Here is a 57,671-nt window from a genome sequence, read left to right on the forward strand (position 1 = left end):
AAGTACTCGAGGCGGGACTTGAACCCGCACGTCCTAATGGACACAAGATTTTAAGTCTTGCGTGTCTACCAATTCCACCACTCGAGCATCCTTGAGCGAAAAACGGGACTCGAACCCGCGACCCCGACCTTGGCAAGGTCGTGCTCTACCAACTGAGCTATTTTCGCATCTTCAATATTTTCAATCACAACATCCATCAACCTTTGCCGATAAATATCCCTTTTGCGATTGCGGATGCAAATATAGAGTATATTTCTTTATTTGCAAAGTTTTTCTCTCATTTGAATCAAAGTTTTTTCACACTCTTTATTACTTCCTGATTACCAGTACATAAATTAGTTTATACCTGCAAATTTCTTTATCTCATTCAGTTTATTCAAGGCCTCCACCGGTGTCAGGTTATTGATATCCGTATTTGCAATTTCATCCCGAATCTGTTTCAAAACCGGATCATCCAATTGGAAAAAGCTCATTTGATACCCTTCCCTGTGCTTACCCATATCATTTACAGGTTTAGCCAAACTACCTTTCCGGTTAGCACCTTCCAACTCAGCTAATATTTCATTGGCCCTGTTCACAACACTCTTTGGCATTCCGGCCATGCGTGCCACATGTATACCAAAACTATGCTCACTACCACCTCTAACCAGCTTTCTTAAGAAAATAACTTTATTATTCACCTCCTTTACAGAAACGTTATAATTCTTGCACCGGTCAAAAGAACGCTCCATTTCATTTAATTCATGATAGTGGGTTGCAAACAGGGTTTTAGCTTTCGCCCTCCTGTTTTCATGAATATACTCCACAATACTCCAGGCAATAGAAATACCATCATAAGTACTAGTCCCCCTCCCAAGCTCATCAAACAATATTAAACTTTTAGGGGAGATATTATTAAGGATACTTGATGCCTCATTCATTTCAACCATAAAGGTAGATTCCCCTGCCGAAATATTATCAGAAGCCCCAACTCTCGTAAATATTTTATCAACGACTCCAATCTTTGCAGATGTTGCAGGAACAAAACAACCAATCTGTCCTAAAAGCACTATCAATGCTGTTTGACGTAACAAAGCAGACTTACCCGCCATATTTGGTCCGGTAATAATGATCACTTGCTGCTTCTCATTATCAAGATAAACATCATTAGGAACATATTCCTCTCCTACCGGCAATTGTTTTTCGATAACAGGATGCCTGCCATCTTTAATATCAATAATATCATCATCGGTAATAACAGGACGAACATATTTGTTCTGTGCAGCTACTGCTGAAAACGACAACAAACAATCCAATTTAGCCAACAAACCAGCATCTAACTGTATAGCAGCCAGATATTCGGACAAACTCATTACCAAATCGTTAAAAAGCTGTGTTTCCAGGGATAAAATCTTCTCTTCAGCCCCAAGAATTTTCGCCTCGTATTCTTTTAATTCTTCTGTGATATATCGCTCAGCATTTACGAGTGTCTGCTTCCTGATCCACTCTTGCGGTACTTTATCCTTATGCGTATTCCTGACTTCAATATAATACCCAAAAACATTATTGAAACTTATTTTTAAAGATGGAATCCCTGTCCGCTCAATTTCTCGTTGCACAAGATTATTAAGATAATCTTTACCAGAAAAAGCAATATTTCTTAGATCATCCAATTCAATACTAACCCCTTCACAGATAACATTCCCTTTATTTATCTGAGCTGGAGGATCTGAGGCGATCTCATTTTCAATCCTGTCTCTAATTGAAAGGCATGGGTTTAACTGGTCGCCAATACTGCGTAACGTTGAATTATCAGACTTTTCACAACCATGCTTTATTGGTTCAATAGCTTTGAGTGCATTTTTTATCTGTACAATTTCTCTTGGCGACACCCTACCTACGGCAACCTTTGAAACCAGGCGCTCCAAATCTCCAACCGGAGTTAAAAAATCAACAAGTTCATCTTTAAGATCAGGATATTTAAAAAAATACTCCACGGCAGACAACCGGTCTTCTATCAACTTTACTTCTTTTAAAGGCAAGGCCACCCATCTTTTCAACAGACGACTTCCCATAGGAGAAACTGTTTTATCTATAACTCCGGCCAATGAATTTCCTCCTTCATTTACCGATCCAAACAATTCCAGATTCCTGATGGTAAATTTATCCAACCACACATATTTGTCTTCTTCAATTCTCGAAAGCCCTGTGATATGCTGAATTCTATTATGCTGGGTAATATCCAGATAATGCATTATTGCCCCGGAAGCCACTATTCCATATTTCAGGTTATGCACCCCATATCCTTTTAGCGATTTTGTTTCAAAGTGCTTCAACAATCTATCATGGGCAGAATCTTCGGTAAACACCCAATCTTCGAGTCCATAAGTATAAAATTTATCGCCAAATTTTTCAACAAATTGCTTTCTTTTACTTTTTTCGAAAAGGACTTCCTTAGGCTTAAATCCATTTAGAAGCTTATCAACATACTCAAACCTACCTTCTGCAGTAAGAAACTCTCCTGTTGAAATGTCCAAAAAAGAAACTCCGGCAACATTTTTATCCAAATGGACAGCAGCAAGAAAGTTATTTTCCTTATGCTCCAACACATTATCACTTATTGCAACGCCAGGAGTAACCAATTCAGTAACACCCCTCTTTACAATAGACTTAGTCATTTTAGGGTCTTCAAGCTGATCGCATACAGCTACGCGCTGGCCTGCCCTAACCAATTTTGGTAAATATGTATCCAATGCATGGTGCGGAAAACCAGCCAATTCCACCGAAGAAGCAGAACCGTTAGCCCTCTTGGTGAGTGTAATCCCCAATATTTCAGATGCTTTTATGGCATCATCCGAAAATGTTTCATAAAAATCACCCACCCGGAATAGTAATATCGCATTTGGATGCTTGTCTTTAATTTCGTAATACTGCTTCATCAGTGGTGTCTGAACCACTTTTTTTCCTTCTTTTTTCGCCAATGGAGTACTCTTTTTCTTTTCAACAATGCTGCAAATATAAGCCAAATTAAACCATTTTTAAAAGCAATATGATACTGTTTGACAAACAATACATACAACATTGGGTATTAGTCTGAAACTTGATTTTTTACAATTTGGTTCGTAAATTAAATAGTGAATTAATATGGCAAAAACAATATGAGGTGCTTTTTAAAGAACATCGGTATTTTAATGATCATTGCAGGGGTTGTGCTACTTGTTTTCTACACCACACAAAACCGAATTAAAAACATTCATTTCATAATCACGACCTGTCTGGAGATTGGCGGTTTGATTATTTATATTACAACCAACAGATTTTTCAGAAACTCAGACAAATGCTAGCCATTCATGTTTTCTAAGACAATACTACCGCCATAGAAAACCGGCACTATTTCAAACACACTGGATCGGAAACAATAATCAAGGTCGCTGTCATAACCCAATCCGGCCAACCTACTATAATGCTCCCCTTGCGCTGCAATTTTATGAAGATCGCCTTTTGCTGTATGATATAACAGCGACATAGCCACAGAAACATCTGTCAATCGGGCATCATAAGCCTCCTTTAAATCCATAGCCAACTTCCCTGCACACAATGCATCTTCCATTGTAAATTCATCATAAGAACCAGAGCCCACCAAAACAACCTCCTCTTCTCCTTCCAAAGCCTTAACAATTGCAACATCATTTACAAATGCCCCTATTATTACCTTCGACGCCCCTTTTGAGTTTAAAATGGCCCTGGTTCCATTTGTTGTTGTCATGACCAAAGTTTTATCACAAATAACTTCAGGAACATAGGAAAAAGGAGAGTTCCCATAATCGAATCCCTCAATAGGAACCGCATCCCTTTCTCCCCCTAAAACAACATTTTCTTCACCTAACTCTTTTTTTATATTAAAGGCCTCTTCGGGGTGCATAACCGGGATAACACTTTTTGCCCCATTAGCCAAAGCAGTAACCATAACAGAAGTTGCTCTTAAAACATCTATCACAACCACTGTCTTGTTTGCAACTCTATCAGGAAAAATTTCCCTGGCAGATAATATTATATCAACATTCATACTTATTAAATTTTTGATATAGCTTACGGTACCTTATTTGCAATAAAAAACTAGCTACAAACAAACCTATAAGATAACCTATCCATATCCCAACTGCATTCATTTCAAACACAAATGCGCAAAGATAACTTATTGGAAGGGCAATTAAAATCCATGTAACAAATGCAATCACAGATGGAGCATTCACATCCTGCAATCCCCTTAAAATCCCCAACCAGGTCACTTGCAAACCATCAAACAGCTGAAATACACCAGCCACAACCATTAACTGAGCAGCGATAGAAACCACATTCACATCATTTATAAATAACCGGGGAAGTTCATTACGCAATAAAACAAACATCACTCCATTAAATGCCATAAAAATAATTACCTTATGGATAATGGCATATGCTGAATATTTTAAATTATGAAAATCATTTGCACCAAAATAATTGCTCACCTTGATGGTAGCTGCCGAAGACAACCCAACAGACATCATATATGTTAAACTAGCCAAGGATAACACAATTTGATGGGCCGCTAAAGAATCCTTATCAATCCAACCCATCATAAGGGTACCCATACTGAATGCAAACACTTCAATAACCATTTGTCCACCGATTGGAAAACCGACTTTAATCACCTCAAGTACTTTTGTCCACTGAATCCTTGTTCCTATACAATCCCGCTTATACTTATTAAAAAATGGCAGATATACAAACGCAGCAACAAATAAAACTCCCATAACAATACGAGAAACCAGAGTTGCATACCCTGCACCATCTAGTCCCCATGAAGGAAACCCAAGCTTACCAAAAATAAAAATGTAATTAAGAACAATATTCAGCACATTGGCCACGAGTGTAATTACCATGGCTATCCTTGTATTGGTAATCCCTTCTGCAAACTGCTTAAAAACCAAAAATATCACGTAAGGAAATACAGATAAAACAAGAATATAATAATAAGGCCTGGCCAACGACACCACCTCTTCTGCCTGCCCCATATATTTTGTCAGCAATCCAACAAGAAACATCAGGAACATCAACCCAACGGCAAACAACACATTGGCAACCAATCCTTGCTTTAACCATTGAGCGCTCAACTCCCTGTTACCTGCACCAAAAGCTTTGCCTACCAACGGTGTTAAACCATAAGCAACTCCAATAGACAGCACCAGCCCAAGAATAAAAATACCGTTTGCAAACGAAACCGCAGCCAGCTCTGTTGCCCCAAGCCGACCAACCATAACCGTATCAGCCAACCCTACAACCATTTGCCCTCCCTGCGAAAAAACAACAGGCAGAGCCAACTTTATATTAGGAATATAATGAGGGCGATAATTGCTATAATACGATTTTAAGAAAAACCTTTTCATAAAACACTTTAAAACTTCAGGTAAAAATCCTTTGTAAGTTCTTTATACTCGTCAGAATATCCATGACGCCCAAATTCTTCTACAACCATTACCTTTTCATCTACATCACTGATTTTTTCAAAGCCATACTCCATCAAAACCCTTTTAGCTTGCTTCTGGGGAGTAGGTTTAACCTTCAGCACCTTCTGTAAATACAGCAAATTTTCATTCGCATATTTCTCAAAATCGCCGAAAGCATCAAAAGGCAACACTACTGCAAACCTGCCTTTATCGCTCAACAGACTTACCACCCCCTTTATCAACTCCATATATGTAAGCGTTTCGGTATGACGTGCCATACTCTTTTGCTCACAAACATTTTTTAATGAATTATTAAAAAAAGGAGGATTAGAAACAATAAGGTCATATTTCTTTGAAGCTACAACTGAAAAATGCTGAAGACAGTCATTTATGGCAACAATCCGATGGTTCCATGGTGAATTTTCTATATTGATTCCAGCCTGAACAAAAGCCATATTATCAATTTCCAGGGCATCAATATTGGCATATTGATTTTTTTGAGCACACATCAATGCAATCAACCCGGTTCCTGTTCCAACATCCAATATTACCCTGGCATTATTACAATTAACCCAGGCACCAAGCAAAACACCATCTGTACCAACCTTCATGGCAGCCATATTCTGCTCTATGGTAAAGTGTTTAAATTTAAAATATGAATTCGCCATAACTAAAACTTCTCAAAAACTCCAAGTCCAAACAATGCAAAATCATATTTAACAGGATCCTCCGGGTCATATTGTTTTAAAACAGAAGTTATTTCTTCTACGGTAACCCAGTCATTTTGCTTTCTCCCTATTAAACCAAGCTTACGTCCTACATTACCTGTATGCACATCCAGCGGCAACATTAAATCAGCCATATCGATCTGATTCCAAATACCAAAATCCACTCCACTATTATCTTTCCTAACCATCCATCTGAGAAACATATTCAGCCTTTTGGCAGATGATTTTTTATCAACATTGGCAATATGTTTGCCCGATCGGCCAATCTCTCCTACCGAAACAAACACCTCTCTAAAATATTTTAAACACCCCTTTATACCCCCTGATATTTTATAACCATCAGCAAACACTTTTTCTAATCCACCATGATTATCGTATATGTTTTTTAGGGAATTGAAAAAATAGGAAAGATCTTCACCATTAAATGTTCTATAAACTGCTTTGTTCCCGAGATCCGGAAATTCACCTTCCTTTATAAAAAGAAAAGGCTCATAATCCATCCATTGCATAATTTTGGAAACACTTTTTATTATAGCTTTCCTTTGTCCCCATGCTAATGTTGCAGCTATAAAACCTGCTATCTCAATATCTTCTTTGCAAGTGAATTGTTTTGGGATAGAAATTGGATCTGACTCTATAAATAAGGGATTATTATACTGAATCACTTTTTCATCAAGAAATGCCTTTATTTCCTTACTGTTCATCCTTGATATTTTACATTACAATCCCGTCTTTCATTCTTATTTCCCGATCGCTCAAGTGAGCAAGATGAAGGTCGTGGGTAACAATAACAAATGTTTGTTTGAACTCATCCCGTAAACTAAAAAACAACTTATGCAGCTCTTCCTGATTTTTTGAGTCAAGCGATCCGGTTGGTTCATCAGCAAATACAACAACCGGGTCATTAATTAATGCCCTGGCAATAGCCACCCTTTGCTTTTCGCCTCCACTTAATTCTGCTGGTTTATGATGCTCCCGATCCTTTAATTTTAGAAACGATAAAATTTCTTTAGCCCTTATTTCACTTTTTGATTTATTTTTTCCGGCTATTAGAGCAGGTAGAATAATATTCTCTATGGCATTAAATTCGGGCAACAATTGATGAAACTGAAACACAAAACCGATATTCTCGTTACGGAAACGGGCTAATTCCTTTTCCTTCAGATTCTGAATTTCTGTATTGTTAATTGTAATACTCCCCGAATTTGGTTTATCAAGTGTACCCAATATCTGTAACAAGGTGGTCTTCCCTGCTCCACTTGGTCCGACTATGGACACAACTTCTCCTTGTGCTATATTTAGGTCAACTCCTTTGAGAACTTCAAGTTCTCCAAATTGCTTTTTTATGCCCGTAGCTGAAATCATTATACTTTTACTTAGTGAACAACAATACCATGTACAAAAGATAGGCAGAAACAAAGATAGCTCCTTTAAACCTATTTATATGCCCATGTTTAATAGGCAACATGGCCAACACCAACAAGACACTAATACCCATCATCCAAATCATATCCACCGAAACCATAAAGCTGGAAATATTAATGGTTTTCAACGCCGATGTTACACCCAAAATACCTAAAAGATTAAATATATTTGAGCCAATAATATTTCCGATAGAAATATCCGTTTCCTTTTTTATTGCAGCCATAACTGAAGTTGCCAACTCAGGAACACTGGTTCCAAATGCAACAACCGAGATGCCGATAACACGTTCACTCACATTAAAACCCTTGGCAACAATAACCGCCCCCCGCACCAGGAGTTCAGAACCCAAATACAGTCCTACTGCAGCCAAAACCAACAACCCAATAGCAAGCCTGAACTTCATGGAAGGCTTCTCAATAACCTCACCTGACTTACCCATTTGCTTTCGTGAATGATATACTGAAAACACTAAATACAATACCAAAAAGGTTAGAAAAATAACCCCCTCATGAAACTGCAATTGATAGTTCAACGAAAAAACATAAAACAAGATGGAGGCCATCATCATGATACTCCAATCAAATAAAATAGATTTCTTTTTTACCGTAATAGGCAATATTACAGAAACAGTTCCAAGCACCAGGGCTATGTTAGCAATGTTAGAACCTACCACATTCCCAACTGAAATATCCGGCACCCCATCAAACACAGCCTTTAAGCTCACTATTAACTCAGGGGCCGAAGTGCCAAAAGCCACAACAGTTATACCCACAACCAAAGTTGATATCTTAAGGTATCTGGCTATTTGAACACTGGATTTAACCAACCAGTCACCACTAAAAAAAAGCAGGACAAAACCTGCAATTAACATCAAAAATCCCATACACAAGTATCTGGTATTTATATTTACTTCTGTTTATCTCAATCGAAACCTACTTTACTTTTCCTTTAAGGCATCAAAGTCATCCTCTTTGCCTTTCCCATTTCTTTCAGAATCTTCCTCCAGACTACTGTCAATATCCCTAACATGTTCCTCAATTTCTCTCTGACTATCACGCAGATCCTGGGCAAAATCCTCTGTTCCTTCTCTGAATTCCCTCTTTATATCATCCGTAGCCCTTTTAAATTCATTCATTCCCTTTCCGAGCATTCGGGCAAAATCAGGTATTTTATTTGCCCCAAAAAGCAATAATACAGCAAGGAACACCAAAATGATTTCTCCACCACCAAATGATAAAAATGAAAAACACATATCTTTAATTTTTTCAAACAGATTCAAAGATAATAAAAACAAAACACCCTTTAAACATAAAGGTTTAAAGGGTGTTTAAATATCTTGTAACTAAAAATTACTTTTTGTCCTTTTTCCTATTTCTGGCATCGATAACACCAAACGCCACCGGAGTTGCAATAAATAGTGAAGAATAAGTACCTACAACCACACCTAACATCAATGCAAATACAAATCCTTGGATCACTTCACCTCCGAACAAGAAGATTACCAACAATACAATAAATGTAGTTAATGAGGTATTTACTGTACGGCTGATTGTTGAGTTCAATGCAGATTCAACAACTCCCAATCTATCTCTCTTTGGATGTAATCCCAAATACTCCCTGATACGGTCAAACACTACCACTGTATCGTTGATTGAATAACCAATAACAGTTAGGATAGCTGCAATAAATGCCTGGTCAATTTCCAAACTAAATGGCACCACTTTGTACAATAAAGAGAACACTCCTAATACAACTAACACATCGTGTACCAATGCAACCAAAGCACCTAAACCATACTCCCAGTTACGGAATCGGATTAAGATATAAATAAAGATCACGATTAATGAGAATGCGATAGAATAGTATGCCTTTGTTTTAATATCGCTAGCAATAGTTGGTCCCACTTTCTGAGAACTCATCCTATGTTCATCAACAAACTTCTTAAAATCAACATCTGCTCCCAAATGTGATTTTACGCCATTATACAATTTCTGTTCAATGTTATTATCAACATCTTCACCAGCTTCATCAACCATATAGTTGGTTGCTATTCTTACCTGGTTATCACCACCAAACGTTTTTACTTCAACCTGAGCCCCTGTGAATTCATCCGTTAATGACTCATGAATATCTGATGCTGAAACTGCCTCATCAAACCTTACTACGTAAGTTCTACCTCCAGAAAAGTCAATACCCAACTTAAGCCCTTGAGTAGCCAAAGATGCCAAACCAATCACAATTAATATTCCAGATATAGCATAAAATATTTTCTTCTTATCTAAGAACTTAACACTAGTATTTTTAAGGAATCCTTCAGTCAGTTTTGTTCCAAACTTCACATCTGATTTCTTTTCAAGCATTTTTTCAAAAATTAATCTTGTAATAAAAATTGCTGAAAAGAATGAAGTGGCGATACCAATCATTAACGTGGTAGCAAAACCTTTAATTGGACCAGTACCAAATGTAAATAAGATAATACCTGTTAAGAATGTTGTAACATTGGAGTCAATAATTGCAGAGAAAGCATTTTTATATCCATCTGCAACTGCCAGCTTAACACCTTTACCTGCCGATAATTCTTCACGGATACGTTCAAATATCAATACGTTGGCATCCACCGACATACCAATTGTTAATACAATACCGGCAATACCAGGAAGTGTTAACACTGCACCAAATGAAGCTAAAACTCCAAGAATAAAGAACATGTTTGCCAAAAGTGCAAAATCAGAAACGGCACCAGCTTTAAATCCATAATAGAAAATCATGTAAACAAGTACCACAAGGAATGCCCACATAAATGAAGATAATCCTGAATCAACTGCTTCCTGACCTAAAGAAGGACCTACTACAGTGTCTTCTACAATTCGTGCTGGAGCTGGTAGCTTACCAGACTTAAGAATGTTGGCAAGGTCTTCCGCCTCTTTCACATCAAAGTCCCCGGTAATAGAACTGCTACCACCTTTAATTTCGTTTTGTACAGTTGGGTAGCTATATACATAACCATCCAATACAACAGCAATACTTTTACCAATATTTGTTTTTGTTAGTCGCGCCCACACATTAGCACCCTCTGCGTTCATACGCATACTAACTTCGTATCCACCTTTATTTGTAACCGACTTGCTGGCATTTGTAATCACATCACCTTCAAGAGGCGCACGTCCATCATGTGTAGTTACTTTAACAGCAATCAACTCATAAATTTCCTGCTTGCTCATGGTACCATCCTCAAGCTCTCTTTGAGGAAGCGGCTTTACTCCCCACATAAACCTTACGTTTTTAGGAAATAAGGCTCTTACCTGATCCAACTGAAGGTAAGCATTAACTTTTGAAGTATCCTGTACCATAGCAAAACCAACAAGAGGCCCTTTTTGACGTTGCGACGGCTGTAACACAGAAAACAAAGACTTTTGAGACTGTAGCGCCAACGAATCCACTTTGGTACTATCAGATTCAATAGCACTTAACAAATCCGATCCCTCTTCTTTTTGAGGAGCTTCAACTTCTGCTACAGTTTCTTCAGGTTTATTTAAAGCATCTTTTGCTTGTTCAATTTCTACCACTTTGCTATTGGCAGCAATTAAACTGCTCACCAACTCACTTAATTCATAAGTTTCCCAAAACTCAAGGCTTGCTGTTCCCTGAAGCAGCTTACGAACCCTTTGAGGATCTTTGATCCCTGGAAGTTCAACAAGCACACGACCTGCTTTTTCAAGTTGCTGAATATTAGGCTGGGTTACACCAAAACGGTCGATACGTGTACGCAGAATATTAAATGCATTATCAATGGCACTTTTAGATTCTTCCCTGATAACTTTTAGAACTTCTTCGTTTGAACTGTTGTAATCAATTTTACCCTGTAGTTCCACAGTACTAAAAATTGCAGCCAACCTTGCTTCCGTATCTAATTCAGTAAAAGCATTATAAAACAATGTTATAAAATCCTCTGAAGAAGACATTTCTTTTTGTTCTGCAATCTGTAATGCTTCATTAAAAGTATTATCTGAATTATAGTTCGATAAAGCCTTTAAAATATCCGCAACCTTTACCTCAAGGATTAAGTTCATACCCCCTTTAAGGTCAAGACCAAAGTTGATTTCTTTTTCTTTACACTCTTTATAAGTGTATTTCCTTCCGAAAAAATTATAAACCGGCTCATTAGCAACCGAATCCAAATAATTTATTTCAACCTGCGGATCTCCTTTTGCAAATTCTTTTGCCTTATTCTCTTCCTCTCTGGTTTGATAAGTAAATATCAATTGATATAAACTTACTAAAGCTAGCAGGATGGCAAAAACTCTGATCGCTCCTTTGTTTTGCATCTGTAAATATGATTTTTAATTAGTCAATTAAATTTGATTCGTTTTTCTCGAATTGCGCAAATATATTGTTTTTTTTTAGAATACCATTGAAGTTCGGTATCCAATTTCAAAATGCTCTTGGGCTAATTCGCAAATAGAATATTAATTTGAAACAAATGAAGTAAAACAAAATAACAATTGCCTACGAGCTTTTAGAGAAAGGAGAAACCTTAATGGTTCGGGATGAATGAATTAGAACAAACAAAAAGGACAAGCCAAAAATCGCAACAGCCACCGCAAACATAACAAAAACCGGTATCCTACTGTAATATGCAAATCCTTCAAGCCACAATTGCAATACCACAAACGACAAAGGAATTGACACAATCACTCCTGTAATTAAAAACTGCCCAACTTCAACAAATAGTTCATTGAATACCTGAACATTAGAGGCTCCCAATATTTTTTTAATTTCAAAATCCGACATTTTCAACTCTGTTACATATGCTGCAAAAGCCCTGATACCCAGCCATGCAACGAAGAGTGACAATATTGCAAACAGAACAATCATCTTTAGCACGGTTTGTTCCTCTACCAGATTGCTCTTCAACAACTCATCCATCATCACATATTCAAACGGTTCATTATCCGTATTCGCCTTCCACAACTGTTTTATCTCGCCAACTAACTGTTCTGCAGAAGCATCATCCGAAATTTTAATCAACAAATTATCATAAAAACTCCCTTTGGGCAAATCCAAAAGCAACAAAGGCCTCACCGGCAACTGAACAGGTTCAAAATGAAAATCTTTGGAAACGCCCACTATTGAAAAACCATAATCCTGACTGGAGGCATCCATATAATTGATTTTTTTACCCAGGGGCTTCGACATACCAAGTGCTTCTTTAGCTTTGAGGTTAACAACTATATCGTGCGACATTTTTTGATCAGTCCTCCCCCACATCGTTCCTGCAACAAAATTTACCTGCAGAGTTTTAAAAAAATCTTTATCTACATAATTATAGGGAAGTAAAACCATCCTTTCACCCTCTTTGTCAACAAATTTAAATGATTGCAGCGGGGCTTCTTTACCAATCATGTGTTTACAGGCAGACACACTCACCACCCCGGGAATACTTTTTAATTTAGCCTTTACCTCTGAAAATTTTTTGCCCAGTGCATGCCCTCTTTCTACAACCAATATATTTTTACTTACAAAACCCATATCCTTATGATTCAGGTATTGATATTGCCAAAACATTCCAAGTGAAAAGATGACCAGAAAAGTAGCCACTAAAATCTGACAACCTGCCAACACCCCCCTCATCATCATACTTTTTTTCCCAAGAGCGGCACCTCTTTTAAAAATCACATCTTCATTATATCCCGAGAAAGAAATGGCTGGATACAACCCGGAAACCACACCTACTAAAAATGTTAACAGTGTAACATAAATCAAGTCTACACTACTCCCCTGCCTGTCAATCTTAAGATTTAAATCGAACAGCATATTAAAGCCAGGCAAAAGCAGCTCTACCAGCACCAATCCAATAAACAAAGCAATAAAACTATAGGTTACCGCTTCAACAACAAATTGAACAAAAAGCGCATTTCTTGTCCCTCCCATCAATTTCCTAACCCCTATCTCCCGAAGTCTTTGAGAAGCTCTGGCAGTAGTAAGGTTAATAAAATTAAGACAGGTAATAACCAATACAAAAAATGCTACGGACAAAAAAAGCACAACATAGATATATCGCGACCCTGGCTCTAACTCATTTTCCAGCTTAGAATACAAGTGAATATCCTTTATTGCCTGCAACCTGAAGCCCATTGACTTTAAGCCTCCACCAACACCTGAATCAACACCCTCAAAACGTTCTATTTGAGTTTCAATTATCAACCTTAACTCATCATTCAAACGCTTTTCCAAACCAACAGTATCCTGCGCTACAATATAGGTATACCTCCCAATTGAAAGCCAGTTATTCATAGCCTCCTCAACATCTTCCGGATTCTTCCATTGATACAACTTTCTGATAGCATTATCTGAGGCAATAAAATCACAATGAAAATGTGAATTACCCTTAAAATCCTCACACACTGCCTTTACACTGAATTCCAACCCATTATCTAACAACAATCGTTTCCCTAAGGGGTCATCATCACCAAAATATCGTTTTGCTGTACTTTGGGTAACAACTATATCTTCAGCAGAAAGGAGCAAATTACGCTCCTCTCCCTTTATTATCTCAATATCAAAAACCGAAAAAAACGAAGCTCCTGCATAGTAAAAATTGTCCTCATTAAACTTCTTATCACCATAACTAACCAGTTTATTTATACCCCTGACAATTTTTAAACTTTTATCTACCTGAATAAAATTGTTTTTAAGATATGCAGATAATGGGACAGGTGACATAGCACTATTAAAATAATCATCTCCAATATAACCTTCCGTCACCACCCTATAAATATCATTATAATCAGAGAAATGCCTGTCGTAATTCAATTCCGTTCTAACATACAGCAATACTATAATACTGATTGTAATCCCCACTGACAACCCCACAACATTTATTATTGCATCAGTACGAAACCTAAACAACGAACGAATCGCAACCTGTATATCTCTTACCAGCTTCATTTCTATTTCAATAAATTCTCCCTTACCAAATGACCATCAATAAGCTGAACGACCTTTTGCCCCCTTCCGGCAACTTTTCCTGAATGAGTAAACCCCAGGACAGTAATGCCTGACTCATTTACCACACTCAGCATGTCCAAAATCTCATCTCCTTCCGTTGTACTTAAATTTCCTGTAGGCTCATCTGCTATTAGCACAGAAGGCTCTACTACTATGGCACGAGCAATAGCAACCTTTTGTTTTTGCACTGCTGTCAGATCCTTAGGAAATTGCTTTTTTCGGTGGAGCATATTAAAATCTTCCAATACTTTTAACACCCTTGTCTTTCTTTCTGCCTTCTTCATTTTCAGATAAACCAAAGGCAGTTCTATATTTTCATAAACAGTAAGTTCCTCAATTAACCTTGATTCACTAAACAGATACCCAATCTTCCCTCTTCTAAATAATAGACGATCCCGCTCTGACAACTCTGTAACAGATGCATCCATAAAAATCAAATCACCGGAACTAGGATATTCTAACAAGCCTATAATATTTGCCAAACAAGTCTTCCCACTTCCTGATGGACCATAAAACATTACAAAATCCCCGGGATTAACATTTATATTAATATTGCTCAAAGCCACACGAACAAGCTCCCCATTTCTGTATTCTTTAGATATGTCTTTTACCTGAAGCATAGTAATTCTTTTCTATCTTTAATTAAACAGGCCTTCATGTATGATGATACCAGCTCAAAAGTGTACGGTTTCGCATCATTCATGTACGCATTCGCACACTCAAATAACGCACCTAAAACCGAAATATTAACCATTGCATAACAATCCAACAACAACAACCCTCTTCCTCAAAACGCATACAAACCTAATTCACTGCTACTTACAAAATCACCCCAATAAATATTCTTTAAAATACATGAATCTTTCCTTACTTTACACATCATTTATTATGCCAGCAGCATTAATGCCTTATTATCAAACACATTACACCTTCGGCATTTTTTTTGATTCATCCGGGCAATAGAAAAAACTGTTCGCTTATGAACATTTATCAGTAAAAAATAACACTGAATGTATTATATTTATAAAAACAACTTAAACTCTTTAATCTGATGCAGAACAAAAGTGGAAAAATATTAGCCGTAGATGATAACGAAGACATATTATTTGCTCTTAAATTACTCTTAAAACCTCATGTTGAACTAATAAAAACAACAAATAATCCCTCTAACATTTCGTCAATACTGAAAGAGGAGGAATTTGATGTAATTTTATTGGATATGAACTTTTCCAAAGATGCCATCAGCGGGCAAGAAGGTTTCCAGTATCTGGAGGAAATTTTACAAATTGATCCTTCAGCCGTTGTTTTGTTTATTACCGCATATGGAGACGTTGAAAAATCAGTAAAGGCCATTAAGGCGGGCGCCACAGACTTCATCTTAAAACCCTGGCAAAACGAAAAGATCCTTGCCACCATTTCTTCTGCTGTAAAACTAAGAAAATCAAAAAACGAAATTCACGAGCTAAAGGAAAAACAGCAAGAATTCAACACAATACTCGATCAGCCATTCGCTGATTTCATTGGAGTTTCCCCTGGAATGCAAAGAGTATTTACAACCATACAGAAGGTTGCAAAAACAGATGCCAACGTTCTTATCCTGGGAGAAAACGGAACAGGTAAGGAATTGGTTGCCCGTGCCCTGCACAGAAACTCATTACGACACAACGAAGGTTTTGTAAGTGTTGACCTGGGCGCTTTAAGCGAAACACTGTTTGAAAGCGAACTATTTGGGCATGTAAAAGGCGCATTTACCGATGCAAAAACAGACCGCCCGGGCAGATTTGAACTAGCCAACAAAGGGACTATATTTTTAGACGAGATAGGAAACCTGTCGCTTCCCTTCCAGGCCAAACTATTAACTGTACTGGAAAGAAGGGAAGTTACCCGCGTGGGAGCCAACAAACCCAAATCCATCGATATCAGGCTCATCAGCGCAACCAATATGCCACTTAGAGAAATGGCAGAAAAAGATGAATTCAGAATGGATTTGCTATACCGCCTAAATACTGTAGAAATTGAGCTCCCCCCACTAAGGGAAAGGCCGGAAGACATCCCAGTATTAGCAGATCACTTCTTAAAAATATTTTCAAAAAAATACAAGAAACCTGCAAAACTATCCAAAAGTGCTTTAAACAAATTATCTCACTATGCATGGCCCGGCAATGTGAGGGAATTTCAACACGTTTTGGAAAGAGCAGTAATCCTGAGTGACACCCCTACCCTTTCGCACGATGACCTTCAGCTCTCTCCGCAACAAACAGGCTCTGATGGCATTGAATTAGACACATACAACTTAGAGGAAGTTGAAAAAACAATTATTGAGAAAGTACTAAGGATGAACCGTGGTAATATTTCAAAGGCTTCAAACGACCTGGGACTGACTCGCACATCCCTATACAGAAGAATGGAAAAATATGGTTTATAAAAATTTCAGAATCAACTTTATATTCAGAACGGCACTGTTAACAGGGACCATATTCTTATTTTTCTACCTGTTTTACAACACCAGTTTAACCATGACCCTTTTTTTAGTTGGAGGAGCCATTGGGATACAGATATTTGCGTTTTTTCATTACATAGACAGGACAAACAGAATTTTAAATAACTTTTTAGAATCCATCAGATACTCTGATTTTACAAGAACCTTTCAGGTAGAAGGAGAGGGATCATCCTTTGAAAAACTCAAAAACTCATTCAACGAAGTAATTAAAGATTTTCAGGAGGTAAGAGCCGAAAAGGAAGAAAACTTTTATTATCTGCAAACAGTTATACAACACATTGGTATTTCATTAATTGCCTTTCAAAAAGATGGCCAGGTTGAATTGATAAACAATGCCACAAAAAAACTGTTTCAAGTAAGAAACCTGCGCAATATAGATTCTCTTCGCAGCTTTAGTCCCGAATTGGTTGAAAACCTGTTTAAGATTAAGCATGGAGAAAACACTTTGATCAAAGTGCAGGAAAAGGACAACCTTCTCCAGTTAATCATATACGCAACCGAATTTACCATCCACAACCGGAAGATAACGCTGGTCTCCATTAAAAACATACAACAGGAGCTGGAAGAAAAAGAGATGGAATCATGGCAAAAACTCATAAGAGTACTAACCCATGAAATCATGAACTCCATAACCCCAATCTCATCTCTTTCCTCCACTGTTGCTATGATCATAAAAGACTTATGCGAAAACCTAAAAGAAACAGGTGCCAACAGTGACGATATTGAATCCTTAGAGGAAGTAGAAAGCGCATTAAAGACCATTCATAAAAGGACGGATGGGTTGCTCCACTTTGTAAACACCTATCGCAACCTGACCAAGATCCCTAAACCCAGTTTTTCCATATTTAAAATCAGCCACCTTTTTGAGAATATAAAGAATCTGTTCGAAGAAGAACTTAAAGCTAAGAATATTACCTGCACTATCAACATCGAACCCAAAACATTAGAGCTTTCAGCAGATGAACACCTTATCGAACAAGTTATTATCAATTTAATTAAGAATGCGATTCATGCAACGGAAAACAGAGAACAGGCCCATATTCAACTATTATCAAACCTAAACAGCCGGGGAAAAACAATTATCCAGGTTGTAGATAATGGACCAGGTATCTTACCGGACGTATTGGAAAGGATCTTTATTCCGTTTTTTACAACAAAACCTCAAGGTTCCGGAATCGGATTAAGTCTTTCCCGTCAGATTTTGCGATTACACGGTGGCACAATAAATGCCTATTCAGAACCTGATAAAGAAACCAAGTTTACTCTTACTTTTTAACATGCCCCATACGGTTGAACATTACAGCCAAATGGGCATACAAGGAAGTATCCTGAACGACTACATCATCACCAAGCCTGATTCTGATAGGGGTAAAATTCCAAATCCCTTTAATACCTCCTGCTGCCATTAACTGGGCCACATCCTGGGCAAATTCAGCAGGAACAGTCAATATACCCACTTGCACGTTTTCATCTTTCATTTTTTCAAACTCGCTCACATGAAAAATGGGAACCCCCTCTATTGATCGTCCAATCACTTTGGGATCCACATCAAAAGCCGCAACAATCTTCAACCCATACTGATCCAGTCCATGATCATGCAACAGGGCATTACCCAAACTACCTGCCCCAAATAAATATGCCTTATCCAGCTTGGTAAAGCCTAAAAAATCCTCCAACACCTCAATCAAAGCGTTTACTTCGTATCCAACCCTGGTTTTTCCAACAATACTGGTATATGACAAATCCTTTGTTACCTGCGTAGGATCAACACCCATATCCCGCGCAATATGTGTTGATGAAACAAATTCCTGATTTCTTCTTTTTGCCAACTTAAGATAAGCCAGGTAACAAGGCATCCTTCTTAGTGATGGTTCAGGAACCAATCCTTCTTTCTTTTTATTTTCCGACGACATATTTAATGTAAATCCTATTCTGTATAAAAGATAGTTATGGAGTAAAGATTATTTACCCCTTAATCACAAAAGTAGGTAAGTTTTCGATTAAAGAAAATATTCATTATTATTTAATTTCAGAATAACTTACTTATTCTCCATATTTATATTGAATCTATACAATCCTAAAATACTATTTTTCCCATCCCGGCAATTCCTTATTAAAATGATATTCTGAAATACCTATGTTATTTAAATATATACTCCTGGCTTCCTTGGCATAATCAACTAAACGGTTATTGGCATCCTGATCCATAAACAAGTTATCCTGCTCAAAAGGACTAACCGGTAGCACATAAAACTCCTTTCTGTTTTCAATTACAGGGGTATAAACCCAAGTCAGATAATACCCTGCATCACTAACTTCTGTTACTCCACCCCGCTTAGTCAGTTCCACCCTGACAACTCCTCCTCCATCACAAGGTGCTGTTCGTTGGTTAGAAACAAAATTTCCCAGTGAATAAACAACAAAATGATCTTCCCGGAATTCTATGGGCTGCAATACATGCGGATGCGACCCGATTACCACATCCACACCATTATTCCTGAACAGCTGATTAATTTCTTTTTGGGCATCATTTGGCAGAGTTTGATATTCGAGCCCCCAGTGAACAAAAGCTATAATCTTATCAGGATTCAGTCTTCTTGTTTCTTGAATATCTTTAACAATAACATCCTTATCTAAGAAATTAACAATATTGGGCTTACTCACCGGGATTCCATTTGTACCATAAGTATAGTTTAAAACAGCTACTTTAATTCCATTCTGTTCCAGAATCATAGCCCGATTATTTTCTTTCTCCTTAGGATTTTTAAATGTGCCAGTATGCGGAATACCGAGGCTATCCAATACATCAATTGTCCGCTCCAACCCCTGCTTTCTCCTGTCAATACAGTGATTATTTGCAGTAACTACAGCATCCACACCAGCATCCTGCAAGGCAACAGCAAGAGCATCGGGAGAACTAAACTGAGGATATCCTTTAAATGGCGGGCCTGCCAGGGTTACTTCCAGGTTTGCAATGGCAAAATCAGCATCTTCAAAAATATTGCTCACATACTTAAAACAATTTTGATAATCATACTCCCCGGTTTCAGGATTGTAAGCACTGTTTATCTGGGTATCATGGCCCATAACATCACCTATAAAAACCAGAGATAGTGTAGTTGAATCCTGGGCAACTAAAAAAGGGGATACTGAAAAAATTATAACAAAAAACAGAAGATTTTTCATGCTAAATAATTTTGTTTCTTTTAAAATTGTGCATAAATATAAACATTTAACAATTAAGCCACTTGAAATGATTTTTGAAAGGACATTTGATATCCTTTGGCATTTAAAGGAAAACGATGGCAAACAAGATATTCTTTGCACCAAAAAGAACGGGAGCTGGACAAACTTTACTGTAGATGAATATTTTGAGAACGCAAGATCGTTTGCCAAAGGGCTAATCCAATCCGGGTATAAAAAAGGGGATAAGATCGCCACTATATCAAACAACCGGCCAGAGTGGAACTTTGTGGACATGGGAATGAGTATGGCAGGCATAATACATGTACCTATCTACCCTACCATCAGCGAAGAGGAATTTTCATATATCTTTAATCACTCCGGAGTCAAAATGGTGATCGTATCCGATAATTCCCTCTACAAAAAAATAAAGCCTATAGCTGATAATACCCCACACATCGAAAGCCTATATACTTTCAATAAAATTGAAGGCGCCCTTCACTGGAGCGAAATTATAAGGTTAGGCCAGCAGCACAGGGTTAAACTAAAGCCCGTGCTCGAAAGTATCAAAAAAGGAATTACTGCTGACGACACTGCCTCTATTATATACACATCGGGAACAACCGGGATGCCCAAAGGCGTAATGTTGAGCCATGGTAATTTTATGAATAACGTAAACGGCGTATGGGATTTATTTGACCTTTATAAAAACACCCGTGTATTAAGCTTCCTGCCCCTTTGCCATGTGTACGAGAGAATGGTTAATTACTTATTTCAGGCAAAACAGTGCTGCATATACTATGCTGAAAATCTCGGAACAATTGCCCCGGATATGGCCAGCTGCAAAGCAAATGCATTTGCTACAGTACCCAGAGTTATAGAAAGGATTTATGACCGCATCGTATCCAAGGGCGAAGACTTAAACGGTGCAAAAAAAGCAATATTTTTTTGGGCCATGAGGCTTGGCGAAAAATACAGCATAGAAAACAACAATAATGCTATATATAAAATCAAGCTTAAAATTGCCCGCAAATTGGTATTTAGCAAATGGCAGGAAACCTTTGGTGGCGAATTAAAGTTTGTAATTTCAGGTGGTGCAGCCTTGCAACCCCGGCTAAGCAGGTTGTTTTTTGCAGCCGGAATACACCTGATGGAAGGTTACGGATTAACAGAAACAGCTCCTGTAATAGCAGCCAACTTCTCTGTAAGACCCAATAATTTAATGATTGGAACAGTAGGCCCCATACTCAACAACATTGAAGTAAAAATTGATGAAGACGGGGAAATCCTGACCAAAGGCCCCTGCGTTATGAAGGGATATTATAACGCTCCGGAACTGACCGAAGAAGTAATTGATGGCGATGGCTGGTTTCATACCGGAGACATCGGTCAATTAGTTGATGGGAAATTTTTAAAGATCACAGATCGCAAAAAAGAAATGTTCAAAACCTCAAGCGGAAAATATATTGCCCCACAAACAATTGAAAACCTGCTTAAAGAGTCGATTTTTATTGAACAGGCCATGGTGGTTGGTGAGAGTGAAAAATATGCCAGCGCATTAATCTCTCCAAACTTTGATTATTTGCACATGTGGGCCCACGACCACAAAATTCACTTTAGGGACAACAAGGAATTAGTAAGAAACCCAAAGATTTTGAAAGTATTTAACAAAGAAGTTCATAAAACCAATAAATTACTGGGACAGCACGAGCAAATAAAGCGCTTTAGGATAGTTTGCGAACCATGGACTTCGGCATCAGGGGAACTGTCGGCGACTCTCAAATTAAAAAGAAGAGTACTCTACAACAAATATGCAGACCTTTTAAGGAAAATATATTCATACGAACCCGATCAGGACAACCGGGGCTCAATAAGCTTTAACGGAGATTAAGAAATAAACCATAAAAGCCGGATCATCCATTTGATGAATCCGGCTTTTCTTATTCATATTTCTAAAAACTTAAAACTACTCGGCTAAAAACGGGTATTTATAATCTTTTGCCGGAACAAAAGTTTCTTTAATAGTACGAGGACTTACCCAACGCATTAAGTTAATCGCTGAACCTGCTTTATCATTTGTTCCTGAACCCCTTGAACCACCAAATGGCTGCTGTCCAACTACAGCACCTGTTGGCTTATCATTGATATAGAAATTTCCGGCTGTATGTGTCAACCTTTTTGTCATCATTTCAGCCACATATCTATCTTGTGAAAAGATTGCACCTGTTAATGCATACATTGATGTTGTATCAAGAACATCCATTGTAGCCTCAAATTCAGCATCTTTATATACATAGATAGTAACTACCGGACCAAACAACTCCTCTTCCATGGTGTCGTATTTAGGATTTGTAGTCAACACAATAGTTGGCTCAATAAAATAACCTTTTGATTTGTCGTAATTTCCACCAAAAATCACCTCAGCTTCATCACTTGCCTTAGCTGCATCGATAGCACCAGACAACTTATTAAAAGAAGATTCATCAATAACTGCATTCACAAAATTGCTGAAATCTTCCGGATCACCCATTTTCATTTCAGCCAATTGCGCTCCTACATAACCTTTAATTTCTTCCCAGCGGCTTTCTGGTAAATAAATACGCGAAGCAGCAGAACACTTTTGACCCTGGTATTCAAACCCACCTCGAACTATAGCTGTTGCTACAGCTAATGCATCACATGACTTATGGGCAAAAATATAGTCTTTACCACCTGTTTCACCTACGATACGAGGATATGTTTTATATTTTTGGATGTTCTCACCAATTGTTTTCCACATTCCCTGGAATACACCTGTAGAACCAGTAAAGTGAATACCTGCAAAATCAGGATGTTCAAAGATAACCTTTGCTGTAACAGGACCAGAAGCATAAACAAGGTTAATCACTCCATCAGGCACACCAGCCTCTTTAAATATATCCATCAATACTTTTGCAGAATAAACTGCTGTTTTTGATGGTTTCCACACAACTGTATTACCCATTAAAGCAGGTGCAGAAGGCAAGTTACCGGCTATTGATGTAAAGTTAAAAGGAGTAAGCGCAAAAATGAATCCCTCTAAAGGACGATACTCAACCCTGTTCCACATACCAGGAGCAGACTCCGGCTGATCAGCATATATTTCTGTCATATACTGAACATTGAACCTTAAAAAATCTGCAAATTCACAAGCCGCATCAATCTCAGCCTGAAAAGCATTTTTTGACTGACCCAACATAGTTGCAGCATTCAGCTTTTGGCGATATGGCCCTGCCACTAATTCAGCAGCTTTTAGAAAGATAGAGGCTCTATGTTCCCAACTTAAATTTTCCCATGCTGGCTTAGCCTCAAGTGCAGCATCAATTGCCTTATACACATGAGTTTCATCTCCCTGATGATAATATCCTAAACAATGCTTGATATCATGCGGAGGATGCATAGAAACCTTATTTCCGGTTCTTACTTCCTCTCCTCCAATATACATTGGAATATCCACTTCCGTTTCTTTAAAAGCCTTAAGTTGGGCTTTAAGTTCATCTCTTTCCGGTGTTCCCGGTGCATATGACAAAACCGGTTCGTTTTCTGCAATCGGCACGTTAAATATTCCTTTTGGCATAATTCAAGTTTTAATAAATTAGTTATATAATGTTCTTAATTTTTTACATGATCTAATGCAAAACAAATTTACGACCGAGCAGAATGTTTTGAAATGAAATATATCAGTGTTTAGAGCCTCATTTTACTGATTAATATCAATGATTTGTCATTATTATGTTAAGCCTACGAATAACAGCAGACCATATACAGATGTTCTATCCAGAAGCAACTCAGGTTTGGTTATAATTTATCAGGGTTTCACCGAGTTAGACTGGGCAACTCCAATGAGCCTATCGTAGTTATCGCTAATATCGCGATAGTATACCAAAAACAAATAGTCATTTTCCGCCTCGCTATATGAACCTTCCAAGATACTAACCGTAGCCTGGTCGGTTTGCGGAGTTTTAAACGCATATAAATAATTATAAAAGCCTTGCTTTAACAGCAAAGTCTTTTCGTATCTTTTAAACTGTGGATTATACCTCATCACACTCGAATCATCAATCCTCCAGTTTGTGAGCCCTCCCATTATATAAATATCGCCACCGGCAAAAGGTTCATTCCTGGGCAAGAAAAAATGCACCAACACATAATCGCTTTCTGTAAAAGGATCGCGCCCCTCCCTATTCTCAATCACATAACGCCCGTTAAAGTCATTCTGGAAAAAGTAACTCTTTTCATTACGCGACTCATCTGGTTTTAGATCCAGATGATAATAAGGATCATGAAAATGAATATCACTAACATCCTCCGTCCTAAATTCATACGTCCTTAAATCAAGCCACCTAAACTCATTCCCCCCTTCAAACATGGTTTCCCTGTTGTAATTATACTCAAGCGATTCGGGCTTAATAAACTGGGGTTTAATATCATGAATAGCGTTATCCAGACGCTGATTTTGATAGATACTAACCGTTACTTCATGCAAGGGGTTTGAAATTTCAAAATTTCTATGCGTTACCGTAAAGTTAATATCCTGTTGTTGCTTCCTCAAACTAGAGTTCATGGCAAATTTTATCTGGGATTGCACCTGAACCTTCCTTTCCACAACCATAAATCGCCGGGCTAAAACGGGTGCCTCCCTATTGAAATCCTCATATACCAAAATGATATAGTTTCCACTGTAGTTAATGCCAATATCTTCATTGGGAAACTGCATTTTATAGTGCACATATTCGACCGTGGTATTAAAGGAAAAATCAAAATCCAGAACAGGGACCTGATTAATACCATTTACATATTCCTGTTCACTAATATCTGAAGGTTCCCAATGACTATTACAGTGCACCAATGAATAATAATAGCTCCTGGAATCATTATTTAAATCGTCAAAACTCAACTCGATCTTTTCATCTGTACCAAGTTGGATTACAGGATAGGACATAGGCCACCCCTCTTTGTGACACATAACTGTTTTAATAGATTGACTATATACAAAATTATTGAGAGATTGCGCTCCGGAATACTGAAAACCAGAAACAAACAACAACAAAACCACATACCTTACGTACCACATATCCTTTATTATTTAAAACGAAAATAAACATTTTAAAGGTGTACAGGTTACTATTTAATTATTATTTAACGAATTTTTTCTTTATTACATGACACTAGAGCGTGTGTAACTTATAATTTATTGTATTTTTGCAACAAAATTTTAAAAATAACTTTTTTCAAACATGTCAGACGTAATTAAAATAAAAAAAGGTCTTGATATTCGGTTGAAGGGAAAAGCAGAAAAAGTTTTTGGAAGTGCAGCAATGCCAGAACTTTATGCTATTAAACCAGGTGACTTCCCTGGTTTGGTTCCTAAGTTAGCGGTTAAACCTGGCGACAAAGTTAAAGCCGGTTCTGTATTGTTTTATGACAAGTACCGTACCGACATTAAGTTTGTGTCTCCTGTAAGCGGAGAAGTTCAGTTGGTTAACCGTGGTGAGCGAAGACGAATATTAGAAGTAGTGGTTAAGAGCGATAACCAGAACGAAGCAGAGAAGTTTGGAGCTGTTGATCCAAAACAGGTTTCAAAAACAGAGGCAGTTGAAAAGATTTTGGCTTCGGGTATGTGGCCATTCCTTCGTCAGCGTCCGTACAACGTAGTTGCGAATCCTGCTGACACTCCAAAAGCCATTTTTATCTCAGCTTTTGATTCTGCACCTTTGGCTCCTGATTACGACTTTATTGTTGCAGGGCAAGAAAAAGAATTTCAGGCCGGGGTAGATGTTTTAAACAAATTAACTGACGGTGGCGTAAACATTGGCATCAACAATGAGATGGCTTCCAAAGCTTTTGTATCGGTAAGCGGTGCTAAAACACAAGCTTTTTCGGGTCCACACCCGGCAGGGAATGTTGGTATTCAAATTCACCACGTATCACCGATCAACAAAGGAGAAGTTTACTGGACTATCCAACCACAGGAAGTTATTTCCTTAGGTAAGTTATTCCTGTCAGGATCGTATGACGCTTCAAGGATTATTGCAATTACAGGTTCTGAAGTAAAAAACAGAAACTACGTGAAAACAAAAGTCGGGGCTCTTATTAAACCTTATATTGAAAACAATATTGAGGAAGGAAGCCTTCGCTTTATCAGCGGCAATGTTTTAAGTGGATCAAATATTGGCAAAGACGGTTATATCGGGTCTTACGATTCACAATTAACTGTAATTCCGGAAGGTGATCAACATGACTTTATGGGCTGGGCAGCACCAGGATTGAAAAAATTCAGTGTTTCCAAATCATTTTTCTCATGGTTATGTCCAAACAAGGAGTATGCTTTAAATGCAAACCTTAACGGAGGCCCTCGTGCCATTATCATGTCAGGACAGTATGACAAGGTATTGCCTATGGATATTTTACCGGAACATTTGATTAAAGCTATTATTACGGAAGATATCGACAAAATGGAACAGCTTGGAATATACGAAGTAGCAGAAGAAGACATGGCTCTTTGCGAATTTGTATGTACTTCTAAACTAGAAATTCAAAGCATCTTACGAAAAGGTATTGATGTAATGATTAAAGAGATGAGCTAATCCGTTAATCAATTGTAAATATTTAAATTATAATAAATTGAAAGCATTAAGAAATTATTTGGATAAAATCAAACCCAACTTTGAAAAAGGTGGGAAGTTTGAGAAATTACACTCAACATTTGATGCTTTTGAGACCTTCTTGTTTACTCCAAAAACAACTTCAAAGACAGGTGTACATATTCACGATGCCATCGATTCAAAAAGAACGATGTCGGTTGTGGTTTTGGCATTAATCCCTGCTTTATTATTTGGTATTTGGAATACAGGATACCAACATTTTCTTGCATTGGGCGAGACTGCTGAGTTTTGGCAGATGGTAGGTTATGGTGCTTTAAAAGTATTGCCTATTGTTGTGGTATCGTATGTAGTTGGTCTTGGCATTGAGTTTATGTTTGCTCAAATGAGAGGACATGAAGTGGCAGAAGGCTTCCTTGTGTCGGGTATGTTGATACCTCTTGTTCTACCTGCAGACATTCCACTATGGATGGTAGCTGTAGCTACTGCATTTGCAGTAATCATTGGTAAAGAAGTTTTTGGTGGTACCGGAATGAACATCTGGAACCCGGCTTTGGTAGCCAGGGCATTCTTATTCTTTGCTTACCCTTCAAAAATGTCGGGAGATGTTATTTGGGTATCAGGAATGAGCAAAGGAGAAGGTATTGTTGATGGTTTCTCCGGGGCTACTCCGCTGGGTAACGTTATTACAGGAAAACTGGATTTATTACCAACAACACTTGAAAGTTTCATTGGAACTATCCCCGGTTCAATTGGCGAAACCAGTACTTTAGCTATTTTAATCGGTGCTGTTATTTTATTAGCTACCGGAATAGGAAACTGGAAAATCATGTTAAGTGTATTTGCCGGAGGTTACTTAATGGCATTAGGATTTAATGCTATTGGTACAACTGACGCGATGAACGTGGATGCTATACAGCAACTTTGCTTAGGCGGTTTTGCCTTTGGTGCCGTATTTATGGCTACAGACCCGGTTTCAGGATCTCGCACAGAAACAGGAAAATATATCTACGGATTTTTAATCGGTGTATTTGCTATTATGATCCGGGTGTTTAACCCTGCATATCCTGAGGGTGTAATGTTAGCGATATTATTAATGAATACTTTTGCTCCGTTGATTGATCATACAATTGTTCAGCAAAATATTAAACGTCGTTTAAAGAGAGTTAAAGTAAACGCTTAATAAATAATAAAATGGACAAACAAGGAAATTTATATACGTTTCTGTATGCATCAATCATGGTGATTATTGTAGCGGCCGTTTTAGCTTTTGTATCTGAATCGTTAAAGCCGATACAAAACAAAAACGTTGAAGTAGCAAAAAAGATCGACATTCTTAAATCGGTTGGTATAGCCAGTGATGCAAAAAATGCAGAAGATTTATACGAAAAACACATTGGTGCCAACACCAAGGTGATTAACATGAACGGAGAAGAAGTTAAAGGAAGTGCATTTGACGTGGACATGGCTAAAGAGCTTCGCAAAGATGCCGACGCCCGTAACTATCCGTTATATGTTTGTAAGTTAGATAATGGCCAGGAGAAGATTATCATTCCTCTTCGCGGCGTTGGTCTTTGGGGGCCAATCTGGGGATATATCTCTTTAAACGAAGATAAAACCACTGTTTTCGGTGCTACCTTCGATCACAAAGGAGAAACTCCAGGTTTGGGTGCTGAAATCTCAAAAGAGTTTTTCCAAACACCTTTTAAAGGAAAAACAATTTTTGACGAATCAGGAGCATTTACTTCTATAAAAGTATTAAAAGGCGGATCTGCCGGTAATGCCCACGCCGTTGATGCTATCTCAGGAGGTACTATCACCAGTAATGGCGTTACAGATATGTTAGAAGAGTGCCTTAAAGGGTACGAAAAGTATTTAAAAAATTAAACGGTTAAAAAATGAGCGACAAAGAACCTTTGTTTTCAGCGAAAAACCGAAAATTGATTACTAACCCGATTGGTGCTCAAAACCCGATTACCATCCAGGTATTGGGTATCTGTTCTGCACTTGCGGTAACGGCAAAATTAGAGCCGGCAATTGTAATGTCTATTTCGGTAATGTTTGTATTGGTTTTCGCCAATCTATTTATATCATTATTGCGTAACACTATTCCTGCACGTATCCGTATTATCGTACAGCTGGTAGTTGTTGCTGCGTTGGTTATTCTGGTTGACCAGATTCTTAAAGCGTTTGCTTACGAAGTAAGTAAACAGTTATCAGTATTTGTTGGATTGATTATCACCAACTGTATTATCATGGGACGTTTAGAAGCATTTGCCTTAGGAAACAAACCATGGCAATCAGTTTTAGATGGTGTAGGTAATGCTGCCGGTTACGGTGTTATCCTGGTAATCGTAGCTTTCTTCAGAGAGCTTTTGGGTGCCGGAACATTGACACTCCCTGCTGTTGGAACATTAACCATCATTCCTCAGGCATTTTACGATTTAGGGTACGTGAACAACGGATTAATGATTCTTCCTCCAATGGCCTTGGTTACTGTAGGGGTTATCATCTGGGTGCAACGTTCTAGAAATAAGGATTTGATTGAATCTTAATTTATTAACTGGAAAAACAGATTTCAATGGAAAATATAATTAATATATTCATCAAGTCTATCTTTATCGACAACATGGTATTTGCTTACTTCTTAGGTATGTGTTCGTACCTGGCTGTATCAAAAACTGTGAAGACTTCATTTGGACTTGGTGTTGCTGTAGTATTTGTACTGGCCATTACAGTACCTGTAGATTATTTATTAAATGAATATGTACTTAAAGCCGGTGCTTTAAGCTGGTTAGGAGAAAGCTTTGCTGATGTTGACTTAAGTTTCTTAAGTTTCATCATGTTTATTGCCGTAATCGCCTCCATGGTACAGTTGGTTGAGATGATTGTTGAGAAATTTGCCCCTGCACTTTATAGTTCATTGGGTATCTTCTTGCCTCTTATTGCCGTAAACTGTGCAATACTTGGTGGTTCATTATTTATGCAGGAACGTCAGTATGCTTCATTAGGTGAAGCGACTTCTTTTGCATTTGGATCAGGAATTGGTTGGTTGTTGGCAATTGTAGGTATTGCAGCTATTCGTGAAAAATTAAAATACTCTGATATCCCTGCCCCATTACGCGGTTTAGGTATCACTTTTATCGTAACCGGTTTAATGGGTATTGCTTTCATGAGCTTTATGGGAATTCAATTATAACCGGCATGGCCGGAGCAGGTAACTAAAGCTTTTAAACTTTAGATGCTTGTTCATAAAAGCAAAAACTAAAATGAATATGATATTTTTAGCTAGTCAGGGTGCAGTAATTACTACCAGTGTGGTGGTATTCTTACTTGTTATCCTTGTGTTGGTGTCAATTCTTTTGTGGGTAAAGCAAAAATTGACTCCGGCAGGAACCGTTACTATCGACATCAATGATGGAGAGCAAGCTTTAGAGGTTTCTCCAGGACAAACATTGTTGTCTGCTTTAGGAAACAACAAAATCTTCCTTCCTTCAGCTTGTGGTGGTGGAGGTACTTGTGCTATGTGCCGTTGCCAGGTTAACGAAGGTGCAGGTTCTATACTTCCTACCGAAACAGGTTATTTTACCCGTAAGGAACAAGCTAACAACTGGCGTTTGGCTTGTCAGGTAAAAGTAAAGGAAGACATGAAAATGGACATCCCACAGGAAATTCTTGGTATCAAGAAGTGGGAATGCGAGGTGGTTTCTAATGACAACGTGGCTACTTACATTAAAGAGTTTGTAGTTAGACTACCAGAAGGTGAAACGTTAGATTTTAAATCAGGAGGTTATATCCAGATCGATGTACCTAAAATCACTGTCGACTTTAAAGATATGATCATTGGAGATGAGTACAGGGATGAGTACGAAAAGTATGGAATCTTCGACCTGCAGATGGTGAACCCAGAGCCTACTTACAGGGCTTACTCAATGGCTAACCACCCTGCTGAAGGTAACATCGTGATGTTGAACATCCGTATCGCCACTCCTCCATTCGACAGAGTAAACGGTGGATTTATGAAGGTTAACCCAGGGGTTTGTTCTTCGTTTATCTTCTCTCGTAAACCAGGTGATAAAGTTACCGTTTCAGGACCTTACGGAGAATTCTTTATTAAGGAAACTGAACGAGAAATGATGTTTATTGGTGGTGGTGCAGGTATGGCTCCTATGCGTTCGCATATCTTCCACTTGTTCCATACAGTTAAAACAGGCCGTAAAGCTACATTCTGGTATGGTGCCCGTTCTAAGAAAGAGATCTTCTACCAGGATCAGTTTGAGGCTATCGAAAAGCAATTCCCTAACTTTAAGTTTAAAATTGCTTTAAGTGACCCTCAACCGGAAGATAACTGGGAAGGTTCAACAGGATTTATCCACCAGGTTATTCATGATGAGTACTTAATCAATCATGATGAGCCGGAAGATATTGAATACTATCTTTGTGGACCTCCAATGATGAACGATGCTGTTAACAAAATGCTTTATGATTTAGGGGTACCTGATGAAATGATTGCATTTGATGACTTTGGATCGTAATCAAAGTAGCAAGATATTAGTAGCAAGTCGTAAGACTTATTAAATAAAAAAAGACTCCCAAGGGAGTCTTTTTTTATTTGGAGATAACATCTTCTTACATCATTTTTTTTACATTCGTTTAATCAAATCTTGAATCTTGATACTTACGTCTTGATACTTTTTTAAATTATGCGCAAAAAACATCTTATCCGAAATATTTTATTTATTGCTGGAGCATTTATCCTGCTACTTGTTATCCTTGCTGAAATATTTAAAGAGGACATTGTTAAAATGGCCATAAAGAAAGGAGCTAACACCTTTGATGTACCTCTTGTGGTTGGCGAAGTTGACTTTAGTCTGCTTTACAGGTTTCCGCTGGCAACAATTGAATTTAACGACCTGGCCATGCTAAACCAACTTCCACACCCTGATTCTCTAAATCAGCATATTGATACGGTTGCAAGCATTTCCAGGTTATATGCATCAGTTGACCTGATTGAACTAACCAGAGGAAATATCTTTGTAAAAAAAATCGATATAAAAGACGCTAAGGCAAAATACCTTGTCGACTCATTAGGGAACAGCAATTTCGACTTTCTTTTTAAGGCATCAGAAACGGATTCTACAAAAGCAGATGAAAAAGACACAACTATTGTACAAGGGGTATATTCTCTTGAAAAGCTCACTTTATCAAACATCGACCTTGAGTATATTGATGAATACATGAATTTTTCAGGACATTTAAATATTCCCAACCTTTCAATAAACGGAGAACTTGAGCCTAAGGGATATGTTGCTGAAACCAAAGGTGAGATACTGCTAAAATCTATCCATTATGCAGATTTCCACCTGGAGGAATTAAAACAAAGCAGCTTAAGCTTTGATGTTTCGGCACTTAATGATTCTTTAGAGGTCAGGGAACTTACCCTAAACGCAGCAGGATCAGAAATTACCGCACTGGGGACCATTGTAACACACGACAGTTTATTTGTAGACCTCAACCTAAGTGGAAACCAGATTGACCTATCGAAAAACATTGCCTTGTTACCGGAGAAAATGCGTAACGAACTAAAATTGAAACAAGGAGGCGGGATCCTTAATGTAAGCGGAACCACAAAAGGCTTTATCTCTCCATCAAGCATCCCCCAGTTTAATATCAATATCGATCTTTCAAACGCCCTTATTGAGTATGATGTATATCCTGTAGTAAAAAACATCATCCTTAACAGCAATATTTCAAGCGGATATACCCCCGGTTTAAATGCTGCCATGGTAAACATTAAACAACTTCATGCAGAAACAACACGTAGTTCAGTAGACTTATCCGCCATACTAAAAAATCCAAACAGTCTTGAATATGACATTGCTGCTGACATCAGTGCTTCATTGGATGAACTGAAACCTTACTTGCAAGACTCATCAATAAAAAAAGCTTCCGGATTAATAAAAGCACATATAAAAACCAATGGGGTTTTACCCGATTCCATTACACCTGGTTTCACCGATAAGGCTCTTGCAAATACCAGCATGAATATATCGTTACATAACATTGCTATTGCTATGGATTCAATACCATCTGTTGACAAACTAAACGGTAAATTTATTTTTACGCCGGGAAACATTAAAATAAGCGATTTTAAAGCTTCCATCCCTGAATATAACATCAATATAACAGATGGAATAATTGCATCGTCATTTAAAGGAAAATTGAGCAATTACAAAAAGCTGGATGTAAAGCTGGATACCTTTCTGGTGGCTATGCCGCAATCATCAATTGCTGCCACCGGTAAAATAACCGGACTTGAAAATATAAAATATGATTTAAGGTCATCAATTAAACTTGGTTTGGGCGAAATTAAAGAAATGCTCCCCGATTCCTTAGCCAATTATATGGGAGGAGAGATTGATGCCAACATTAGTTCTTCCGGAAATTTCCATATTGATTCTGTTGCTGATAAAGCCCTGGAACTACTTTTTGAAAACAGCAAGTTTAATGTATCGCTAAACAATGTAACACTAGAAATGCCCGACAGTATGATGAATGTTACTGCCCTATCGGGACATGCAGATTACCAACATGACACATTAAAACTAAACAAAGTGATTGGAAGCTACCTTGGGTTGGATTTTTCTGCTGACTCAACTACCGTTTCCAATGTGTATACAGCGGCCGTACAAAACAATGAAAAAGAACTATATGTACGTGGCATTTTTGGAGCAGGAGATTTGGATTATGCCTGGATTAATGCTTTTATGACTGATACTGTTCCCATGTCAGAGAAAGAAACTCAGGCCGCTATAAAAGAACAAACTGAAAATCCATATATAAAAAAATTTACAACCAAAATCAATGGCAAAGCCAGACTCAGGAGTTTTAAATACGGTGATATTTTTGTTGAAAATATTGACACAAAGTTTCTGGCAAAAGTAGACGAAGGATATTTTGTTGCAGATGATATGTTGTGTAGTGTATTTGATGGTGATGCCAGACTGTCGGTCCGAATGGATATCAATAATAACTTCAGAGATTTGCTGCAGTTCAGGTCAAATTTTTCAAAACTTGACGTTTCCAGAATGATGGATGAATTGGAAACCTTTATAGATCAAGAGGATTTTAAAAAAGAAAACGTATTTGGAAATTTATCAGGCCATATGGATGGTCGTATTGTCATGAAAGATTATAACTTGATATATGATTCATTAATGGTAAGGGGCGATATAAAATTAGAGAATGGATCTTTGGTAAATGTTAAGCCTGTAATGGCAATTGAAAAAATACCTATGACGGGCTTAAAAAATTTGGATGATTTAAAATTCAGTACGCTTGACAGTAAGATATTTCTTTACAACAACGAGTTATACATTCCTCAAACGCAAATAGTAACCTCATCATTTGATGCAAGTTTTTTAGGGATGTATAGTTTAGGGGAAGATTATGCTTACCATGTAAGAGTTTTTTTAGGCGAGATATTGGCAGGCAAATCAAAAGCTAATATTAAAAAGCAAGCTTCAGATGGTGGATTTGCCGAAAACGAGGAAGAGGCAAAAAAAGGCAGGACGCCTCTATACCTGGTTTCTAAATCGGAAAATGGAAAAGAAAAAGCCTGGTGGGATAAAGAAAGTGACCGGAAAAGGATGATAAATACAGTAAGGGTGAAGCAGAGAATATTGGGCTTCAACTTTTTTCCGGAAAAAGTGACCTACGAAACTGAATAGGAGGATCATATTTATTTAAAAGTCCATTGCTTGCAGTATAACAATCATCAGATTATTGAAAACACATTAAAATATGAAACGAGTACTTATACAGATAATTTCTTATTCGATTTCATTAATTTTGTTAATACTAATTTCTGTAAAAATATATAATCATTTCTCAGTAAAGAGGTTTGTTACAAAACCAATCTCAAAAAAGGAATCTGATATTATTTTTGGAAATAAAGATGCTAAAGAATCCATATTTTTATTTGGGAATTATCAATGCTCACACTGTAAATACTTTTTCAACGAGGATTATCCCAAATTAAAAAAAGAAATACTGGATTCTGGAAAAATAAATTTAAGAGTAAGGTTTGTGCCTTTATCAGATAACAAATCAATTTTAAACGTTTATTCTATGTCCATAAGCATATTTAAATATGGAGAATATGAGAAGTTCCACAATATGCTTTTGCACAATTTCAATCTGGCATTTACTCCTGAATACGAAGATCTTATAAACAATATTATGCAAAACAATGAAGCCATCGCCCAGGATTATCTTTCAGAGAATAATATTGCTGATTTGGAAAATAACAAAAAGGAATTTAAAGAGCTGAAATTTAAAGGAACCCCTACAATAATATTCCGTAATAGAATTTATAAAGGAAGACCTTCTATTAAAGAGCTAAAACAACAATTAGAAATAAATTAATTCACTACTATGAAGAAATTACTTTTATTACCATCAATTTTATTTGTCGTTTTCATAACCCTAACAGTTGCTTGTTCGGAAGATGAAGATGAAATATGTGAACAATTCGTTTCACCAGAATGCTCTGCCGACATCACAACATGCAGTGGCGGTGACTATGGATATTATTTATATAATGAAAAAGAATACTACTGTGAAGATGAAGATTGCTTAGATGCAACACGTGATGTTTACATTGCGGCAGGATGCCTTGATGCATCTGGAGTACTTGATATTAATTCTCAGGACTATATTCAGCTAAGAGCAATATCATTAAAAGTTATTGCTGAAGCAAGAGCTGCCTCGGGATGTAATTAACAACTATAAAGGATTAAAAAAAAAGCTGCCCATTCAAGCAATGGGCAGCTTTTTTCATTAGTAAGGATCAGATCTGTATAGGCATCATGTTTATCAGATCTGTTCCTCATCTGGAATTAACGAACAGATTTATTGAGTTTCATAAACCTAACAGGTTTTACGTATTCCCCAACTAATTACTCCCTTCACTTTGTATATTACTCCGCAATCAACTATTTTTGCCGGCATAAAAACCATTTCATCATGAAGCATTTTCTTCTAATAATTACAGTCTGTATTTTATCTTCTTGTCAACCCAAAACTTACGATTACCTTAAAATGCAGGGTAAGATTTTTGGTACTTTTTACAACATCATCTATCAGCCTGTAAAAGAAAATGATTCCATTGATATGGGCATTACTAAAGAACTCGACAAAGTGGATTGGGCTTTATCAACTTTTAAGGATACTTCAACCATCAGCAAATTCAATTTTAGCAACAAAGGGATTACTATTGACCCCATGATGAAATATGTTTATGAATCAGGAATCAGCATATACAAAAACACAGATGGAGCTTTTGATATGACAGTAGGCCCGCTGGTGAATGCCTGGGGATTTGGATTTAAGAAAAAGGATAACGTTACTTCCGGGATGATTGATTCATTGCTTTTGAATATAGGGATGGACAAAGTAAAGCTGGACACCAACAACTATTTAAGCAAACAACAACCCGAAATCATGCTCGATGCCAGTGCCATTGCCAAGGGGTATGGCGTGGATGTGGTGGCCGATTATCTGGCATCACAAGGCATTACAAATTATATGGTTGAAATTGGTGGAGAAATCAGGGTAGCAGGCATTAACAACAAAGGAATTGCATGGAGGGTTGGCATTGACAAACCGATTGACGACAAAGCTGCAATCAGCCGCGAATTACAAGATATTTTGTCTTTAACCAATGTAGGACTTGCCACAAGTGGTAATTATCGGAATTTCTATGTTAAAAACGGCAAAAAATATGCCCATACTATCGATCCCAAAACAGGATACCCGGTGCAACATTCACTTTTAAGCGCCTCCATTATTGCAAAAGAATGCATGGTTGCCGATGGCTATGCCACTGCATGTATGGTGATGGGATTGGAAAAAAGTATGCAAGTAATCGAAAGCCTGCCCAATATTGAAGGATACTTTATTTATCAGGATGAAAATGGTGAAAACCAGGTAAAATACACCAAGGGATTTGAAAAGCTCATTCTTCAGCAATAAACAATTAACAAGGAGCAATAAACAATGAGCAATAAACAATGAGCAAGGAGCAATTTTGACTAATGACTAATAACTATTGGCTATTAGCTATTAGCTATTAGCTAATAACCATCAACAACTAAGCGTTTGGCTATCTCCTTCCCCTTCCAAATGCAGGGGCTTAATTTTAATAGAGTCCTTTTGAGCTTCCCTGTGTTGCGAAGTGGCGCATGAAATCCCTCTTTTTCGCATTTCTTTATTACTCCCAATATGAAGATTTGGGAACTTTCCATTCTTTTTAATCAAAATGCTAATAGCCATTAAAACAAACACAACCGCAACCAATACAACACTTAATAATAACACTTTGATCATAACATATAATTTTTAATGAGCATGCAAAAATACTGAATTTTCTTACTTATTAAACAATGTAGCCACAAATATGTTTCAAGTGTGAGAATTGATACAATACCAATATCCCAATGATATAAATTTTATAGTGAAATTGGTATAACTTTGTAGTTTTGCAAAGTAATATAGTCTTTTATCTATTATCTAAAAGTCAGCAACAGGATGATCTCAGGTACCGGAATCAGTTTTGATGAATTTAAAAAAGAAGTCCTTCGCGATTATCGCATTGGGCAGGTAAGCCGTAATTTAAGTTTAATAGGCCGTAAGGAGGTTTTAGGAGGAAAAGCAAAGTTTGGCATCTTTGGCGATGGAAAAGAAGTAGCCCAATTAGCCATGGCAAAGCAGTTTAAAGAAGGAGATTGGCGCTCGGGATATTACCGCGACCAGACTTTTATGCTAGCCTCAGGGATGCTTACCCCGCAACAGTTCTTTGCATCATTATATGGTGAAACCAATACTGATTTAAACCCTGATAACGGGGGGCGGTCTTTTAACAATCATTTTGGAACCCGGACCATTACTGAAACAGGAGAATGGAAAGACATTGCAAACATCAAGTGTACCTCTGCAGATATTTCCCCAACGGCAGGTCAGATGCCACGTTTAGTGGGGTTAGCCTATGCCTCAAGGTTATACCGGAACAATCCGGCCCTTTCAGACAAAACAAAGTTTAGCAATAAAGGTAACGAAGTAGCTTTTGGTACCATTGGAGATGCCAGCACTTCTGAAGGCCACTTTTTCGAAACGATTAATGCTGCAGCGGTACATCAAATACCCATGGTAGTTTCGGTTTGGGATGATGGATACGGAATTTCTGTCCCCAAGAAAATCCAAACCGTAAAAGAAAGCATTTCAAATGCCTTAAAAGGTTTTGAAAAGGGGGCAAAAGAAAAAACCGGAATTGAAATCTACAAACTAAAAGGATGGGATTATGCCGGGATTTGCCAGGCATATGAAGAAGGTGTAAAAAAATCCCGTAAGGAGCACGTGCCTGTATTATTTCATATCGAAGAACTTACCCAGCCCATTGGCCACTCTACCTCCGGATCTCACGAGCGATACAAATCTGAGGAACGCCTGCAATGGGAAAAAGAGTTTGACTGCCTGAAAAAAATGAGGGAGTGGATTATTGAACGTAACCTGGCCAATGATGGCGAACTCAACGCAATTGAACAGGAAGCACTTGTGGAAGCCCGAATGGCACAAAAAACAGCCTGGGAACAATTTAATGCCCCCTTAAAAACAGAGAGAGACTCCCTGATTAAACTGATAGAACAAAAAACCTGTATCTGCGCGGGCAGCAATAACAATAAAATCAACGATCTTATAAATGATCTTAAATCGGCATACACCCTGAACAGGAAAGAAATTCTTTCAACAGCCAGAAAGATCCTTCGACATATCTGCAGCTCATGTGCAAAACCCGACAGTTTAAAATCCGTGCTTCAAAAATGGATTGCAGAGTACAGGGAAGTGACCCATGTTATGTATAACGACCGTCTGTATGCCGAAGATGAATATGCAATCACAAAAATACCGGTAATACCACCTCACTATCCTGCAAATGTTGAAAAAGTTCCCGGAAGGGAAATACTAAGAGATAACTTTGACCAGTTATTTGAAAAGATTCCGGAACTGGTCAGCTTTGGAGAAGATACCGGCGTATTGGGAGGTGTAAACCAATCGATGGAAGGCCTGCAACAAAAGCATGGCATTCATCGGATATGGGACGAAGGGATCAGGGAAGCAACCATCATTGGCACCGGGTTAGGACTGGCACTAAGGGGATTGCGCCCCATTGCCGAAATACAGTATTTCGACTACCTTTTATACGGCCTGCAAACCTTAAGTGATGATGTGGCCACGCTCAGATACAGAACAAAAGGAGGGCAAAAAGCTCCGCTGATAGTAAGAACCCGGGGACACCGTTTAGAAGGCATCTGGCATTCCGGATCCCCCACAAGCATGGTCATCAATTCCATCAGGGGCATGCACGTTTGCGTTCCTCGCGACATGACCAGGGCTGCCGGAATGTACAATACACTGCTAAGAGCAGACGACCCGGCATTGGTTATAGAACCGCTCAACGGATACCGCATCAGGGAACCTCGTCCTGAAAACATTGGAGAGTTTAACATTCCTCTGGGCATACCTGAAGTACTGCATGTTGGACACGACGTTACCCTGGTAACCTATGGATCATGTGTTAGGATTGCCCAGGAAGCCGTTACTCAATTAAATGATATAGGTGTTTCTGTTGAATTGATTGATATACAAACCTTGCTTCCGTTTGACTTATATGGTGTGATACTTGAATCCGTAAAAAAAACAAGCAGGATTGTTTTCTTTGATGAAGATGTTCCGGGGGGAACAACGGCTTATATGATGCAGCAAGTAATAGAAAAGCAAGGAGGATATAAACATTTGGATTCTACCCCTCGAACGGTAACTGCCAAAGACCACAGACCGGCCTTTGGAACCGATGGAGACTATTTTTCAAACCCCAATGCAGAGGATGTTTACGAAACCATCTATGATTTGATGAGCGAATCAAATCCGGAGAGGTTTCCAGAGATATATTGATTTAACAGATCGTTTGATTATAACTACTTATACAAACAGTGTATCCTGTTTTAGTAAAACTGACACCGTGGCATTTTAAGTTGATATTGCTTGTTTCCTCCAACATACACTCAACCACAGAGTCTCGGAGAGCACAAAGAAACACAGAGCTTCATATTTCTCTGTGATTCTTTGTGCCCTTGGTGCCTTTGTGGTAAAGGTTTTTCACACGTTTTACTTATTATTCATAGATATATTATTGTTTATTTGAACTTTTGAGAAAATCCCAAAACCACAGGATACAACTTTCTACAACAGTCTTTTCAATACCCTTCCTTCACTCCAAAAGTCTTTTCAAGTTTAACCTTATCGTTGCCCCTTGAAATTACAATAATATAATCTCCTTGGTTTAGAGACTGGTTGTCGTCCGGATCTTTCACTAGCTTACCTTTTATTACCAGCCCTATCAAAATCACATTTAAGTCCTTTTTTAAACTAACAAAAGCATCTATGTAATTCATCCCCATATATGGATTATCCTGTGTAATTTTATATTGCTGAATATCCTGATCGTTTTCTACCACACTGGTCGAGATCAGGTCTGAGGTATATTCAGCCACATGCGGCTCAAACAAATAACTCGCCACCATACGCGAAGCCACTTCATGACGGGCCACAACATGCGACACCCCGGTATTTTCAAGTGTTTCCTTTAAATCGGGATTGGTACAATTGATTATGATATTTAAATCAGGGTATTCCTTTTTAATGTTCAACACAAAAACAAGCGTATCCGTGTCTTCCATAAAATTTACAAAAACAGCCTTACTTTTACGGATATTTACTTTTTCATATGCCAGCATATTTTTAAAATCTGCAAACAAAGCAAAACTATTATCGCTTTCATACAAATCATTAAAAAGCTCCAGGTCATTTTTTGAATTGGTAACCAATGCAATTTTGTGCCCTGCATAATAAATTTGATTGGCCACCTGACGGGCAAACTCGCTCCAGCCAATTATAACGTAATGATCCTCGAAGTCGGTTCCAAAAAATCCTTGTTTCTTTTTTTCCATATATGTGTTGATTCTGTATGTTATTTCACCAATAAGAAAGCCAAGTATCCCCAGACTCCCCAAAATAATAAATAAACCCAGTATTTTACCACCTAAGGTTACCGGAAAGTAATCGCCATACCCAACTGTTGTTAATGTCACCACGCTATACCACACCGCATCTGTCAACGATTTAATATTAGCATTGGGATCTGATTTCTCCAATATGGATATGATGTAAATCAGCAGAATATATACTACAACTCCGGCAGCAAACAGTTTTCTATTTTTCATCTATTAAAATATTTAGCCTGATACAAATCCGATAACAGATTAGTTTGTACTAGCAAGAAAACTCGTTTTTTTTTCCAACCCACACCCTCCAACTCCCCCGAATACAAGTTCGGAACAGGCTCTAATGGGAGTGACTCAACCCACAGTGCGCGAGAGGCTTCCCCTTCAGGGGACGAGGGGTGAGCGATGGGGTTAACTATAAAACAGGAGTTTTCTTGCAGAGACGATGTCATATATTATAAAATCAATAGCTATAAAGAATATTCCGGATTACCACGAGGTTTGGTAACCTTAATTTCATCATCCCAATTTAGGTTATAATCCATTTTTTCGCAAAGTGATTTAAAGATATTTGTCTTAGATTGGTTACAACTCGACAATTCAATATAAGTTACATTGCTTTCTGTAAATGTATGGATAGCAAGATGCGATTCGGCTAAAAGCCAGAAAGCAGTGTATCCATTCACCGGGAAACGATGGGCGTTATAATCCAGGATTGTAAACCCCGATTGTTTTAATGTATTTTCAAAAACAGCACGCAATTCACCTTCATCCACAAGCTGGATCCATCCTTTCAGGTTCACTATCTCCGGTTCTAGTTTTATGTATTCTAATTTGTCCTTCATTTACTTTTTTCTGCCAGGTTATTTCTAATACAAATCCCAATTACCCTTTAAATAATACTTATACAAAACAGGGTCATGAAGCTTATTGACTTTTACGGAGTCTCTTTGACCCGGATAGATTTCTTTGCCAAAGGATGTAATCAATTGCATTGCTTCATTAGTAATCCATTGCGTCTGTATATCCGTAAAATGCAAATCTTGCAATACTTCCTTCAACGGATAGCCTTCCGGTTGCTTCACCCCAAGACTCCACCCCCATTCTCCCAGGGTAATCACATGATTATGCAGGGGTACCACCTCAAAACCTGCACTTCGCATGGTACCCACAATACACTTAAATGCTTTGGTAGCAAAATACGGGCTGCCTGCCTGAGTTACAATAACACCTCCGGGACGGAGATGCCGGTACGCTATCTTATAAAACTCTTCCGAATAAAGCCTGTTAAGCTCTATGTTCCTTGGATCGGGCAAGTCAACAATAATAACATCATAAAAATCCTTGTTTTCACTTATATAAGTAAAACCATCCCTGTTTAAAACCGCCACCCTTGAATCTGATAACGAGTTATGGTTCAAGCGGGTTAACAAAGGATATTCTTTCCCCAATCTTGTCATGGCAGGATCCAGGTCCACAAGGGTAATATTCTCAGCTGCCTTATATTTTAAAATCTCGCGGACAGCACAACCGTCGCCCCCACCTAAAACCAGAACATCCTTAGGATGCGGATGTAAACTCATGGCAGGATGTACTAAAGGTTCATGATACATCATTTCATCCATAGTACACAATTGTTGGTTCCCATTCAGATAAAGCCAAAAATCATCTTTCCATTGGGTAACAACAATCCGCTGGTATTTTGTTTGCTCGGCATAAATAACCTTATCCTTGTATTTCTGCTGTTCTCCGTAAACAATAATCGGTTCGGCCATAAACACGCCACATACCAAAACTACAACAATCCCAGCTATAGCCGCATTAAATGGGATTTTATATGCCGGTGAAATAAAATTCTTTAATGAAAAATAGACAACAACGGCAACACTAAAATTTATAATCCCCAAAACAAATGGAGTATAGTTTAATCCCAAAAACGGAATCCCAATAAAGGCAAAGAATACTCCCCCCAACAAACTACCATAATAATCATTTTCCAGCACCTTGGAAATATTAACCCTTAAATCTTCATACTGATCATTGATCCGGGTAACCAAAGGAATTTCCATGCCTATCAACAAGCCAATCAAGATGCTGCAGGCATAAATAATAACCGCCAGCGATGCAGTATAGGCTGAGGCTGTATATACAACCAAAGGAACAAAGGACACCACCAAAGAAAGAATGAACTCAAGTATCAGAAATTTCTCTGTAAGGTGAGATATAAACGATTTACTGATGCGACTCCCCAACCCCATAGAGAACATCATGGTAGAAACAATTAATGCCCACTGGATAGTTGAATCTCCCAAAAAATGTGTAGCCAGGGTCGACAATAGATATTCTGCAACAATTCCACTAAAACCTGTAGCAAAAATAGCAGCCATCAATATGGCAGAATACTTGTTCTTAATTTTAAACATTAACAAGAAAAGATGAAAAAACAAAAGGCACTACTGTCAACCTGTGCCTTTTATTATGAATATTATTATCAATTTACAATGATCAAATTACAATGATCAATGACCAATGACCAATATTAACTAATGACTAATGTCCATTGACTATTGACCATTGACTAATGACCATCTACAAACACCAGGTAATCAATACAGATCCCCCAACATAAGCAAATGCCTCAATAACCGCAGCTCCTACATTAGGATGCTCCTGGTTCACTATCTCATCAGTTAGCCGTTGTCCCGGAAGCAAAATTTTATCAGTTAAAAAACGCATCACCGGCAACAATGCCAAGCCAAGTACCAGTTCAAAACCAGCTTCGGTAAATGTTGGCCCCCATCCTTCAAAATCACCGGCTATGCCAAAACGGATCAGGTTTGCAATAGCAATCAAGGCACCTGCAAAACCAACTCCCACAGCTACATTGTCCTTTTCTATATGGTCGTGAACATCATACGGTGTTATCAACTGGTAAACCCATGCCCCAATAATCATTGCCAACTGGCCAAAAGCCCAGAATACTACAGCTGTTAAAAACCCATGAGCCCATCCGCCCATATCTGTTTCTCCGGTTACTGCACCAAAAATAATCAAACCCGAAGCCACAGAAACCGCTCCTTCAATAATTCCGGTTCCTGAGTTTCTATCTGTGATAATTTCCTTTTTAACAGAAAACTTTCGCAAAATGATTTTATCATTCAGCCAGATCGAAAGGTTCAACAATATAATAGCTAAGGCTCCGTATGCCATAATATCAACCAGATCATTTACCAAGCCTCTTGTAGGACCAACAATAGCACTCCCTATGGCCAGTAACAATCCAATAAAATAACCGGTATGAGCAAAAGCAAATGCCACATTATCCTTTTCAACCAACTCTTCCTTTACACTAAAGCTCTTGTTTACTAATTGATAAACCACTTTTCCCAGGAAGAAAATCACAAATCCTGCGGAAATATAGGCTATCGCATCATATAATATGATTGAAATATCTGATAAATTCATATTTTTTAAATTATAGGGATTATACTATTTACCAAAACCTCCGCTACGCGAACGCGATGATGAACTACTATAGCGAGATGAGCTCCTGGACTTTTGCGAATAACTTGACCCCGAAGAATAACTCCTTGACTTGGTAGTTGTAGCAGATCGGGAAACCTGGCTTCTTACCTGGCTTTTGAAAGAAGATGGCTTGGATGCCCACGTTGTGTTTTTGCCAGTTCGTGACGAGGTATAAGAACGGGTTCCGTACATATTTGAACCGGAAGGCCCGTAATACGCCCTTCGTCCATAATAACCTCCATAATAATCATCCCAATATGATCGGCGAACCGGGTATGTCATCATATTAAACATCGACGACATAAAGGCATATCTTCCGTAAAACTCCCAAAAAGAACCACCATCTCTTTGTACCCAATGCCCATATTTTTCATTGCCAACATAGTGGTTATAACCAGCAGGACTAGCTACTTTGGATAGCTTACCATTCTTTTTTGAGGCAATTTCCATACCCATATTATTTACATTACTGGCAAAAAAGCTATCGCTCACTTTTTCCCAATCAGTATCTTTTGCCACAACTGTATCTGGTTTCTCTACAATTACCTGGTATTGGTGATAATAACCATTACTCCTGGAATCCATATCCAAAAGAATTATAGAAAAATTAGGTTCATTGGCCAATGATCTGATCAACTTATCAACCGGAGATTTTTCCCAGCTGCCCGACACCACAGGCTGCTGGCTATAATCCCTGTTCGACTTCCTGTTACTACAGGTTTTTAGAATAAAAAAACCAATAATAACAGCAATTATAATCTTTGCGAGTTTATTATCCATTTGTTTTGCTGTTTGTTTTATTATGACGAAGGTAATATATTGGAAATTTCAAATTCCTTAATCTTTTTACCTACAGAAGCTTCAAATTCTTTTTCATCCCACTGTTCAATGCAAAGGATATTCACCCCATCCTCATCTTCAAAGTCCCACGAGCGGAACTCTTCCCATGTTTCCCCCTTGGCAATATCATGAAAATAACCAGGAGCTTCATTCTCCAGATAATAGGCAATTCCTTTATATGTTATTTTTTTTGGCGGTTTCTGTTGATGATGCAATGTTTCTGTAAGACTATCATCCAAAGCCCTTACTTTAACCTTTTGGGATATGGAAAGTTCCAATTCATCATCTTCTGCCAAAGAAAGAAACTGATTCGTTTTTCCATCAGTAATTTTAAATTCCCGGGTAAAATAGTTATCACCCCAATCGTACTCATAGATAGCCTTTACTTCCCAGGTGGCAAGGTCGTAATCAAAAACAAAACCAACATCCAGGTCTTTAACCTGAATGTTGGTGCTATCATAATGAGGTTCTCTTTTTTTAAAAATATCAAAGATACCCATGTATTAACAATGTTATTGCTGTTTAAGCTTAGCCTTTAACTCTTCCAACGAGTTAGAAGCCTTAACGTTTTTATCCGACAGAACATCGTCAATTTCCTCATCGATACTCCTGTTTTCCATTGAAATTTCGCCATAAGCCTCACTCATCGCTTCTTGCTGGGCTACTTTCTCTTTCATTTTTTCCAGCATAGAAACCGTACCAGAACTATCAATACCGCTTAACTGCTTATTAATTTTTTGTGTTGCACTACTTACCCTGGCCCTTGCCTTTAGGGTGCGCAATTCATTTTCATAGCTTGTAATAGTGCTTTTTAGTTTCTTAATATTTTTATCCAGCTGTGAGATATTGGTATCAAAGCGATTTACTTCTTCCTGCGCCCTTGAAGCAGCTTCCACGGCTTCTTCTTTACGAGACAAGGCTTCTGTTGCCAACCGGTCTGCTTCTGCAACTTCTAATTCGCCCTTTTCGGCTTTTTGAAGTAAAAGAATAGCCTTTTGCTCATAATTTTTGGCCATTTCCTTATTGGTATTCAAATCTTTCCTGCTCCGGATAGCCATCGCTTTTACCTCTGCAAGTGCCTGAAGGCTCTTATCCAGATCCTGTTTTAGATCACGGATACCTTGCTCGGTCATTTTGATAGGATCTTCTAACTTATCAACAATAGCATGTGCCTCTGCCTGTCCTACTCTGAAAATTCTTTTAAAAATACTCATGTGTTTACTTTTTTAGGCTTTTGAAAACTCTATTAATTCCTCTGAATACTCTGACAATAACAACTTCAATGAGTTCAATGTTCCTTCCAACTCATTTAAATCCAGATTTTCCAGTTGCAAAGTATCTCTAAAAATCACTCTGTTTCCTGTTTCATCAAGCGTAAATGCCCCATGAACTATTTCCCGGTTTTTTTTAAGAAGTGATTTATAGATTTCCTCTGAACCAGAGCTCATTTCAAAAAGAAGTCCTTCTATTATTACAATACTGTCTTCACAATCTATAACAATATTGCTGATCCCGTCTTCTTCTTTTTCAATAACTACTAATTCTTCATTTACATCCTCTGATACAATCCTGTATTCAAGGTCTAATAGGTAATTTTTTACCTTGTTAAAATATTCGCTCATAGCAAATCAAATAATTGAAAAGGTTTATAAATAATATGAAATCAAATTCCACAAACTCAGTATCCCAATAAAACTTATTAAAAGTGTCACCTTAAAGAATACATGTATTTAACATTTGTGTTCAAATTGAAAAAACAAGCAGTACACAATAATATGAAATTTATGGTTATTTTACAATATCCCAAACGCTAGTTTTTTGTTAATTATTGTTTACGACGTACAATTAGTAATCCTAAAAACATAAAGCACCCGTTCATAATCAGCTTTTCATAACCCAGGGCAAAACCAAACCAGCGCAATGCATTATAATCCAAAACTCCCGTAATTACAGGTGCTACAATTGCTAAAACCGGAATCCAGTTATCTTTAACCTCAATTTTGGTAAACAGGCCAAAGGCATACATACCCAACAAAGGGCCGTAGGTGTACCCGGCCAATATAAATATAGTGCTGATAATGCTGTCTGCTTTAAACACCCTGAATAGAATAATCACCAACATCAGTAGCACTGAAAATGAAAGATGCACCAGCATCCTTTTTCTTTTGGAGAGTTCCTCACCATGTTTTGTTCCTAATATATCTACCGAAAACGAGGTGGTTAAGGAGGTCAGGGCGGAATCTGCACTACTGTAGGCAGCAGCTACCAGGCCTATTATAAAAAACACCCCTACTATTGCGGGTAATGATCCGCTGTTTACAATAACCGGGAACAAATCATCTGAACGTTCGGGCAATGCGATTCCCTGCTGATGCGCAAAAGTATAAAGCAATACTCCTAATGAAAGGAAAAGTATGTTTGTTGGAATAAAGGCAAATCCATACCATTTCATGTTTTTTTGTGCGTCCTTTAAGTTTTTACACGAAAGGTTTTTCTGCATCATATCCTGATCCAGCCCGGTCATAACAATGGTAATAAACGCCCCGGTAACAAACTGCTTAAAAAAGTTTTGCTTCGAATGCCAGTCGTCAAAAACAAAAACACGACTCAGCTCACTGCTATTAATCAGGTCTACAACTCCCGGCATATCAAGTTGCATAGATTTAGCAATATAAACTATGGTAATAACAACAGAGGTAAGCATAAACAGGGTTTGAAGCATATCTGTCCATATAATGGTTTTAATCCCACCCCTGAAAGTATAAATCCAAATTAAGGCTATGGTTATAAAAACGGTAATAGCAAACGGAATCCCCAATGCGTTAAACAAACTAATTTGAAGCACGTTGGCCATTAAATACAGTCGTGCCGAAGCGCCAATTGTTCTTGATACCAAAAAAAGCCATGCCCCGGTTTTATAACCAAAAAAACCAAAGCGTTTTTCGAGGTAGGTATATATCGATGTCAGGTTCAACCTGTAATACACGGGAAGCAACACATGTGCTATAACCAGGTAACCAATAAAATACCCCCCTACCATTTGAAGATAGGAAAACTGGGTTGCCTTTACCCAGCCCGGTACGGAGATAAATGTTACACCCGACAAACTGGCTCCGATCATACCGATGGAAACAATATACCAGGGCGACTGCCTGTTTCCTAAAAAAAAGTTTTTGTTATCTGATTTTTTCCCGGTAACATATGAAATTATCATTAAAACGATAAAATACAGTGCCACAAGCAATCCGGTATATTGTGGTTTCATACGCTTATTCCATTATTAGTTTCAACAAATATAAAAAACTTATCCAGAATCGGGCATTTGTTGAATTTGAAGACAGCTAAGCCTGGCCAATACAACAAAAGAGAGCCGCTAAAGGCAAAAATGTATAAAAAAGCACATTCACTCATTACCTTTTTATACCTTACTTCACACCTTATAGGTGACTGCAATAAACCAAACTCGCAATTACATCACAAATACTACACTATTTCTTCACTATTCCTTCACTACTGCTTCACTGATTTGAGTTTTATTGTGGAGAAATAGTGAAGAACATCTGAAGCATGTATGTATTAATTGCACACTTGATATATAGCAGTCCCCTATCAGGTGCATTGCAGATTAGTACAAGCATGGTGTTTTATTAAATCCGACCTTTTGAACAACTATAGATAAGTTTCGGCATCATTATTTCAAAAAGCTAAAACATATTAACCAAAAATCTCACGTTATGGCTATTTTATCAAAAGGAATATTAGGACCCGGAAGCGGGAAAGTTGGTAACCTTGTAATGTTCTCACGGTATGGAGTTAATATCTTAAGGACTGTACCAAAAAGAAAACCAAAGAAAACACCAGGCAGATTAGCACAGAGGCAAAAAATGGGATTGGTTCACGAATTTCTTCGTCCTGCAAAAATAATTATTCACAAAACCTTTAAAAACGAGGTTCCTACCAGAAGTCCATATCAGGCTGCCCAGTCATATCATCTTAAACATGCCATTGCCGGGGAATACCCCAATCAATATATTGATATGCAAAAGGCACTGGTTTCGCATGGAGACATTCCGCTACCTGAAAATATCAGTTTTTCTGTTTCTGACGAAGGGATACACCTCAGCTGGGATCCTTATTTTGACAGTCCGAAAGCAGCCAATTCAGATTCTTTGGTATTTATGTGGAGATATAGGCAAAGTTATATGGTTGATCATATGCCTGTTGGTGTACGCAGAGCAACAGGGGAATTTTTATGGAATAAGTTTACAACCGACAACATTAGCGATTATACCATATGGATTGCTTTTAGAAATTGGAGAGAAACAGAATACAGCAACAGTTTTTGTTTACAGATTGCCCAATAAACTATGGCGCCAATTGAATGAAAGAAATAGTACTTGCAAGAAAACTCCAGAAATTTTTGTTAGCCCACCCACACCACTCAGCCTAAAGGGGAAGTTGCTTCCGCACAGTGCGTTGGAGTTTTCCCCTTTAGGGGAATCAAAGGGGTGAGCGTAGGAATCATGAATTTTCTTGCAGGAACTAAATAGTTATCTGCCTGTTGTTAGAAAACCATTAATTCAATATCCTATAATTTTTTGCATGCGGCAAACATAGGTTATAAAGATTTAAACTTCATTGCAACCTATCGGCTGCTCTGCCCAAAGAATTTTCTTACCTTTGGGCGGCAAAAAATTTTAAAGGGTTATGAACACCGATAGCTTTCCATCGCAAATACTTGAAAATGCAGTTAAGGAATTTTCCCAACTCCCTGGGGTAGGCAGAAAAAGTGCATTGAGACTCGTGCTATTCTTGCTTAAGCAGGAAAAAAATGATGTTTTGCGATTTTCGGATGCATTAAAAAAACTTTGCGAAGAAATAGTTTACTGCAAAGTATGTTACAACCTTTCAGATACCGAAGTGTGCGACATCTGCTCCAGCACAAAAAGGGATCATTCCACCGTTTGCGTAGTTGAAAACATTAAAGATGTAATGGCCATTGAAAACACACAACAGTTTTTTGGTGTTTACCATGTGCTGGGAGGCATCATATCACCTATGGATGGCATTGGCCCTGATGATTTGACCATAAAACCCCTTGAAGACAGGGTAAATTCCGGAGAAATAAAGGAACTGATTTTTGCACTTCCCACAACAATGGAAGGGGACACAACAAATTTTTATTTATTCCGTAAGTTTAATAATCATGATATTAAAATAACAACCCTGGCCCGAGGCGTATCAATTGGCGACGAGCTTGAATATACCGATGAAGTTACCTTGGGGAGATCATTGATCAATCGCACCCCTTTTGAGTCGAGCATGAAATTATAAAATACATAGTAAACACAAATCATAAATTTGACAAATAGAAAGATGCAAGCTGACATAAAAAAACAATTTAAAACTTTAAACATCTTATATGCCGCTATTCTGGTATCCATATCACTGGCTGCACTATTTACGGTATTTTTTGTTTTCAGATCAGGACACCTGCCCATATTCGATGCAGAACACCAGGCATTAATAAAAACCGTTGTAATTATTTCCCTATTGGTTGGCATTCCGGTAAGCCACATATTTTTTTACAAAAAAATAAAACACATCAATCCCGACATACAAGTAGTAAACAAACTTAGGTTTTACCAAACCGCATTTATTGTTAGGGTAGCCATGCTCGAGGCCATTGGTCTTATAGCCTTAATTGGATATTTAGTAACTGCCGATAAATCATTTTTATATATGTTTGCCGTAGTTTTTATACTATTCATGATTCATGCCCCAACCAAAAATAAATTGTGCAGTGATTTAAATTTAAGCGAACAGGAAGAAGAGTTACTTTTTTAAATTATTACCATACAACACAAGAAATTTAAAAACGATTCGTTATTACAATGATTATAGCTGTTGATTTTGACGGAACTATTGTTGAGCACAAATATCCTGCTATCGGGAAGGAAAAGATTTTTGCTTTTGATACATTAAAAGCAATGCAGAAAGAAGGGCATCTGCTTATATTATGGACCTACAGGTCGGGAAAAGAGCTGGATGCTGCCGTTGAATATTGCCGAAAGAAAGGAATTGAATTTTATGCTGTCAACAAAAGCTATCCGGAAGAAAAGTTTGACGAAGCCACTGCCAGCCGTAAAATAAATGCCGACATGTTTATTGACGACAGGAACATTGGCGGTTTTTATGGGTGGGGCGAAATATGGCAAGAGCTAAAATTAGGAGGTGATGAAGAAAGTGCCAGAATGAGACAACGGATGGAAAATACTTCCGGGAATCTTCTGACCAAACTCCTCAGATTCTTATTGGGTTAACACCACGCTTTCACTTTTGCATTAATAGATAATGAAGGCATGGTACGTTTGTAAAAAGTAAATGGAATTGGATTTATCTGTAGTTATTGTAAGTTATAATGCTGTTGATTTTTTAAGGATTTGTTTGCACTCAGTCTTTGCTGCGTGCCACAACCTAAAGGCAGAAGTTTTTGTTGTTGACAATAACTCGGCAGATAATTCGGCAGAAATGGTAAGTCAGGAATTTCCCCAATGCCATCTTATTGCAAACAAACACAATCCCGGATTTTCAATTGCCAATAACCAGGCTATCCAGATAGCTCAGGGAAAATACATTTTAGTTTTAAACCCGGATACCATACTGGCCGAAGATACGCTTGAGAAAACACTCTCCTTTTTAAATAAAAATCAAAATATTGGTGGACTAGGAATCAGAATGATAGATGGAACAGGTCAGTTTTTGCCCGAATCCAAAAGAGGTCTCCCAACACCATGGGCTTCATTCTGCAAGATGTCGGGTCTCTCGTCCATCTTTCACAAAAGCAAAATATTTAACCAATACCATAAAGGATATATCGACTCAAACAGCAATGCCATAACAGAAGTGCTCTCCGGAGCCTTTATGTGCCTGAAAAAAGCAGCATTAGAAAAGACAGGATTGTTTGACGAAGATTTTTTTATGTATGGTGAAGATATTGATTTATCCTACCGCCTGATTAAGGCAGGGTATGATAACTTTTATTTTGCAGAATCGTCCATAATCCATTTTAAAGGAGAAAGCACCAACAAGGACAAAATATACAGAGACCGCTTTTACAAAGCCATGGTTCAGTTTGCACAAAAGCATTTTAGCAAAAGCTATGGGTTTGTATTCAGCCTGCTGATCAACACGGGCATCAATATAATCAAATTTTCATCTGCCGTTCACCGGGACAAACCAACTCCCCGGGCAGGCATTTTAAACTATTATTCCATTGACTCCCCCATTAATATTGAAAACAACATAAAAACCACACCAATAACCGAAGAGGGTTTGGCTGATGTAACAAATGGAATCATCGTTTTCCCCATTCAGAAAATCACCTATAAAAAGATGATCCGGATCATGACTAAATACGGCCCGAAATTCAGATACCGTTTTTGGTTAGATGAAAAGAAAACACTTATGGGCAGCGACAAAAAATACCACAAAGGAGACGTTCAGCATTATTAATTGTTGATAAATAAAAACATTTGCATATTTTTATAGATATTTCAGAAAACGAAGATCTATAAAATAAAACGAACATATCCTGATTCTCACCTAAAAGGATAATTAAATTTATTTGAGAGAACCTGTCATGATTGAGTATTAAAAACACGGGATGACGAATAAAAAGCTTTTTACTTCAAAACGCCATTCATCAATCTTGATACATGAATCCGGATACTAATTTATTAGAGTATATGAAAAAGCAGTTAACGGTAACACTCCTCATACTTTTATTGTTCAATATTTCTTTCGGACAAGATAAAACCTATAAAAAGCAGATCACAAAAGCAAACCATTATATCAACATTGAAAACTACGCAAAAGCTGCTGAGATTTACGACGAACTCCTAAAGGAATACCCCACAGATTCGTTTGTGCTATTTAAGGCCGGCGAATGCTTTTTATTTTCAGAAGGAAGAATAAAACAAGCGGTAGAAATATTAGAGAAAGTAGTGAAACAATACCCCATTGAAAATAAAAACAGTATAGAAGCCATTGAATCCCGTTTTTACCTGGGGCAGGCATACCATCTGGATTACCAGTTTGAAAAAGCCTTAAAAACATATGAGCTGCTTAATAACCAGATACCTGCAAAAAAGAAAGATGCCATAAAAAAAATAGAACGGGAGGTTGGCTATTGTACCTCTGCCATTGAACTCATGAAAAATCCGGTACAGTTTAAAATTTCAAACCTTGGCCCACTGGTTAACACAGAGTTTGATGAACACAGTCCCATCATAAACCTTACAGAAGACCTGCTCATATTCACTTCAAACAGAGAAACAGAAGAGTCATTAAAGATGGCTTCGGGTATCAGTGATGAAAACGTTTACTTTTCATTGTGGCGCGAGGGCAGGTGGATAACCACCAGAGCACTTGATATTAACACCAAAGGAAACAACGCCAGCATCGGCATTTCTCCTGATGGTAAAACTTTGCTTTTTTATCAAAACGATGGTGCCATCGGCAATATTTACACCAGTACTCTAAAAAACGACAAATGGGGAGAACTGGAAAAATTACCAGCTCCCATCAACTCTATGGCAAACGAAACCCATGCCTCATTTTCACTGGATGGGAATACTATTTTCTTTAGCAGCGACCGCATAGGAGGGTTCGGAGGGAAAGACCTGTATAAATCTACCAAGCTTCCCAATGGAGAATGGGGAAAAGTTGTGAATCTGGGTTCCGGAATCAATACAGAACTGGACGAAGAGAGCCCTTATATACACCCCAACGGAAAAACTCTTTACTTTAGCTCAGAAAGCCATAATTCAATGGGAGGCTTTGACATCTTTTCTGCCAGCACAGACAGTTCAGGCGTTTGGGACAATGTAACCAACATTGGATACCCCATAAACACTCCATTTGACGACTTGTTTTTTGCACCAACCGTTAATGAGCAAAGAGTTTACTACGCTTCAAAACGTAATGACAGCTTTGGAGGATCCGACCTTTATTTATTAGAATTTCCCGACAACGCTCCCAACGCACTAACCGTTGTAGGAGGCTTTATATTTAACCAGGATGGAGACCCCGCTGCGGATGCCCATATCTCTATCATCAATAAAAAAACCGGCAACAAAGAAGGCGTATATCGCCCATCTCAGAGTAACGGTAAATATATTGTGATAATTCCTGCCGACACCGATTATCTAATGGAAATAAAAATGAAAGGCTACAAAACCATTTTGAAAGATTTCAATATCCCATCAGGAAATGCGTTTGCCAGAAAAGGTCATACTTTTTACCTTGATCCAATACTGCTTGAAAAGGATCAATAATACACTTTTAAACCAAAGCACATAAAAACAAATAACGGCACAACACAACTTAGATCAAATAACTATTATTGTTTATCAAAGATATTAAACCCATTATGTAATATTTTTGCATTTTTAATGCTTTATATCAAAAAACAAAAAACTTAAAATGAACCGTATTTCAGCCTCTATTCTCTTTGCGTTTTTTGCATTTGTTTTATGCGCACAAAACAACAACAATAGTAAAATGTACCATTCAGCAGTGCAACTTGCTGAGTCAAGGGATTACGTAAAAGCCATTGATCTATTCAAAAGAGTTGTTGACATTGAACCAGAAAACATTAACGCCCAATATAACATAGGACATTGTTACTTAAACCTTAACAATGGAGCAGATTCGGCATCTGTATATCTCAACAATGCGAAAAACCTGTTAAAAAAAGATGACTACAACACAGAATTAGGGCTTGACATCTTTATGGCACTGGCAAAATCATATCAACTACAATACCGTTTTCAGGATGCCATTGACACTTATACAAAAGTACAGGGTTTTATTTCCAAGGATCTTACAGAACTAAACGAGGCCATAAACCACCAGATTGAGGTTTGTAATAACGGAATTGTATTAATGAAAAACCCTGTTAAACTGGAAGTACAGAACCTGGGCGAGAACGTCAATTCTAAATATGACGATCACAGCCCTTTGGTTACAGCTGATGAGTCATTGCTGCTTTTTACTTCCAAAAGAATCTCTTCCTATTCTACCATTATGGACGACGGACAGTTTACAGAAAAAATATTTGCCAGTTCAAAAGACAAAGAATGGAAGAAAAGTGAAATTATTAAATCTATCGTCAAAAAAAACAGCCATGAATCGGGCGTTTGCTTATCGGCTGACGGTACAGAACTGTATATGCTAATCAGTAATATTGACGGACAGGATATTTACGTTAGTAATTTTGATGGAGAAACCTGGAGTGAACCCTTTAAATTACCCCAGGGAATTAACAGCCGGTTTAATGAAACCCACGCTTCTATCAATGCTGACAAATCAACCTTGTTTTTTACCAGCGACCGCAAGGGCGGATATGGGGGACTGGACATATACATGGTTCGCAAATTGCCCAATGGCGAATGGGGTACCCCAAAAAACTTAGGCAATACCATCAATACGCCATACGATGAAGAAACCCCGATGATACATTATGATGGTAAAACCCTGTATTTTAGTTCCGAAGGCCATAACTCCATGGGGAATTTTGATATTTTTTACAGTAAGATGAACAACGACAGCTCGTGGACAAAACCCGTTAACATGGGCTACCCAATCAATACTCCCGATGACGACTTTTTCTTTACCCCAACAGTAGCAGAAAACAAGGCATATATGGCTTCATCCCGTTTCGAAGATAATTACGGCGGATCAGACCTTTACCTGATTGAATACGAAGAACCTTTTGAAAACAGATTGGCAGTGATAAAAGGCCAGCTCAAAAACACGCCGGAAACAGCCTGGGACAATGTAAAAATCACTGTAAAAGAAAACGGCACTAACAATGTAATTGGAGAATACAAACCCCATCCTGAAACAGGTAAATATTTATTAATACTTGAAACCGAAAAATCATACGACATAGCATTCTCGGGGCAGGGTGTTGAAACAAAGAACATCACCTACAATGTTGAGGAAGATATGGCGTATCATAGAAACGCGCAACCCACTTTGTTGGAAGACTTGTATTTAAATGTAGATTCTCCTAAGGAGGATAACATTAACATTGCCGATAAAACTTCTCATCAAGCAACAGTTGTTGACCCGGAAAAACACCCTTATACAGTTCAGTTTGTTACACTAAAAGAGCTCCTGGTTGATTTGGATAGATTTTCGATTGACGTAAACCAGATTAAAGTATTTAAATGCAAAGACGGCAATTACCGATATGTATTTGGTGCATTTGAAAACTTTAGAGATGCCAAAAACGCCAAAAAAGAAGTTATTAAAGCCACTGGCTATGACGATCCGTTTGTGAGGTATTTCTGGCAGTTAAACAAAATGAAAACAGAGGAATAACAAGGTGGTGAACCAGGTAGCACTAAGAGCCATTGAGCCGGAAGACGTAGAGATCCTTTACCAATGGGAAAACAACATGGAGCTTTGGGTAGTTTCAGATACCCAGAAACCATTTTCGCGACATCAGCTTCAGCAATACATCAAGGGTATAAACCTTGATATATACCAGTCAAAAGAACTGAGGCTGATGATTGAAACAGAGGAAGAAAATCCGGTTACAATAGGAATAATTGACCTGTTTGATTTTGACCCCTTTCACAACAGGGCAGGGGTCGGAATCATAATTCACAAAGATTTTGAAGGGAAAGGCTTTGCATCAAAAGCACTCGATTTGTTTATTGATTATTGCTTTAACAACCTTGGCATCTTTCAGCTGTATTGCACCATCGCAACAAACAACACCAGAAGCATTAAATTATTTGAGAGTAAAGGCTTTATAAAAACAGGCATCCGGCAAAAGTGGCGTAAAATTGGGAAAGACTATATTGACGAAGCGTTTTACCAACTGATTAATGAATAAGCATATTGCACAATATATGCTTTTCTTCTAAACCCTTTTTAGGGATACAAAACCCCAATGTCAGTTATTCACCAGTTGCTTATATCCAGGGATCCCTTCCAGAAAATGATACTCCCTCCCGTCTTTGCTAAGCAAGGCACAATAATGGTTAATTCCATTGGTTACACATATAAGACTGGTTTTTAACCTGATATTGTATCGGGCAACCTGATCAAACACCTGATTGGTAATTTTTATATGGGGCGCTTTGCACTCAACCACCAAAACCGGCATCCTTTTTCTATTATAAGAAACAATATCTGCCCTTTGCGACAAGCCATTGACATCAACTTTTGATTCCACTGCC

At 37.9% G+C, this 57,671-nt stretch carries 48 protein-coding genes and 2 tRNA genes (1 of these 50 running past the window's edge); 22 read left to right on the forward strand and 28 right to left on the reverse strand.

Features of this window, described 5'->3' with window-relative positions; all coding sequences use genetic code 11:
• Window positions 1-3 precede the first annotated feature (3 nt).
• The 13 genes from OM074_RS04990 to OM074_RS05050 form a co-directional block, all read right to left on the reverse strand.
• Window positions 4-87, reverse strand: a tRNA-Leu gene (locus OM074_RS04990).
• 7 nt (window positions 88-94) lie between these two features.
• Window positions 95-167, reverse strand: a tRNA-Gly gene (locus OM074_RS04995).
• Window positions 168-335: 168 nt separating this feature from the next.
• Window positions 336-3,005 carry a DNA mismatch repair protein MutS gene (gene mutS, locus OM074_RS05000; protein WP_301198193.1) on the reverse strand — a complete coding sequence of 890 codons (2,670 nt, stop codon included), beginning with the start codon at window positions 3,003-3,005 and terminating at the stop codon, window positions 336-338.
• A 314-nt stretch (window positions 3,006-3,319) separates the two neighbouring features.
• A complete protein-coding gene (locus OM074_RS05005) occupies window positions 3,320-4,045 on the reverse strand; it encodes a 2-phosphosulfolactate phosphatase (protein ID WP_301198194.1) in 726 nt (241 codons plus the stop codon).
• Window positions 4,035-5,405 carry an MATE family efflux transporter gene (locus tag OM074_RS05010; RefSeq protein ID WP_301198195.1) on the reverse strand — a complete coding sequence of 457 codons (1,371 nt, stop codon included), beginning with the start codon at window positions 5,403-5,405 and terminating at the stop codon, window positions 4,035-4,037. The genes OM074_RS05005 and OM074_RS05010 overlap by 11 nt, the downstream gene beginning before the upstream one ends.
• Before the next feature lie 8 nt (window positions 5,406-5,413).
• On the reverse strand, window positions 5,414-6,133 hold the full coding sequence (locus OM074_RS05015; RefSeq protein WP_301198196.1) for a tRNA1(Val) (adenine(37)-N6)-methyltransferase: 720 nt from the start codon (window positions 6,131-6,133) through the stop codon (window positions 5,414-5,416).
• A gap of 2 nt (window positions 6,134-6,135) precedes the next feature.
• Window positions 6,136-6,897 carry a TIGR02757 family protein gene (locus OM074_RS05020; protein ID WP_301198197.1) on the reverse strand — a complete coding sequence of 254 codons (762 nt, stop codon included), beginning with the start codon at window positions 6,895-6,897 and terminating at the stop codon, window positions 6,136-6,138.
• 10 nt (window positions 6,898-6,907) lie between these two features.
• On the reverse strand, window positions 6,908-7,558 hold the full coding sequence (locus tag OM074_RS05025) for an ABC transporter ATP-binding protein (RefSeq protein ID WP_301198198.1): 651 nt from the start codon (window positions 7,556-7,558) through the stop codon (window positions 6,908-6,910).
• A gap of 7 nt (window positions 7,559-7,565) precedes the next feature.
• Window positions 7,566-8,501: a calcium/sodium antiporter gene (locus OM074_RS05030; RefSeq protein ID WP_301198199.1), complete on the reverse strand. Its 936-nt coding sequence runs from the start codon at window positions 8,499-8,501 to the stop codon at window positions 7,566-7,568.
• Between the two features lie 54 nt (window positions 8,502-8,555).
• Complete coding sequence (locus OM074_RS05035) at window positions 8,556-8,870, reverse strand: twin-arginine translocase TatA/TatE family subunit (RefSeq protein ID WP_301198200.1); 315 nt, start codon at window positions 8,868-8,870, stop codon at window positions 8,556-8,558.
• A gap of 97 nt (window positions 8,871-8,967) precedes the next feature.
• On the reverse strand, window positions 8,968-11,943 hold the full coding sequence (gene secDF / locus OM074_RS05040) for a protein translocase subunit SecDF (protein WP_301198201.1): 2,976 nt from the start codon (window positions 11,941-11,943) through the stop codon (window positions 8,968-8,970).
• Between the two features lie 181 nt (window positions 11,944-12,124).
• Window positions 12,125-14,566 (reverse strand): ABC transporter permease, encoded by a 2,442-nt coding sequence (locus tag OM074_RS05045; RefSeq protein ID WP_301198202.1) that lies wholly within the window; start codon window positions 14,564-14,566, stop codon window positions 12,125-12,127.
• Window positions 14,567-14,568: 2 nt separating this feature from the next.
• Entirely contained in the window at window positions 14,569-15,246 is a 678-nt protein-coding gene (locus tag OM074_RS05050) for an ABC transporter ATP-binding protein (protein WP_301198203.1), read from the reverse strand.
• Window positions 15,247-15,677: 431 nt separating this feature from the next.
• Between OM074_RS05050 and OM074_RS05055 the strand changes: the two genes are divergently transcribed.
• Window positions 15,678-17,051, forward strand: coding sequence for a sigma-54-dependent transcriptional regulator (locus OM074_RS05055; protein ID WP_301198204.1), 1,374 nt, complete (start codon window positions 15,678-15,680; stop codon window positions 17,049-17,051).
• On the forward strand, window positions 17,041-18,402 hold the full coding sequence (locus OM074_RS05060; RefSeq protein ID WP_301198205.1) for a sensor histidine kinase: 1,362 nt from the start codon (window positions 17,041-17,043) through the stop codon (window positions 18,400-18,402). The genes OM074_RS05055 and OM074_RS05060 overlap by 11 nt, the downstream gene beginning before the upstream one ends.
• Here the strand turns inward: OM074_RS05060 and OM074_RS05065 are convergent.
• Window positions 18,392-19,039, reverse strand: coding sequence for a redox-sensing transcriptional repressor Rex (locus OM074_RS05065; RefSeq protein ID WP_301198206.1), 648 nt, complete (start codon window positions 19,037-19,039; stop codon window positions 18,392-18,394). The genes OM074_RS05060 and OM074_RS05065 overlap by 11 nt on opposite strands.
• A gap of 172 nt (window positions 19,040-19,211) precedes the next feature.
• The gene (locus OM074_RS05070; protein WP_301198207.1) at window positions 19,212-20,312 is read right to left on the reverse strand and encodes a CapA family protein; all 1,101 of its coding nucleotides are present in this window, start codon (window positions 20,310-20,312) and stop codon (window positions 19,212-19,214) included.
• A gap of 67 nt (window positions 20,313-20,379) precedes the next feature.
• Between OM074_RS05070 and OM074_RS05075 the strand changes: the two genes are divergently transcribed.
• Entirely contained in the window at window positions 20,380-22,200 is a 1,821-nt protein-coding gene (locus tag OM074_RS05075; protein WP_301198208.1) for an AMP-dependent synthetase/ligase, read from the forward strand.
• A 75-nt stretch (window positions 22,201-22,275) separates the two neighbouring features.
• Here the strand turns inward: OM074_RS05075 and pruA are convergent, their stop codons facing one another.
• Together pruA and OM074_RS05085 are read right to left on the reverse strand one after the other, a co-directional pair.
• Window positions 22,276-23,904: an L-glutamate gamma-semialdehyde dehydrogenase gene (gene pruA / locus OM074_RS05080; protein ID WP_301198209.1), complete on the reverse strand. Its 1,629-nt coding sequence runs from the start codon at window positions 23,902-23,904 to the stop codon at window positions 22,276-22,278.
• Window positions 23,905-24,135: 231 nt separating this feature from the next.
• A complete protein-coding gene (locus OM074_RS05085; protein WP_301198210.1) occupies window positions 24,136-25,401 on the reverse strand; it encodes a type IX secretion system plug protein in 1,266 nt (421 codons plus the stop codon).
• A gap of 163 nt (window positions 25,402-25,564) precedes the next feature.
• Between OM074_RS05085 and OM074_RS05090 the strand changes: the two genes are divergently transcribed.
• The 10 genes from OM074_RS05090 to OM074_RS05135 all read left to right on the forward strand — a co-directional run bounded on the left by OM074_RS05090 (window position 25,565) and on the right by OM074_RS05135 (window position 36,964).
• A complete protein-coding gene (locus OM074_RS05090) occupies window positions 25,565-26,914 on the forward strand; it encodes a Na(+)-translocating NADH-quinone reductase subunit A (RefSeq protein WP_301198211.1) in 1,350 nt (449 codons plus the stop codon).
• A gap of 37 nt (window positions 26,915-26,951) precedes the next feature.
• Complete coding sequence (locus tag OM074_RS05095; RefSeq protein WP_301198212.1) at window positions 26,952-28,112, forward strand: NADH:ubiquinone reductase (Na(+)-transporting) subunit B; 1,161 nt, start codon at window positions 26,952-26,954, stop codon at window positions 28,110-28,112.
• A gap of 11 nt (window positions 28,113-28,123) precedes the next feature.
• Window positions 28,124-28,816, forward strand: coding sequence for an NADH:ubiquinone reductase (Na(+)-transporting) subunit C (gene nqrC, locus OM074_RS05100; RefSeq protein ID WP_301198213.1), 693 nt, complete (start codon window positions 28,124-28,126; stop codon window positions 28,814-28,816).
• Window positions 28,817-28,827: 11 nt separating this feature from the next.
• Complete coding sequence (locus OM074_RS05105) at window positions 28,828-29,484, forward strand: NADH:ubiquinone reductase (Na(+)-transporting) subunit D (RefSeq protein ID WP_301198214.1); 657 nt, start codon at window positions 28,828-28,830, stop codon at window positions 29,482-29,484.
• Between the two features lie 26 nt (window positions 29,485-29,510).
• Entirely contained in the window at window positions 29,511-30,128 is a 618-nt protein-coding gene (gene nqrE / locus OM074_RS05110) for an NADH:ubiquinone reductase (Na(+)-transporting) subunit E (protein ID WP_301198215.1), read from the forward strand.
• Between the two features lie 70 nt (window positions 30,129-30,198).
• Window positions 30,199-31,464, forward strand: coding sequence for an NADH:ubiquinone reductase (Na(+)-transporting) subunit F (gene nqrF / locus OM074_RS05115; RefSeq protein ID WP_301198216.1), 1,266 nt, complete (start codon window positions 30,199-30,201; stop codon window positions 31,462-31,464).
• Between the two features lie 168 nt (window positions 31,465-31,632).
• Window positions 31,633-34,659 carry an AsmA family protein gene (locus OM074_RS05120; RefSeq protein WP_301198217.1) on the forward strand — a complete coding sequence of 1,009 codons (3,027 nt, stop codon included), beginning with the start codon at window positions 31,633-31,635 and terminating at the stop codon, window positions 34,657-34,659.
• Window positions 34,660-34,732: 73 nt separating this feature from the next.
• Window positions 34,733-35,356 (forward strand): thioredoxin domain-containing protein, encoded by a 624-nt coding sequence (locus tag OM074_RS05125; protein WP_301198218.1) that lies wholly within the window; start codon window positions 34,733-34,735, stop codon window positions 35,354-35,356.
• Window positions 35,357-35,365: 9 nt separating this feature from the next.
• Window positions 35,366-35,713 carry a hypothetical protein gene (locus OM074_RS05130; RefSeq protein WP_301198219.1) on the forward strand — a complete coding sequence of 116 codons (348 nt, stop codon included), beginning with the start codon at window positions 35,366-35,368 and terminating at the stop codon, window positions 35,711-35,713.
• Between the two features lie 243 nt (window positions 35,714-35,956).
• Window positions 35,957-36,964, forward strand: coding sequence for an FAD:protein FMN transferase (locus OM074_RS05135; RefSeq protein ID WP_301198220.1), 1,008 nt, complete (start codon window positions 35,957-35,959; stop codon window positions 36,962-36,964).
• Window positions 36,965-37,075: 111 nt separating this feature from the next.
• Here the strand turns inward: OM074_RS05135 and OM074_RS05140 are convergent, their stop codons facing one another.
• The gene (locus OM074_RS05140; RefSeq protein WP_301198221.1) at window positions 37,076-37,318 is read right to left on the reverse strand and encodes a hypothetical protein; all 243 of its coding nucleotides are present in this window, start codon (window positions 37,316-37,318) and stop codon (window positions 37,076-37,078) included.
• Between the two features lie 201 nt (window positions 37,319-37,519).
• Between OM074_RS05140 and OM074_RS05145 the strand changes: the two genes are divergently transcribed.
• Window positions 37,520-39,940, forward strand: a complete 2,421-nt coding sequence (locus tag OM074_RS05145; protein ID WP_301198222.1) for an alpha-ketoacid dehydrogenase subunit alpha/beta — start codon at window positions 37,520-37,522, stop codon at window positions 39,938-39,940.
• Between the two features lie 302 nt (window positions 39,941-40,242).
• Here OM074_RS05145 and OM074_RS05150 read toward each other — a convergent pair whose 3' ends face one another.
• The 9 genes from OM074_RS05150 to OM074_RS05190 form a co-directional block, all read right to left on the reverse strand.
• Complete coding sequence (locus OM074_RS05150; RefSeq protein ID WP_301198223.1) at window positions 40,243-41,268, reverse strand: potassium channel family protein; 1,026 nt, start codon at window positions 41,266-41,268, stop codon at window positions 40,243-40,245.
• Window positions 41,269-41,519: 251 nt separating this feature from the next.
• On the reverse strand, window positions 41,520-41,894 hold the full coding sequence (gene speD / locus OM074_RS05155; protein ID WP_301198224.1) for an S-adenosylmethionine decarboxylase: 375 nt from the start codon (window positions 41,892-41,894) through the stop codon (window positions 41,520-41,522).
• Between the two features lie 24 nt (window positions 41,895-41,918).
• Window positions 41,919-43,472: a polyamine aminopropyltransferase gene (locus tag OM074_RS05160; protein ID WP_301198225.1), complete on the reverse strand. Its 1,554-nt coding sequence runs from the start codon at window positions 43,470-43,472 to the stop codon at window positions 41,919-41,921.
• Between the two features lie 166 nt (window positions 43,473-43,638).
• On the reverse strand, window positions 43,639-44,514 hold the full coding sequence (locus OM074_RS05165) for a DUF350 domain-containing protein (protein ID WP_301198226.1): 876 nt from the start codon (window positions 44,512-44,514) through the stop codon (window positions 43,639-43,641).
• Window positions 44,515-44,538: 24 nt separating this feature from the next.
• Window positions 44,539-45,354 carry a hypothetical protein gene (locus OM074_RS05170; RefSeq protein WP_301198227.1) on the reverse strand — a complete coding sequence of 272 codons (816 nt, stop codon included), beginning with the start codon at window positions 45,352-45,354 and terminating at the stop codon, window positions 44,539-44,541.
• 20 nt (window positions 45,355-45,374) lie between these two features.
• Window positions 45,375-45,914, reverse strand: a complete 540-nt coding sequence (locus OM074_RS05175; RefSeq protein ID WP_301198228.1) for a DUF4178 domain-containing protein — start codon at window positions 45,912-45,914, stop codon at window positions 45,375-45,377.
• Between the two features lie 12 nt (window positions 45,915-45,926).
• Complete coding sequence (locus OM074_RS05180) at window positions 45,927-46,628, reverse strand: PspA/IM30 family protein (RefSeq protein ID WP_301198229.1); 702 nt, start codon at window positions 46,626-46,628, stop codon at window positions 45,927-45,929.
• Between the two features lie 12 nt (window positions 46,629-46,640).
• Window positions 46,641-47,036 carry a YbjN domain-containing protein gene (locus tag OM074_RS05185; protein WP_301198230.1) on the reverse strand — a complete coding sequence of 132 codons (396 nt, stop codon included), beginning with the start codon at window positions 47,034-47,036 and terminating at the stop codon, window positions 46,641-46,643.
• A gap of 203 nt (window positions 47,037-47,239) precedes the next feature.
• Entirely contained in the window at window positions 47,240-48,679 is a 1,440-nt protein-coding gene (locus OM074_RS05190) for a sodium:solute symporter (protein ID WP_301198231.1), read from the reverse strand.
• A gap of 469 nt (window positions 48,680-49,148) precedes the next feature.
• Between OM074_RS05190 and OM074_RS05195 the strand changes: the two genes are divergently transcribed.
• The 8 genes from OM074_RS05195 (at window position 49,149) to OM074_RS05230 (ending at window position 57,325) form a co-directional block, all read left to right on the forward strand.
• Entirely contained in the window at window positions 49,149-49,778 is a 630-nt protein-coding gene (locus OM074_RS05195) for a DUF6266 family protein (RefSeq protein ID WP_301198232.1), read from the forward strand.
• Window positions 49,779-50,121: 343 nt separating this feature from the next.
• Window positions 50,122-50,748 carry a recombination mediator RecR gene (gene recR, locus OM074_RS05200; protein WP_301198233.1) on the forward strand — a complete coding sequence of 209 codons (627 nt, stop codon included), beginning with the start codon at window positions 50,122-50,124 and terminating at the stop codon, window positions 50,746-50,748.
• A gap of 27 nt (window positions 50,749-50,775) precedes the next feature.
• The gene (locus tag OM074_RS05205) at window positions 50,776-51,261 is read left to right on the forward strand and encodes a hypothetical protein (protein ID WP_301198234.1); all 486 of its coding nucleotides are present in this window, start codon (window positions 50,776-50,778) and stop codon (window positions 51,259-51,261) included.
• 47 nt (window positions 51,262-51,308) lie between these two features.
• Window positions 51,309-51,737 (forward strand): BT0820 family HAD-type phosphatase, encoded by a 429-nt coding sequence (locus tag OM074_RS05210; protein WP_301198235.1) that lies wholly within the window; start codon window positions 51,309-51,311, stop codon window positions 51,735-51,737.
• Window positions 51,738-51,798: 61 nt separating this feature from the next.
• Window positions 51,799-52,929, forward strand: a complete 1,131-nt coding sequence (locus tag OM074_RS05215; protein WP_301198236.1) for a glycosyltransferase family 2 protein — start codon at window positions 51,799-51,801, stop codon at window positions 52,927-52,929.
• A gap of 233 nt (window positions 52,930-53,162) precedes the next feature.
• Window positions 53,163-54,752 carry a tetratricopeptide repeat protein gene (locus OM074_RS05220; protein ID WP_301198237.1) on the forward strand — a complete coding sequence of 530 codons (1,590 nt, stop codon included), beginning with the start codon at window positions 53,163-53,165 and terminating at the stop codon, window positions 54,750-54,752.
• 148 nt (window positions 54,753-54,900) lie between these two features.
• A complete protein-coding gene (locus tag OM074_RS05225; RefSeq protein ID WP_301198238.1) occupies window positions 54,901-56,805 on the forward strand; it encodes a tetratricopeptide repeat protein in 1,905 nt (634 codons plus the stop codon).
• Between the two features lie 4 nt (window positions 56,806-56,809).
• Entirely contained in the window at window positions 56,810-57,325 is a 516-nt protein-coding gene (locus OM074_RS05230) for a GNAT family N-acetyltransferase (protein ID WP_301198239.1), read from the forward strand.
• Window positions 57,326-57,385: 60 nt separating this feature from the next.
• On the opposite strand, the gene OM074_RS05235 is transcribed toward OM074_RS05230, so the two are convergent.
• Window positions 57,386-57,671, reverse strand: the 3' portion of a protein-coding gene (locus OM074_RS05235; protein ID WP_301198240.1) for a type I restriction enzyme HsdR N-terminal domain-containing protein. The gene runs 176 nt beyond the window's last position; only the last 286 of its 462 coding nucleotides appear in the window; the start codon falls outside the window, past its right edge — the gene reads right to left on this strand; the stop codon is at window positions 57,386-57,388.

It is taken from the genome of Plebeiibacterium marinum (genome assembly GCF_026013615.1).
Taxonomy (GTDB): domain Bacteria; phylum Bacteroidota; class Bacteroidia; order Bacteroidales; family Marinilabiliaceae; genus Saccharicrinis; species Saccharicrinis marinus_A.

Bases quoted from the DNA above. Each gene is read 5' to 3' on its own strand.
- recR (WP_301198233.1), top strand. From the start codon at position 50,122: ATGAACACCGATAGCTTTCCATCGCAAATACTTGAAAATGCAGTTAAG.
- speD (WP_301198224.1), bottom strand. From the start codon at position 41,894: ATGAAGGACAAATTAGAATACATAAAACTAGAACCGGAGATAGTGAAC.
- OM074_RS05210 (WP_301198235.1), top strand. From the start codon at position 51,309: ATGATTATAGCTGTTGATTTTGACGGAACTATTGTTGAGCACAAATAT.
- secDF (WP_301198201.1), bottom strand. From the start codon at position 11,943: ATGCAAAACAAAGGAGCGATCAGAGTTTTTGCCATCCTGCTAGCTTTA.
- OM074_RS05125 (WP_301198218.1), top strand. From the start codon at position 34,733: ATGAAACGAGTACTTATACAGATAATTTCTTATTCGATTTCATTAATT.
- nqrE (WP_301198215.1), top strand. From the start codon at position 29,511: ATGGAAAATATAATTAATATATTCATCAAGTCTATCTTTATCGACAAC.
- OM074_RS05215 (WP_301198236.1), top strand. From the start codon at position 51,799: ATGGAATTGGATTTATCTGTAGTTATTGTAAGTTATAATGCTGTTGAT.
- OM074_RS05190 (WP_301198231.1), bottom strand. From the start codon at position 48,679: ATGAAACCACAATATACCGGATTGCTTGTGGCACTGTATTTTATCGTT.
- nqrC (WP_301198213.1), top strand. From the start codon at position 28,124: ATGGACAAACAAGGAAATTTATATACGTTTCTGTATGCATCAATCATG.
- OM074_RS05020 (WP_301198197.1), bottom strand. From the start codon at position 6,897: ATGAACAGTAAGGAAATAAAGGCATTTCTTGATGAAAAAGTGATTCAG.
- OM074_RS05225 (WP_301198238.1), top strand. From the start codon at position 54,901: ATGAACCGTATTTCAGCCTCTATTCTCTTTGCGTTTTTTGCATTTGTT.
- OM074_RS05165 (WP_301198226.1), bottom strand. From the start codon at position 44,514: ATGAATTTATCAGATATTTCAATCATATTATATGATGCGATAGCCTAT.
- pruA (WP_301198209.1), bottom strand. From the start codon at position 23,904: ATGCCAAAAGGAATATTTAACGTGCCGATTGCAGAAAACGAACCGGTT.
- OM074_RS05010 (WP_301198195.1), bottom strand. From the start codon at position 5,405: ATGAAAAGGTTTTTCTTAAAATCGTATTATAGCAATTATCGCCCTCAT.
- OM074_RS05065 (WP_301198206.1), bottom strand. From the start codon at position 19,039: ATGTCGTCGGAAAATAAAAAGAAAGAAGGATTGGTTCCTGAACCATCA.
- OM074_RS05105 (WP_301198214.1), top strand. From the start codon at position 28,828: ATGAGCGACAAAGAACCTTTGTTTTCAGCGAAAAACCGAAAATTGATT.
- OM074_RS05025 (WP_301198198.1), bottom strand. From the start codon at position 7,558: ATGATTTCAGCTACGGGCATAAAAAAGCAATTTGGAGAACTTGAAGTT.
- OM074_RS05135 (WP_301198220.1), top strand. From the start codon at position 35,957: ATGAAGCATTTTCTTCTAATAATTACAGTCTGTATTTTATCTTCTTGT.
- OM074_RS05030 (WP_301198199.1), bottom strand. From the start codon at position 8,501: ATGGGATTTTTGATGTTAATTGCAGGTTTTGTCCTGCTTTTTTTTAGT.
- OM074_RS05045 (WP_301198202.1), bottom strand. From the start codon at position 14,566: ATGAAGCTGGTAAGAGATATACAGGTTGCGATTCGTTCGTTGTTTAGG.
- OM074_RS05175 (WP_301198228.1), bottom strand. From the start codon at position 45,914: ATGGGTATCTTTGATATTTTTAAAAAAAGAGAACCTCATTATGATAGC.
- nqrF (WP_301198216.1), top strand. From the start codon at position 30,199: ATGAATATGATATTTTTAGCTAGTCAGGGTGCAGTAATTACTACCAGT.
- OM074_RS05145 (WP_301198222.1), top strand. From the start codon at position 37,520: ATGATCTCAGGTACCGGAATCAGTTTTGATGAATTTAAAAAAGAAGTC.
- OM074_RS05170 (WP_301198227.1), bottom strand. From the start codon at position 45,354: ATGGATAATAAACTCGCAAAGATTATAATTGCTGTTATTATTGGTTTT.
- OM074_RS05120 (WP_301198217.1), top strand. From the start codon at position 31,633: ATGCGCAAAAAACATCTTATCCGAAATATTTTATTTATTGCTGGAGCA.
- OM074_RS05005 (WP_301198194.1), bottom strand. From the start codon at position 4,045: ATGAATGTTGATATAATATTATCTGCCAGGGAAATTTTTCCTGATAGA.
- OM074_RS05060 (WP_301198205.1), top strand. From the start codon at position 17,041: ATGGTTTATAAAAATTTCAGAATCAACTTTATATTCAGAACGGCACTG.
- OM074_RS05085 (WP_301198210.1), bottom strand. From the start codon at position 25,401: ATGTGGTACGTAAGGTATGTGGTTTTGTTGTTGTTTGTTTCTGGTTTT.
- OM074_RS05070 (WP_301198207.1), bottom strand. From the start codon at position 20,312: ATGAAAAATCTTCTGTTTTTTGTTATAATTTTTTCAGTATCCCCTTTT.
- OM074_RS05160 (WP_301198225.1), bottom strand. From the start codon at position 43,472: ATGTTTAAAATTAAGAACAAGTATTCTGCCATATTGATGGCTGCTATT.
- OM074_RS05075 (WP_301198208.1), top strand. From the start codon at position 20,380: ATGATTTTTGAAAGGACATTTGATATCCTTTGGCATTTAAAGGAAAAC.
- OM074_RS05195 (WP_301198232.1), top strand. From the start codon at position 49,149: ATGGCTATTTTATCAAAAGGAATATTAGGACCCGGAAGCGGGAAAGTT.
- OM074_RS05130 (WP_301198219.1), top strand. From the start codon at position 35,366: ATGAAGAAATTACTTTTATTACCATCAATTTTATTTGTCGTTTTCATA.
- OM074_RS05090 (WP_301198211.1), top strand. From the start codon at position 25,565: ATGTCAGACGTAATTAAAATAAAAAAAGGTCTTGATATTCGGTTGAAG.
- OM074_RS05035 (WP_301198200.1), bottom strand. From the start codon at position 8,870: ATGTGTTTTTCATTTTTATCATTTGGTGGTGGAGAAATCATTTTGGTG.
- OM074_RS05180 (WP_301198229.1), bottom strand. From the start codon at position 46,628: ATGAGTATTTTTAAAAGAATTTTCAGAGTAGGACAGGCAGAGGCACAT.
- OM074_RS05015 (WP_301198196.1), bottom strand. From the start codon at position 6,133: ATGGCGAATTCATATTTTAAATTTAAACACTTTACCATAGAGCAGAAT.
- OM074_RS05220 (WP_301198237.1), top strand. From the start codon at position 53,163: ATGAAAAAGCAGTTAACGGTAACACTCCTCATACTTTTATTGTTCAAT.
- OM074_RS05140 (WP_301198221.1), bottom strand. From the start codon at position 37,318: ATGATCAAAGTGTTATTATTAAGTGTTGTATTGGTTGCGGTTGTGTTT.
- OM074_RS05055 (WP_301198204.1), top strand. From the start codon at position 15,678: ATGCAGAACAAAAGTGGAAAAATATTAGCCGTAGATGATAACGAAGAC.
- OM074_RS05150 (WP_301198223.1), bottom strand. From the start codon at position 41,268: ATGAAAAATAGAAAACTGTTTGCTGCCGGAGTTGTAGTATATATTCTG.
- OM074_RS05050 (WP_301198203.1), bottom strand. From the start codon at position 15,246: ATGCTTCAGGTAAAAGACATATCTAAAGAATACAGAAATGGGGAGCTT.
- OM074_RS05185 (WP_301198230.1), bottom strand. From the start codon at position 47,036: ATGAGCGAATATTTTAACAAGGTAAAAAATTACCTATTAGACCTTGAA.